Origin of the sequence: Nocardia sp. CA-135398 (genome assembly GCF_050955845.1) — a bacterium.
Lineage (GTDB): Bacteria > Actinomycetota > Actinomycetes > Mycobacteriales > Mycobacteriaceae > Nocardia.
In genome coordinates this window covers 5,621,717-5,677,942 of the sequence record NZ_CP192084.1, presented here as the reverse complement: position 1 = coordinate 5,677,942, position 56,226 = coordinate 5,621,717, and the positions used below count along the sequence as shown (strand labels likewise).

Below are 56,226 nucleotides of genomic sequence, written 5' to 3'. Positions count from 1 at the left end.
CCTGTGGTGGGACCGACAAGGGCAGCAGTTTCCGCGTGAATCCGTCGAGCCAGGAAAGGAGGGGAATGTGACAACTCGAGAGTATGAACTGGAATTGCAGTCCGAGCGCAGCTATGTGGCCGGGCTCTATACGCGGCTCGACGCCGAACGCGTGCGAGTGAAGGGTCAGTACACCGCGGCATTGCGGGGGACCGGCGGGACACCCATGGAACGCGATGTCGAGGTGCGTGCGCTGGCCAAGGAGGCGAAGCGGCTGGACGTGGCCGACAACGGGTTGTGTTTCGGCCGGTTGGACACCGTTTCGGGTGAACATTCCTACATCGGCCGGATCGGCATTTTCGATGAGGAGAACGAGTACGAGCCGCTACTGCTCGATTGGCGGGCTCCGGCGTCGCGCGCGTTCTATGTGGCCACTGCCGCGACACCCGAGAATATGCGTCGCCGCCGCCAGTTCCACACGCGCGGGCGTCGAATTGTCGATTTCACCGACGAGGTGCTCGGCCGCCCCAGCGATGGCGAGCGAGGGGATGCGGCTCTGCTGGCGGCGGTCAATGCGCCGCGCGGTGCGGGAATGCGCGACATCGTCGCGACGATCCAGGCCGAGCAGGACCAGATCATCCGGCTCGACCATCCGGGGGTGCTGGTGATCGAGGGTGGCCCGGGCACCGGCAAGACCGTGGTGGCGCTGCACCGCGTCGCGTACCTGCTCTATACCCAGCGGGAGCGGATGGAACGCCACGGTGTGCTGGTGGTCGGGCCGAATCCGGCGTTCCTCGACCACATCGGCCGCGTGCTGCCGTCGCTCGGCGAGACGAACGTCGTGTTCATGACCACAGGCGACCTGATGCCCGGTTTGCGCGTCACCGCCGAGGACACACCGGACGCCGCGCGACTCAAGGGCTCGCTGAAGATCCTGGACGTGCTCGCGGCGGCCATCGCCGATCGGCAGCGGGTGCCGGAGCATCCGGTGCCGATCGAACTGAAAGACGTCACGGTGCGGATCGATGCAGAGACCGCGGAGTGGGCCAGGGAGGAGGCACGCGCGAGCGGGCTGCCGCACAATGAGGCCCGCGCGGTGTTCAGCGAGATCGTCACGTATGTGCTCACCGAACGGGCAATAGCCAGAATCGGCCGCGGCTGGCTGACCAGGAAAGATCGCGAAGCATGGGAGAACCTGCGGGCGGACCTGGTCGCCGAGCTCGCCGACACCGAGCAGTTCACCGCCGCGCTCGACGAACTCTGGCCGATACTGACGCCGGAAATGCTACTGGCACAGCTGTATTCGTCCCCTGAGCGGTTGCGTGCGGCTGGTGCCGACCAGTCGCTGTGGCGGGCCGACGGCGCGGCCTGGACGGTGTCGGACGTGCCGCTGCTCGACGAACTGGTCGACCTGCTCGGCCGCGACACAGTGGCCGACGAGGCGGCGGCACGCGCCGCCGAGCGGGAACGCAAGGCCGAGGCCGAGTACGCCGCAGGCGTATTCGACACGCTCATCACGCGCGAGGACCTGAACGACGATATCGGCCTGCTCGCCCAGGACATGCTCTACGCCGAGGACCTCGCCGAGCGCTTCCTCGAGCGCGACACCCGTGAACTCGTCGAACGTGCTGCCGCGGACCGGGATTGGACCTACCGGCACGTCGTAGTCGACGAAGCCCAAGAGCTGTCCGAAATGGACTGGCGAGTGCTGATGCGGCGCTGCCCGGGCCGATCCTTCACCGTGGTGGGCGATCTCGCGCAACGCCGGTCGGCGGCTGGAGCGACATCGTGGGACGCGATGTTCGAGCCGTACGTGCCCGGCCGCTGGGTCTACCGTTCGCTGTCGGTGAACTACCGCACCCCGGCGGAGATCATGACCGTCGCCGCCGCGCTGCTCGCCGAGTTCGCACCCGGAGTCCAGCCACCGGAGTCGGTCCGCGCATGCGGCGTCCAGCCCTGGGCCAAGCAGGTGTCCGAAGGCGGATTGCCCAATGCCATAGCGGAATTCGTTCGCGACGAAGCCGGTCACGAAGGCACCAGCATCGTGATCGGGCCACCGGGTGTGCCGGGCACAGTGCCTGCCTCGGAGACGAAGGGCCTGGAATTCGACGCAGTTCTGGTCGTAGAGCCGGAACGAATTCTCGCCGAGGGGCCACGTGGCGCAGCCGAACTCTACGTCGCCCTGACCCGCGCCACCCAGCGCCTCGGTGTCCTGCATCAGGGCCCGCTACCGCAGGCCCTGACCGGACTCGCCGAAATCGGCGGTCTCGCCGAGACCGGAAATCGAGGGTTGGCTTAACCGATTCGTGTGCGGCCCCGGATGCGATACCGGGGCCGCCGACGACGGCCGTGATGCCTTCATCCGTCTCGGCCTGCGTCGTCACCGGGTTGTCGCGGCGACTTCGGCCAGGGATTCGTCGGCGGCGGAGCGGGGCCGCGCGGCGTCGTCGTGGGTCGGGTTGGCACCGATAACGACGGTGATCACGAGGATGAATGCGATCAGGGCGCAGCCGGTTCGGGTGAAATGGAACAGTTCCCAACGTCGCAGGATGTCGGCGTAGTCGCTGGGTGGCGCCGCTACGGCCCAGCGTTTGATCTGCTGGTTGATCGGCACGTTTCCGAAGCGCGTCACCAGGAATGAGATGAACGTCAGCGCTGAGGCGCCCGCCGCGATCCAGCGCGGCGATGACTTCGACCGCATCGCCAGGATCAGCGTGCTCAGCACGGCGAGACCCATCAGTGACTGCATCACCGGGCCGTTGACGCGCATCAGCGCGGTATGGAAGGTGAACCGAACATCAAGGGGCACTTCACGAAACGCGTACAGCACGTTGACCGCGCCGTAGCCGAACGCCCCGGCGAGCAGGCCGGGGAACAGCAGCGCCGCGGCCCGGACGGATTTCGACAACATCGGAACTCCCATCTCGATATCGCAACATCGAGTTGCGATATTGTCAGCATGCCTGCTGTACCCCGATATCGCAACGAGGAGTTGCAATGACCGCACCCCTTGGACGTGGACCGAAGGTTCGCGCCGCCGTGCTCGCCGCGACCGTCGACGAGCTGAGCGAACACGGGTACGCCGCGTTCACCGTCGAGAATGTTGCCCAGCGGGCCGGTGTGCACAAGACCACCGTCTACCGCCGCTGGGCCGACCGGGATGACCTGATCGCCGATGCGCTGTCCGAGAGCGTCGAAGCTGAAATCGCTATCCCTGATACGGGTTCGGTCGAGGACGACCTTCGGGCGTTGGCGCGTAGTCTGGTCGCGTGGATCAGCAGCCCGTCCGGCCGGGCGGTCCTCGCGGTCATGCTGTCCAACGCCGCGCCACCTGCCTCGACCCGCCACGCCTTCCGGGATCGCATTCGCAAGGCGCTGCCGCTCGTGACGCGTGCGGTCGAGCGCGGTGAACTGCCCGCCGGCACGAACCCCGTCGAGATGATCAAAACTCTTGTGGCGCCGATCTATTTCCGCGTGCTGATTACCCGTGAGCCGGTGGACGACAGCGCTGCTGACGCGGCCGCGGCAGTGGCTTTGACCGCGGCGCGCGCCGGTCTGTTCGGCTGAGCCCGGTCGGACAAATCAGTTGTCGGAATCGTGGTGGCCGAGCAGGATGCCCGCATGGTTACGTCGCGTTCCGCTGTGCTGCGTTGGCAGTTCGAACTGGTCTGGTCGTTATTCGAATTTCATCTCGAGCGAATGGAGCAGGACGACTTCCTTTGGGAGCCAGCAGGTTTGACGTGGACAATGCGACCAGACGAGACCGGCGACTGGGTGCCGGATTGGGCGGACGCCGAGCCCGATCCGATCCCCGTCCCCACCATCGGCTGGATCAGCTGGCATATCGGATGGTGGTGGAGCGTAACCATCGACCACCTGCGGGGCCACACTCCACGAGACCGCACCGAGATCACGTGGCCGGGACCCGGTCCTGCGACCATTGACTGGTTGCGCAGCCTGCACAAGAACTGGCTGGCGGTCTTGGACCACGCCGACCTGGACGCACCCACCACATTTCCATGGCAGAACGACCCCGACAAATCCGTTGCCCACACCATCGCATGGGTGAATGCCGAACTGATGAAGAACGCCACCGAGATAGGTCAGCTGCGGCTGCTGCGGGCGGCTCGGAACACCGAATGAGACATGGCAAGGACATTCCTGATCGCGGCGGCGATCGCGAAGCGCTTCCCGTGAGCACGACCGACGAACGCCCCCATTGATATTGGGGGCGTTCGCCGCATTTTCGATAATGCCGGAGATGGGCTGCCCGTTGACCGGGGTGGTGTCGGAAGGACGTCGGGAATCAGTAATACGGCGCGTAGCCTTCGACGCGGACGAGGACATAGCCCGCGCTGTAAGCGGAGTCGATGGTGGTCTGATCGACGGCGACGACGTTGTCCTGGCGGGCTTCGCTCCAGAACTGGTACAGCGGGCGTGTGCCGGGCTCCTGGCTGGTGTTGATGTAGCCCTGAATACCGATGTGGGTGTATCCGGCGCTGTAGGCGGAATCGATACCTACCTGTGTCGCGGTGCTGAAGTTGTCCTGGCGGCTGTTGCTCCAGAACAGGTGCAACGGTACGGTTCCCGGCTGCTGGGTCTCGTAGACGAATGCCTCCTTGCGGATGGGCAGGTAATCGGCGGCGGTGGCGCTGTTCTCGTCGTTGAGGTTGCCGGTGGTGAAGTTGTCGCCGCGTTCCGGATTCCACCAGGTGTAGAGCGGGTACAGCGACGGGACGTCCGCGTGTGCGGCAGGTGCGGCAGCGAGAGCGGTCCCCGCGATCCCTGCGGCAGCCAGGAGTGTGGCTGCCGATATCACGAGTCGCTGACCACGGGAACGTGGATTCTGCTGCGCCTCGGATATCGATCCTGTCGCCACGATGGTCCGTCGCATCATGATTCTCCCCTTTTCGAGCCTCCGACACGCTACAACCTCCGATTATCTCGAAAGCGCTTGTCGGCCAACTGGTTACGTGCAGTACAACGGTAGTTTTCGCGCCGTGCCGACTGCTATACGCAGACTTGCGTATAGCAGTCTCTCCTTTCGGCTGATATGCGAGATCTGTTGGTGCACAATGCAGGAGTGTCCGATCGGCCGGGTGGGGTTGCCAAGAAGATTCACGATCTAGCGCTGGAGATCATCACCGAGAAACAGCCGGTGCGGGTCTGGCCGCTATTGATGCGGAGGTTGACCGCTGACCTACCGTGTGACCTGGCTGTGCTCGTCGACCTGAACTGGGACGCTGGCACGGGTCACGCGCTCACCGGCTCCCCGGACTGGTTGCACGAGGCCCCGCTGGACGCACTCATCCACGCGCACATGCGATCCCATCCCTTGCTGCGGCATTACGCGCATAGTCGGGACATGACACCGCTGAGCATGGACGAGGTCGCCGACGACGGCTGGTGGAAAGGGGAGGGGTATCGCGCCGGTAAGGCCGCCATCGGCATCGACCGTCAGCTCGCTTTGCCGCTGTCCGCGAGGCCGGGTCGAATCCGAAGTGTCATCATGAGCCGCAGCGATGTCGGATTCAGCGATCGCGACCTCGAATACGCCGTGCTCGCCAGATCATTGCTCGACACCGTCGAAGCCCACGAGACAGCGGTCATCACTGGCGCGGGACCGGGGGACCCCGCAGAACACAAGATCACTCCACGCGAGCTGGCAGTCCTGACCCTGCTGTGCGAAGGCCTGACCGCTCGAGCCATCGGTACCCGACTCGCGATCACCCAAGCGACCGTGTCCAAGCACACCGAGAACATCTACCGCAAGCTCGGTGTGCGCGACCGCGTCTCGGCACTGCGCAAAGCGCACAGTCTCGGCCTCGTCCGCCCGGGTTAGCCCGCGGTCCCTGGGGTGGCCGGTCGGCGCCGCGCGGTGGTGGTCGTTGCGAGATAGGGTGTAGCCGCGCGGTTTCCGGCTGCGGGGAATGTTGTTCAGTAAAGGGAGTCCGAGCGGATGGATCGCCGGAACAAGGGGATCAGCCGGCGCGGTGTGCTTTCGGCGGCCGGAGTCTCGATGGCACTCACCACAATCGCGCAGCCGACGCAGACCGGGACGGTCACGCGGAAGGTGTCAGCCGGCCCCGAGGAGCCCGGGAAGCGGGCTGACCTGGCGGAGCAGGCGATCGTGCAGCGACACGTGCGCACGCTCTGGGGCCAGCCGCGGATGCGGCTGGGCATGCTCGCCTGGCCGGCGCCCTTGCTGAACCAGTCGTTCGTGCGATGGTGCTACTGGTGGCAAGCTCACCTTCTCGACTGTGCGGTGGACGCCGCCTACCGCGCCCGCACCCCCGAACGCATCGACCGGGTCGTCGCCCTCGCACGCGGTATCCGGACCCGCAATCTCACCGGCTGGACCAACCGGTACTACGACGACATGTCATGGCTGGTGCTGGCGCTCGAACGCATCGACCGGCTGTTCGGTGTCGGGTTCGGCGACGCCATCGGGGATCTGCGGGCCGACTTGATCGACGGCTGGAACCCGGTCGTCGGTGCGGTGCCCTGGCGGTCCGGCGACGATTTCTACAACACCCCCGCGATCGGTCCGACCGGTATCGCTATGGCGCGTCTGGGCGAATTGTCCCGCGCTCGACAACTTGCCGATTTCCTGCACACCCGATTACGCGACACCGACAGCGGCTTGATCCTCGACGGTGTCCATGAGCCCGGCGGACGAGTGGACCGGTCTGTCCGCACCTACAGCCAGGGCGTAACCATCGGGCTGGAAACCGAGCTGGCAGTGCGCACAGGCGAATCGAGCCATCGCAGCCGCGTGGCAGCACTCGTTGCCGCAACCGAGAACCGGCTCACGGACGCGGGTGTGATCGCCGCGGCCTCCGGGGGCGACTCCGGGCTGTTCATGGGTATCCTCGCCAGGTATCTCGCCGAAGCCGCACTGGCATTGGACGACACCACCGCCGCGAATATCGTGCACGCTTCCGCGCGGGCGGCCTGGGAACACCGCGCCGAGGTGGATGGGCTACCCCTGTTCGGTCCGGACTGGACGCGTCCGGTCGCGGTGCCGGAGCAGCCGGGAACCTTTCCCCCGCTCACGCACTCGTCCGCCGATTCCTCGGCGAACCTGAGCCGCGATCTCTCGGTACAGCTGAGCGGGTGGATGCTGCTCGAAGCGGATTATCAGCTCACCGCGGCGGGACGCTGAGCCCACGGCAGGCGGGTGTAGTGGGCCGAACAGCAGCCGCACTCACGCGCCCAGCTCAACCGCTTCGCCTGTGCCAGGGGACGTTTGGGATTGCGAGGGCGCGGTTTGTGCACGTCGAAGGCGTATGCCGGGTGCAGCTCATGGGAGCTGCAATGCCGGTAATCTGGTCGGGGTATCGAGTCGTAGCTCGGGCCAATATCGGGGGGATGATGGCAACGCCACCGCACAACAACGGTCAACCGCTCCCGGATCGGGGGCGCAGCCAGCGCGAAGCGCTCACGCTCGCGGAGCGGATCGCGCTGTTCGCGCAGGCGATCGAGGTCGATTTCGGGGCAAAGATTGCGGAACAAAGAGCGCCGGCGGCCGCACTGTACGAGCGCATCGTCGGCGTCGACACCAGCCTCGGCGCATCCGACGCCGCGCTGGACGATCTGGACTCCGTCGCCCGGCTGTCACTATCGCTGCGGTTGTGTTCGGCAGCCCTGTCCGAGTACTACCTAGTCCTGCATGCCCGCCACACTGCTATACAGCCCATGTACGCGAACCTGGTGTCCGTCATTGTGGCCTATCACACCCACTCCGATCTGGAGTCGGCGATCTCGCTGGTCGAGGCGGAACAGGCCCACGCCACAACGCAATTCGGGCAGACCGACGCTCGATCCCTCGCCGCGCTGTGCGATACCGCGTGGGTCTATGCAGCATCCGGGCGCGTCGACGAGGGGCTTGCACTGGCGCGCGCGGGCGCCGCGGATGCCGCACCGAGCCTGCCCCCGGACGACCCGGATGTGCTGCGTAGCAAAGTATGTCTGGCCGTATGCCTTTCGCAGGCAGGGCAACCCGACACGGCCACCGGAATCTGTGAGCAGGTGCTCGCCGAACTAAGGGCCCACGAATCCGCGCCGTTGGACATTCTGATCACCCGTCTCGCCCTGGGGCTCGCACAGCTCGCCGCCGGGCACCTGGACGCCGCCACGGCAGCCTGCGAGCCAGCTGCTGCCGAGCTGTATCGTCTTGTCCGGCGGGCTGGGATGCCGGAGGGAGCGCAGCAACTGGCCATACCGGCCGCGTGTCTGCGCCGGTATTGCGGTCTACACGCGGATGCCCTCAGTGGCCCGCCACGCAGGGAGCTGACGGGGTCGTTGCCGATCGAAGAACTCGCGGGCACCGAGATCGAAAAACTCGAGGACATCGAGCGGCGTGTCGCAGTGTTCGTCACTGAATTCGGTGTTGAAGCATTCGAAATCCGAGTCCGCAACAACCTCGCCTCCTGCTACCAGGAGCTGGGTCGCCCCGCGGACGCCGCTGCGATGTACGCGGCGGCCGCGACCCGCAGCGCTGCCGCATATGGTCCCGCGGACGATGAGACCCTGACCCTGAGGGCACAGCAGATCCTGGCCGGCTGGGACGCCGAAGCCTGACTCCGATACCACTGGTTCGAGACAGAACTCGTCACCCTGGAGCCCAGTCGGTTCGGGATTTCTTGGGGCTGTGCAGGCTTCAGTCTGCGCGCGAGAACACCGCCACCAGGAAGTCGGACTCGTCGATAAATGGACGTAGATCCCACGTCGACAGCCGCAAATCCACGGTGAGTCCGGCGTTCTCGGCGTCTGCCAGGAACTGCGGGAACTCGTAACCACGATCGGCGCCGAACCCCACCACCACCCGACCAGTTGGGGCGAGATGGCGGACGAACCCGGCCAGCACCGTCTCCCGGGTGGACGGCGCCAGAAATGTCATCACATTCCCCGCACACACGATGACATCGAAGTCGCCGGCGATCCCACGTCCCGGCAGATCCAGTTCGGCGAGATCACCGACTATCCAGGTCGGACCCGGATAGTCCTGCTCCGCCGCGGCGATCAACACCGGGTCGACGTCGACACCGACCACGACGTGGCCAGCTCGATGCAGGTAGGCACCCACACGCCCCGGACCGCATCCCGCATCCAGGACTCGGCTACCGCGGGCGAGCATCGCGTCGATCAGCCGCGCCTCCCCGACAATATCGGCGCCTTCGGCCGCCATTCCTCGGAACCGCTCCACGTACCACGTCGAATGCGCAGGGTCGGCAGCAGTGAGTTCTTCCCACTGGCTGGGGGTACGTCCGCTCATGGTCTGTTCCTCTTCCCTCGGGCTCACCCTGGCTCACTGTGCCACTGCCGTGCCGATAGTGAGCGCGCGGCCCCGCCGGTGCAGACCGCCCATCGACACCGGACTTCAGGCGGTTGACGACGCCCGAATTCGCACACGTAGACCGACCACCCGACCAGAGCACGGCACAGCTACCCGCTCTGCAAGATGTTCGAGCCGCGACCTCTGCACCACCATGCGTCCCAGCTGCTCGGTATGCGGTGGACATCCGATATCACCCCGCAGTCCGATTCCATGTCATACCAAGGGATTACATGGGATGAGAATCCGGCCGATAGCTTCGGTGTATCGAAAGCGTCACCCCGCCCGGACACACCGAGCAGTGCCCGCCGGATCAGATCTCCGGTCGATATCGACCGGTCGGCATCGATGGCGGGCGGAGGTGGCATCTGCGACTCAGCTCTCAGGAAAGATCTATGACGACACCGGCCGTGGTCCCACAGTCATTTCCACCGTCATCGCGGCGCGGCGGCGCCGGCGGTGACTACGCCCGTCTGTTGCGCCGGATCTCCGACGCGGGACTGATGAACCGACGTCCCGCCTACTACGCCGTCCGGCTCAGCCTGGTCGGGATCGCGTTCGCGGCCGGCTGGGCGGGATTCGTCCTCGTCGGCGACTCGTGGTGGACGCTCGGTGTCGCGGCGCTCATGGCCGTGACGTGCGCTCAGGTCGCACTCGTCATGCACGACGTCGCGCACCGCCAAGTCTTCCGGCTACGGCGGACGACGGAGGTCGTGGGCCGACTCGTCGGCAACGCCGGAATCGGCCTGGGCTACGGCTGGTGGCAGGACAAGCACACCCGCCATCACGCCAATCCGAACCATGAGGAACTCGACCCCGATGTCGCGCCCGACCTTCTGGTCTGGTCACAGCAGCAGGCGCGGGCCAGCCGTGGTCTGCCGCGTCTCATCGGGAGGGCGCAGGCGTTCCTGTTCTTCCCCCTCCTGATGCTGGAGGGCCTGAACCTCCATGTGGCCGGCGCACGTGCGCTCAGAAATCGGTCGGTCAAACACCGTGGATTGGAGGGCGCGCTGCTCTTCGGCCACTTCGCCGCCTATCTGGGCGCACTGTTCGCGGTTCTGCCTGCCGACAAAGCCTTCGCGTTCCTTGCTGTCCACCAGGCGCTGTTCGGCCTGTACATGGGCTGCATCTTCGCCCCGAACCACAAGGGCATGCCAACTCTGACCGGCGACGACCGCCCTGACTACTTACGCCGGCAGGTCCTGACTTCCCGCAACGTGCGCGGTGGCGTGCTGACCGACGTCACCCTCGGCGGCCTCAACTATCAGATCGAGCACCACTTGTTCCCGAGCATGCCGACGCCGAATCTCCGTCACGCCCAGGTGATCGTCCGCGACTACTGCGCCGAAATCGGCGTGCCCTACCACGAGACCGGGCTGCTCTCCTCCTACCGCGAGGCGCTGCGGCACATGCACCACGTCGGCGCGCCCCTGCGAACCACCGACCGACACCTGGACGCCAGATGAACGGTTCCGGGCCGGGCAACGGCGACAAAGTCCCTCGCGTTGTGGGATTACGCCGCTTGTCGTGCCGGTCCGGCGTCGACCACGGTTCTCCGGCCTCGCGGCGGGTGGGCTATGGCAGCTGTGCGGCGACCGATGAAATCCGACCGCGTATGGCGTCGGTATAGGTAATGAGACCTGGAGACCGAAGGAGCCAACGATGCCAACCGGTACACTGAATCCCGATTTCAGCTCACCCGGCACGACACCCGTCGAGTGGTCCGCCACGGAAGCGGTGCTCAACACGGCAGGAATCTTCTGGCTGTCGACCGTGCGCAAAGACGGCCGTCCACACGTCACTCCCATTCCCGCGATCTGGCACGAGAACCGCCTGTACATCGCGACCGGAGTTCACGAGCAAAAGGCGAAAAACCTTGCCGCGGAACCCCGTTGCATCCTCACCACCGGCACGAACCAGTTGAACAGCGGCCTCGACGTAGTGGTGGAGGGCACAGCGCGCCGAGTCGTCGATCCGGCCGTCCTGGAAAACCTTGCACGGCTGTGGAAGTCGAAACTGGACTGGGATTTCACGGTGCTCGACAGCGGATTCGGTGATGCCGAGGGCCGCATCGCCCACGTCTACGCCGTCGCCCCGGACAAGATTCTCGCGTTCGGCAAAGGCGACGGATTCACTCAAACCCGCTTCCGCTTTTGACCTGCCCAACCATTCACTGCGTAGACGAAGCTCGCGACGCCGAATTACGCGTTGCCGGTGCAGACCACTTCGCTGATCCCCGTCTGCGACAGGTCCGCGGAACCGACATTGGCCAGCATCGCTGGAGGGTAGTACCGGGCGAGGCTGGCATAGGCGCCGCGTAGCGCGCTCGCCCGGTCGCGGCCCGCACCGGTGCCCACCGCGGTGGGGCCTACCGCGTCGTTGCTGTAGACGAGCGCGCCGCAGCCGTCCGACCAGGTCACCAAGACGACGCAGTCGGAGGCACCGTCCCAACTGCAGTTGGCCAAGGCCTCCTCTATCGCCTCATCGCTGCTCAACGCATCGACGCCGGTGCCGTAGGTCCAGTTCTCGACACTTAACGCGATCGCACCGTGGAGACTGGCCGCATTCGCCGTACCGGCACCGATCGCCGCCCCGGCCGCAAGACCTACCGCCGCGACCGCGACGACGGCCTTACCCATGAACTTCATCAAACACTTTTCCTCTGTGAACACGTGTAGACACAAACCCGACGAATCATCGCGGATCACTGTCTGATTCGCTCGATCAACCTGGAGGATCACATTCCCGCCGCTAGCTATCACCATGATTGATATATCCCGTTGGATTTCGCACACCGAGGGGAACTCGATCGACGCCGGCGAAATCGCTTGCGCTGCAATAGTTGTAATGGTATTTCGGGCGTTCAGCCCGCCGATTGCGAGATCGCTCGCACTTGTCGACGGAAGTGTTCATAGGCGTTCCCGGTCAGCTAGTCGGCAGGTCGCGGATCAGCACGTCGAATGTGGGTGCGTCGGGCCAGCTCGGTTTGGTGATCCCGACGCGGGTCCAGCCCCAGTTTCGATATGTCCGGTAGGCGCGCTCGTTGTCCGGCTCGACCAAGAGTGTTGAGCGTCGCTCGGGTCGGCTGTTCAGCAGCTCGTCGTGCAGGGCTCGGGCCAAGCCTTGGCCGGTGTGGTTCGCGCACACCATGATTTCCGATAGCGCGAAGGTGCGGGTGCCGTCTTCGGCGGTGATGGTATCGCGGTCGACGGTCGTGCTGTCTGGTTGAAAGTTATTCCACCAGGCCGCATTTGGGCTGAGTGTCCATCCCCATGTTTGTCCGGCTGGTTTACCGTCGAGGAGACGCTGACACCATCCGGCTCTGGCCGTCTTCGATCCAGAACATGCCGCGGCCCGATTCCGCGGGGGCGCGTACCTCGCGTGGTGCGATCCGGTCGAGTCGGTATCCGAGTCGGCGGGGGACTGCGGCGCTGCGGATATTGGCTTCGTCGCAGTGGATTTCGACGTGGTCGATGCCGGGGAGGGCTAATGCGATTCGAGTCAGGGCGGCGGCGGAGCGGGTGATTACTCCTCGGCCGGTATGTGCGATATGGCACCAGTAGCCGATTTCCAGTGTGCGTGGGCCGACGCGGTCGTGGATTCCGATCGCGCCGAGTACAGTCCCGTCGACGTCGAAGATGCCGTAGTTGCAACTTCCGTCGGGGCTCGGCCAACTCGTCGCCATCACGTCGCCGAAGGTGCGTTGCTGCTCGAGTGTTGTGGGTTCGGCGAGCCAGTCCATCCATGGATGGAGGTGGTCGAAAGAGGCGGTGACCGCGTCGAATCGTGGCATCAGATCCTCGGGCTGCCAACGGCGCAGCAGCAGGTCACCGAGGTTGATCTGCTGAGGCGGCGCAATTCCGGGCGCAAGCGCGGCTGGTTGCTCGGTGGTCATCTCGAGATGTTGGCAGCTTGGTCCGATATACGGCAACGCAATAACGTCGGCAGGGCTCACGTGTTCCGAGGATCGGTAAGGCATGCGAGGAACCTGGTGCGTCGCGAATTACCTGGCAAACCGCAATTCGCCACGTTTCGCGCGGGCGCGCTAGTTCTCCGGCGAAAGATCGAACTGCTTGACGTAGCGGTGAGCAGGAACAGACACAGGCCCATCGGGTCCCGGCGCCTGGTGACTGAAAAGGCCCTCATCGATCCACCCGTTCCGGGCGTAGAAGGCACGGGCTCGGGTGTTGCCCGGAACTACAGCTAGCCAGGCGCGCGAATATCCGCCAGCACGTATGCGCTGCTCAGCAGCCTCGAGCAGGGTTGCGGCGATTCCGGTGCCGCGGTGGCGGCGGGATAAGTAGACCTGGTCGACTTCGTCGTCGAGGGTCATGACGAAACCGGCCACTTCGTCATCGATGATCGCGACGACAGTGTCGTCGATTCGCTGTGCGGCGCGTACACCGAACGATTCCGGTGGGCGGACGGCGATGAGTTCGTCGGGGACGTTGCCGAGGTGGGCGTCGCGCCAGCCGTCGTACCAGATGGCGGCGATGGATTCGGCGTCCTCGCGGCGGGCGGGGCGCAGGTTCGGGGAATCGGTCATCAACGCAATGTAGCCGGATCGGGTTGACATGAACCCTGGTTGAGGTTGAAGGCTGGGGGGTATGAATCGACCGCCGGAATTCTGGAATGCCGTCTATGACAACGGGTCAGCGCCGTGGGTGATCGGTGAGCCGCAGCCCGCGGTGCTCGAACTGATCGAGCAGGGGTGGATCAGGGGTGCGGTGCTCGACGTGGGGTGTGGTGCCGGTGAGCACACCATTCGGCTGACCGAGCTCGGCCATGACGTGCTCGGGGTGGATTTGGCGCCGAGCGCGATCGCATATGCCAGGGCCAATGCGCGCGAGCACGGCGTGGCCGCGCGGTTCGAGGTGGCCGACGCGTTGGATCTGGGGGAGGAGCCGCGCTACGACACCATTCTCGACAGCGCGCTGTTCCATGTCTTCGCCCACGACAATGGCGATCCGTCCGATTATGTGCGCAGCCTGCATCGCGTGCTGAAGCCCGGCGGGTATCTCCACATCCTCGCGCTCTCGGATGCCGAACCCGGCTTCGGCCCGCGCATCAGCCGCTCCGCGATCTCCGAGGCGTTCGGCGCGGGCTGGGAGTTGGAGGAACTGGAGGTCGCACGCTACCGCGGACGCGTCAGCGCGGCGGTCGTCGAGGCAGCCGAACTCGGTCTCACCCCGGGCAGCATTGTCGACGAGGCGGCCTGGCTTGCCCGGGTGCGCCGTTCCTAGCGCTGTGCAAACACCGGTCCTGGTGGACTGTGCATCGGGTCGCGGCACTGCCTGCCGTGACCCGATCGCCAATGGAAAGGGTCATTCGTCATGACACATACCCGTACCGGATTCGTGCGAACCGCTGTCGCGCTCGGCGGTCTGCTGGCGGCGGGGGCGCTACTGGTTCCCGGAACCGCTTCGGCGCAACCGGGCATCGGCGGCGGACTGATCGAGACGACATGCAGCTTCGCGCAGGTGGATGCGGCCATTCACGCCGAGGCGCCCAAGCTCGCCGAACGCCTGGACAGCCATCCCGAGCGCAAGGCGAAGCTGCAGGAATTCCTCGGGCTGCCGGTCGAGCAGCGCAAACAGCGCGCCCAGCAGTGGCTCGATAACCACCCGAATGCGCGGACCAAGATCGAGGAGAAGCGCAATTCGCCCGAGGGCCAGCAGAAGATCGACAGGTTGCGGCAGATCGCGAACACCTGCCACAACTACTGAATCGAACGCGGGCGGCGCTATCCGGCGTCGCCCGTTCGGTTTTCGATGGTGACCGTGACGGTGAGTCCGCCTTCGGGCCGCGCGGTCGCCCGGACTTCGCCACCGTGCGCGTGCGCGACGGACCGCACGATCGATAGTCCCAGCCCCGCGCCTCGACTGTTCGGTGCATGCGCCGATTCGGCGACCCGCTCGCCGGAGGACAGTCTGCGGAAGGGTTCGAAGAGTCCGTCGACTTCGAAGGCAGGAACGATCGGGCCGGTATTCTCCACGACGAGTTGGGCATGGCTCGCAGAACTAGCGGATCTGATCGAAACCCAACCGTTTTCGTCGACGTTATAGCGAATCGCGTTGTCCACCAGGTTCTGTGCCAGGCGTTCCAGCAACACCGGATCGCCGGAGACCGGAGCCGCCTCGATATCGGTGCGGATCTCGATACCGGCCCGGGCGGCGGTATCGCCCGCGACCGTGACCACCCGGCGGGCCACCTCGGCCAGATCGACCCGACTGCGCTCGATGAGCCGTTGCTCACTGCTGGCGAGCACGAGCAGTCCGTCGATCAGTCGCTCGTGCCGATTATTGACCTCCAAAAGCGTTGCCCCGAGCCGTCGCGTCGATTCGGGTGCGTCGGGATCGTCCAGCGCCACCTCGATCAAGGTGCGATTGATGGTCAACGGTGTGCGCAGTTCATGTGAGGCATTGCCGACGAAACGCCGCTGGCCGTCGAAGGCGCGATCCAGCCGCTCCAGCATGGCGTCGAAAGTGTCTGCCAGATCCTTGATTTCGTCATCGGGTCCGGTCAGCGCGATCCGCTCGTGCAGACTGCGATCGGCCACCCGCCGCGCGGTCGCGGTGATCTGCTGCAGCGGATGCAGGGCCCGCCCGGCCAATAGCCAACCCAGTCCCCCCGCGACGATCCCGATCGCGCCGAGGGACACCAGCGACCAAACGAGCATCGCCTCCAGGGTGTCGCGGCGCTCCTTGGCGGCCTGCGCGGTCAGCGCCTGGTACAACTCCTCGGTGACGATCGGCCGGTTTCGCTTGGCCAGGTACTCGCGCACGAGAATCTGGGCACCCATGCCGTGCCGCCGATCCAGCGACCGATCGAGATAGAAATACATCAGCGCAACCAGAATCGCCCCGGCGATGAAGAACGCGCCCGCATAGAGCAGGGTGAGCCGGAGCCGAATGGTACTGCCCCTCATCGGATGCGGTACCCCACGCCCGCCTCGGTCTCGATCACCGGCGGATCGCCCAATTTTCGGCGCACCATCATGATCGTGTATCGCACCACCCCCGTGAACGGATCGATGTTCTCGTCCCATGCCTTCTCCAATAACTGCTCGGCCGACACCACCCCGCCGTCGGCACGCAATAACTCGGTAAGTACCGCGAACTCCTTGCGCGACAACGAAACAGGCTCGTCGTCACGGGTGACGGTCAGTCGATGCGGGTCGAGCCGAATCCCGGCCCGCTCCAGCACCAGCGGCGTCGCGGGACGCGCGCGCCGTCCCAATGCCTGAATCCGGGCCACCAATTCGGCGAATGCGAACGGTTTGGTCAGATAGTCGTCGGCGCCGAGTTTGAGCCCAGCGACCCGCTCGGCCACCGCGGCGGCGGCCGTCAGCATCAGGATCCTGGCGTCGCTGCCCGTCTCGGTGAGTGCGGTGCAGACGGAATCCCCGGATACCGTCGGTAGATCGCGATCCAAAACGATCACGTCGTAGTCGTTCACGCCGACTCGCTCCAGCGCGTCCGCGCCGTCGTACACCACATCGACCGCCATCGCATGTCGCCGCAGCCCATCGGCTATCGCATCGGCCAGCAACCGCTCGTCCTCGACCACCAATACCCGCATCCGACCATCGTGCCTGTTGTCGCTGTCAGGGCGCTGTTAGGGCGACAGATGCCGCGTCGAGTTGGCGATTTCGGCGCATCCGGCGATGGGTAGTGATTCAATCTGCTCGGCGTGTGCTCTGTAGTAGCTGATAGCAGTGAAGGGAGTTCAGATGACAATGTCGGTCGCCGACCGCATATTCCTTCGCGTCAACCGATTCCATCGGGAACGGGTCGCGATCGCATGGGGCGGACGGCATATTCTGCACGGCCGTAAACCGAGGCCGGGTGATGTCGTGCTGTCCAGCAACGACTATCTCGCGCTCGCCCGCGAGCCGCATATCGTCGGCGCGATGTGCGCGGCATTGCAGTACGCGAGTGGGGGAGCGCCGCCATCGGGTGTCTTCCTACACGGCGTCGACCATCCGCAGATCGCGCTGGAAAAGACGCTTGCCGAACATATGCGGGCGGCGGGCGGAATTCTGTGTCAGTCGGGCTGGGATGCGAATGCCGGATTGATGCAGTCGGTCGCCGATGCGCAAACGCCGGTCTATGTCGATCACATTGCGCATATGTCGCTCTGGCACGGCGCGAAAACTGCTGGTGCGCCGGTATATTCGTTCCGGCACAATTTTCCGGGCCATCTGCGCGACGAGATCCGCAAACACGGACCGGGCATCATCGCGGTGGATTCGATCTACAGCAGCAATGGGAGTCGCTGTCCGCTGACTCAGATCTGCGACGTCGCCGACGAAACCGGCAGCGTGCTGGTGGTCGACGAATCGCATTCGCTCGGCACCGACGGGCCGCACGGCGCGGGGATGGTGGTCGCGCTCGGCCTCACCGATCGGGTGCCGTTCCGGATCGCGAGCCTCGCAACGGCTTTCGCGGGACGCGCCGGATTCGTCGCCGCGAACAATATCGATTTCGTCGACTACTTCAAGATGGAATCCGACCCCGCGGTCTTCTCCGCGACGCTGCTGCCGCACGATATCGCCGGCCTGGCCGCGACGCTCGACGTGATTCGCACCGACGATTGGCGGCGGGTTCGGCTGCGCGAGATCGCCGCGGTCGTGCGGCGTGCGTTGATGGCATTGGAATTCGATCTGGAGGGTTCGGCCAGCCATATCGTCTCGCTGCAGACCGGTTCGGATGAGCGCACCATCGCGATCCGCGACTTCCTGGAGGCCCGTGGCGTTTTCGGTTCCGTCCTGTGCTGGCCAGCCACCGCGCCCGAACGCGCGCGTATCCGCTTCTCGCTGCATGCCGGGCTCACCGATATGCAGGTGGATCGACTCATCCAGGTCTGCACCGAGGTTCGCAACAACTTCGGTGCGATGGCACCGCTGCGTCACGAAATGCCGAGGCCGACTCCGGCACAACTCGTGCCGACTCGGTGACTAGCAGGCCGCCGTCGCACGCGGCAGGATCACCGTGAAGGTCGCGCCGTTGCCCGGCTCGCTGTGCACGCTCACCCGACCACCATGCGCCGCCACCAGGGCCTGCACGATCGATAGCCCCAAACCTGTTCCGCCGCTGGCCCGGGTGCGCGAATCGTCGGTGCGATAGAACCGTTCGAAGACTCGGGCGGCGGCCTCCGGCGTGAGACCAGGGCCGGTGTCGATGACGTCGATGCGCACGTCATCGGCGGACGGGGTGAGCCGCACGGTGATCGCGGCGGTGGTCGGCGTATGGGCCAGCGCATTGCCGAGCAGATTCGCCAGCACCTGACGCAATCGCGCCTCGTCGCCGGTCACATCCATGGTGCCGGCGCCGGAACGGACCTCCAGCGTGATCGGGCGTTGCGGTTGCTGGCGTGCCGCCATGGCCTGCGCATTGTGCACCGCATCGCCCGCGACTGTCAGCAGATCCACTTGCCTGCGGTCGAGTGGGCGTTTGGCATCGAGCCGCGCGAGCATGAGCAGGTCCTCGACCAGCAGGCCCATCCGCTCGGCCTCGGCCTCGATGCGGCCGACCACCATGGGCGCATCCGTGCTCGCGCCTTGGCGGTAGAGCTCGGCGAAACCGCGAATCGTGGTGAGCGGGGTACGCAATTCGTGGCTGGCGTCGGCGATGAACTGGCGCATCCGGCGTTCGGAGCGTCGGGCGTCCTCCTCGGAGGCCTCGGTCGCGGCGACGCCGTGCTGGATCTGCGCGAGCATCGCATTCAACGATCGCGCCAACCGGTCGACCTCGGTATCGACACCGCGCACCGGAACGCGCCGGTGCAGATCGCCGCCCGCGATCGCCGCCGCGGTCTTCTCGACATTGCGCAGTGGCCGCAGACTGCGTCGCACCACGAAATACCCGACCACACCGAGCGCGATCAGCGCGGCCGCTCCAGTGCCGAGTTCGAAGTAGATCAACCGCGATACCGTCTCCTGGTTATCGGTGAGCGGCAGCGCGATGGTCGTCGAGCCGTATTGATTGCTGGTGGTCAGCGCGCGCCATTGCACGTCGGATCCGTCGGTCGAGCCGACGGTCGTTGGGGCCGATGCCGTTTGCCCGTCGATATCGGGCGTGGTGCCGATGCTGGCGACCGTGACCGAGGTGCCCGGATAGATCTGTCCCTCGGGGCCCTTGTGCAGTTCGTAGAAGCGGCGGGGTTGATCGGTGAACAGTCGCGGTGGCGGCGCCTGCGGCAGGCCGACCGGAACCCACACCGTCGCACCGTCATTCGTGACAACCTGCTTCATCTCGCGTGGTTCGGCCCACGAACGAGCGGCATCGTAGAGCTGCTCGTCGGTGCGCGCGGTCAGTGATCGACTCAACGCGGAGGTCACCGCGAAACCGGTGGAGACCAGCACCATGGCCGCCAGAAGGACCAGGGCGACAACAAGTCCCACCCGCAGCGGGATGGCCGAGACTCGCCGGGCGAGTGATTCGCGCAGTCTCATATCCGACTCGGCTGCGGTGCGCGCAGCACATAGCCGACGCTGCGCAGCGTGTGGATGAGCTTGGGTTCGGTGGTATCGACCTTGCGCCGCAGATACGACACATACGACTCGACCACGCCCGCATCGCCGCCGAAGTCATAGCGCCACACGTGATCCAGGATCTTCGCCTTGCTGAGCACCTTGCCCGAATTGACCAGGAAATACCGCAGCAGCGTGAACTCGGTGGGCGACAATGCCACCGGCACACCGGCTTTCCAGACTTCGTGACTGTCCTCGTCGAGTTCGATATCGCCCACCGTGATGCGCGATGACAGGTCGGCGACGGCGTCCTTGCCGGACCGGCGCAGAATGGCCCGCAGCCGCGCGATCACCTCCTCGAGGCTGAACGGTTTGGTGACGTAGTCGTCGGCGCCGAGGGTCAGTCCGGTGAGTTTGTCGTCGACCTCGTCGCGCGCGGACAGGAACAGCACCGGTGCCTCGACCCCGTCCGCGCGCAGCCGCCGCAACAGCCCGAACCCGTCCATGCCCGGCATCATCACGTCCACAATCAGCGCGTCCGGCCGGAACCGGCGCATCTTGTCCAGCCCGTCCGTCCCGCTGGTCGCGGTGACCACCTCGAACCCCTGGAATCGCAGACTCACCGCAAGGAGCTCGACGATCATCGGCTCATCGTCGATGACGAGAATGCGTGCTTCCGGCTCTGCTCTGCTCATGCCATAAGCGTGACCGGCGGAGCAAGGCCAGAGCTCAGGACAAGCTGGGGGTTGGCTGTGAGCCGTGGACCTATCCGAGATCCGGATGGAAAATGCGTTCGGCCGCGTTCCGAAGGGTGGTGCTGCTGTCCGGATCCTCGACATGGAGCGCGAAGGCCAACTCGCCGGTATTCGCGAGCAGCCAGCCCTGCCCGCCAGCGGTGCTGAAATATCCGCCGCCGCCGATCAGCCCGCGCAGTTGGTCGACCAGCGCGGCGGGCAGCGGACTCGATTCGGTTGAAGTCCTTGCCGGACGGCCGATTTCGATCATGGGCGGGGTGATACGGCCATTGGCGATGGCGGCGGTGAGGATGGCCATGCCGTACGGGCTGGCCTGGATTTCGCTCGTCCGGCCGCCGCGTCGGACCTCTTCGGTGCCAGGGGCCGGTATTCGCGAACTCACCTTGCCCAGACCGGTCAGCTCGAAATCGAGGCCGAGTCCGAGCGTGCGGGCGGCCTGGCTGATCTCGTCGAGCGATACGTTCTGCGCCGGTTTGTGCGCGATGGTGGCCGCGGCCGTGCGCAGTAGTTCGGTAATGCCGCCGATCGGGGCGAGCCCGGCGAAGGCCACCGGGTCGTTCGTGCTGGCCGCATTGTTCTCGGCGGCGGCGACAACGGCTCCGGTCGCGGGTCGGATCGCGACGACTGCCGCCGGATTCCCGAGATAATTGACCGCGTCCTGGGCGGCGCGTTGCCAGTACGGATCCAGAGTGGAGGCCACATCCGGCGCCGGTGTGCCCTGCTGTCCGGCGATATTGGCGACCGGAAGTCCGTCGGGTCCGGATAGCTGCACCGCCCAGCCCGCCGTCCTGTCCCGGTTGTCCTGCCACACCGTGCGCAGCGCGTCGAGCATGGGGGATTGGATTCGGCGGTCGGCGGAGATCAGCCGCGGCTTCGGCTGCACCACCACCCCGGGAATCGGCGTGATGTCCGGTTCGAGAACCAAGAAGTCGTCCTGCCGCAGATTCACCGCGACGACCGGTTGACCTTTGGCGGCGGCGAGTTGCGCGCGCAAGGCCTCCCCGGTGATCAGCGGGGCGATCGGTTCGATGGCTTTGGCCAGCGCATCGGTGCTGGCGACCGGATCGGTGATGCGGGCGGGCTCGAGCCGGACCACAGCGATGATCTGCTCGGTCATCATTGTTTGGCCGAGAGCGTCCTTCACCACGGGTGGCGGCGTCGGGTAGGCCTTAACCAGGTTGACCTTGCGGGTGTTGTCCAGTTGCGGCATGGCGATGGTCGGCTCCCAGGAGATGCGCCATCCGGTCGCCAACTTTCGCACCGTGCCCTGCGCGTCGTATGTCCAGTTGCGATCGGGTCCGAATCTCCACGCACCCTGCAGTGCGAAGATTCCCTCCGCGGTATCCAATGCGATGAATTGCGATAGCCGGAAGTCCGGAGCACCGGGGCCGAGCCCTTCGAATATCTGGTGCAGCGATGCGGCGGCATTGGCCGGTTGGGTGGTCAATTTCGCGGCTTTATCCGCGTCCCGCTTGTTCAGCAGTTCGGTGAATTCTTCGACCGCGGCCCGCGCGCCATCCGGATACTCCTCGAACGAACAGGCGCAGCCGCTCAGCGCCACCGCGAGAATCAGTGCGCCGAGCACAGCCGACCAACGTGTGCGACTCAGGTGCGGCCCGACGCCATGACCCGGGGGAATGCTCATCGGGATCCTCGATTCTCGAGTTCAACCGCGATTGATGGTCGTCAGCATCCGATAGCGCAGCGCAATGGTCTTCGAGGCTATCCCGCGAATTCGGCAGCTATCCATTCGATAAATCGGATAGCCGCCGAATTGCGATGGACTCGAGATATGTCCTTATGTTGGCTCCCCGCAACAAAGTTCGAGCCGACCAGGGGACCTCGGCCGATGGTCGAGGTCCCCGTCGGATCACGACTGCGGCGGTGGGCTGAAGACGCCGAAGTCGTTACCGGAGGTGTCGCGGATGTGCGCGAAGACGAGGCCGTCCTTGCCGGTGACCGGTGGGACCGACACCTTTCCGCCCAACTTTTCGGCGGCGGCGACTGTGGCCGCCACGTCCGGTACCAGTACGAAGAAGGTCGCGTGGTTGGCCGAGGCGTCGGGGGTGTGCGAGATGCCGCCGCTGGGTGCTTCGCTCGCGGGGTAGCTGATCAAGTCGTAGCCGTCGGCATTCGGATCCGCGCCGAAGCTCCAGCCGAACAGTTCGCCGTAGAACTTCTCGACCTCCTGCGGTTTATCGCTGCCGACCTGGAACCAGGCAACCGTGTTGAAAGGGGGAGTGCTCACCGTGTCGTCTCCTCGGGATCGGGTATCAGTGTCTTGCCCGATCACGATCACCCGGCGCGGCGACAACCCCCTGTCGGTGTTTCTTCGTCTCACAGCGCGACGGTGCGGAGTTCACAATCCTTCGGAATATCCGTCGGGTCGAGCGGGCGCGGCGACATCGGGGCATCGGTCATGGTCACCGCGCGGATGCGGTCCAGCCGAAAGCAGCGCGACTCCGCACGCAACCGGCACCACGCGATGAGATACCAGCCGTGCGAGCCATTGAGGAATGCCGTCGGCTCCACCTCCCGATCGCTGACCGCGCCGAAGCGGTCCGAATAGCTGAGGCGCAGCACCCGTCCCGCCTCGATCGCCTGCCCGATGACCGACGGAATCGCTGGGACGGGTTGCGCATCAACCGGCTCCAGTAATTGGACGCGCGCGGCGAGGTCGCGGGCGGCAGCCGCATTGCGCTCCGACATCACGCCGAGAATCTTGCGCAAGGCACTGCGCCCGGCCTGGTCGAAGGGTGTCGCCTCGTTGCGCGCCAAGGCGACGGCGAGTGCGACCGCCTCGGCCGCGGTGAAGTTGAGCGGCGGCAGCGACATGCTCTTCTCCAAGGCGTACCCACCGCGCCTGCCGACATCCGCGTAGATCGGAATACTCGCCTGCTGCAGAGCGGCGATATCGCGCTCGATCGTTCGAACGCTCACCTCATAACGCCGCGCCAACTCACGCGCGGTCCGCATCCGCGGCGCCACCGCGCGCAACTCCTCGACGATCGCATACAGCCGATCCGTACGGTTCACGCCGCCACGCTAGCGCCGACCACCGACATGAAACGGCCGCCCGAATTGTCTTGGCGGGATGCGGGTATCGGTTGTGGGTGTCGCATAACCAGTGAGCGCCGTGCCCGGGTGTCACTGGATATGCGACCGCTCGGTTCAGCGCTTGGGCGAGACCAGCATCGGTTCGTGTAGGTCGAAGTATTCGACTTCGCCCATGAGTTCGTTTTCCTCCTCGAACAGGGCGCGCAGATCGTCTGGAATCTCCAGCTTTTCGTGGGCGCGGGCCTCGGCTTCGGAGGTGAAGTACACGGCCTCGACATACCCGTCGCTGCCATAGGTCGCCAATGTGCCGCCGAGGATTTCGGGGCGCAATTCGTGGATGCGCTCGGTGCCTTCGGCGAGCAGTTCGCGCATGCGCCGAGGATTTCGGGTATGGCCCTCCATGACCTGGACGAACCCGGCCTGATCCGAGCCACCGCCCAGCCACTGTGTCACCTCGGGGCAATCCATGAACTGCACCGGTCCGTCGAAACACTGCTCGGTCTCGGCCCACCACCGGCCCTGCTCCGGACGCTGGCTATTGCGCCGCGCCGCTTCTTCGGATTCGAACCTCGCCAATGCGATGAACGTCCCGTCATTGCACAACCCGCTGGTCGTCCCGAGATAGCCGACCGCTCCCGGCTGCAATTCCTCGATCCACCGATCCATACACCGACGCAGCCGATCGGCGTCGGCAACCTTTCCCTGAATAACTTGGATGAACATCGAGTCCTCCTAGTCGCGGAGGGACCACTCCGCTGTGTAGCGAGGCTGACGCGTCGTGGTCCACCGAGGGGTTCGCACCGCCCGGCCCGCGAACGCGGCCACCGCACAGCTAATAGTTCGCTACGGCGCAGCCGTGCGCAAGACCGGAAGGAGTCAGCGTGCTTCGGCGCGGTTCGTCAGGAAGGTTTGGACCAGTTGATTGACGGTGTCGGGAACCTCGGCGGCGGCGAGGTGCGCGGCATCCTCGATAATCACCAGCTCAGCGCCGGGAATGGACCGAGCCATGGTCTCGAGTTCGGGTACCGGGAAGGTGCGATCCTCGCGGCCGCCGACGACCAGTGTGGGGCAGGTGATCGTGGCGAAGCGGTCGCGTTGATCCGGGCGTTCGCTCACTACCGAACGGACGGCATGAGCGACCGATTTCGGATCGTTGCGGCGCGAGGTTTCCAGGACCCGGCGCAGGACATCCGGGCGCGTGCTTTCGGTGGTCGGTCCGAGGAAGGCACTCACTACCGAGCGAGTGAGCGGCGGGCGGATGCCGCGCAGGATTCGGACGATGACCAGCAGCGCGGCGTACTCCAGTTTCTGACGGGTCGGAGCCGGTGAGGCCGTACCGTTCATCAAGACGGCGGATCGGACGCGGTCCGGAAATTCGGCGGCCAGGGTGCCGCCGATCATCGCGCCCCACGAGTTTCCGATGAAGTGGGTCCGCTCGAGTTCGAGGTGGTCGAGGATGTCGACCACACAGCCCGCGCACTCGTCGAAGGTGAAGCCGCGGGTGAGCGGGCTGGATTTCCCGTGGCCGGGCGGGTCCACCGCAATGGTCAGGTAATTCTCGGCGAAGTGGGCGACCTGAGCGTCCCAGAGACCGGCGTCCATGAGCAGACTGGGCCACAAAACGAGGGGGTCGCCGTGCCCGGTTGTGACGACGTGCAGGGTGCCGAGCCGAGTCGGGATGTATAGATCCGTGCTGTCCATGGGTTCCTTCAACGGAGGGCAAGCGCGAGGAAGAAATCGACGCGATCTTCGAGGCGGGACAGGTCGCGGCCGGTCAGTTCCTCGATGCGTTGGATACGGTAGCGCAAAGTATTCACGTGAACATGAAGTAACTCAGCGCATTTGGTCCACGAGCCGGAGACCTGGAGGAAGGTTTCCAAGGTGTGCACCAGGTCAGCGCGGTTTTCCTGGTCGTAGCTGCTCAGCGGGTCGAGCAGGCGCAGGCGGAACATGCGGCGGACTTCGTCGGGGACGCTGGCCAGCAGGAGCATATGGGTGGCCAGTTCGTCGTGGCCGACGACGCTGGTCGGGGTGGGGCGGTCGGCGGCCAGGCGGCGGGCGTAGCGGGCCTCTTCGACGGCGCCGCGCAGGCCTTCGCCGTCGACGATGCCGCTGACACCGATCGATAGGTGAGCGTCTTGTAGTCCCGGCTCCAAAGCGATTACGGCACGGTGGATTTCGCTGAGTATCGAACTGTCGGCGGGGATGAGTGCGATGACTTCTCCGTCGACCACTCCTGCGGCAGGCCTTTTGCCATAGAGAATTTCGCGGAGCAGGACGCGTAATTCACCGGGGCGCAACGCATCTGCGCCGGCTGCCACCGCGATATAGGTTTCGGCGGGGCCGAGACCGGTCAGTTCCAGGCGGGAAATAATTTCGGCCGGTTTAGCATCGGAGACGATCAGTTCGATGAGTTCCTGGGCGAGGCGGCCCTCGGCGCTCTGGCGATCGTCGAGCCGAGCGCGTTCGAGTGATACCACGGCGGCGAGTTCGCCGGTCAGCGCGCGGCGTTCTTCCGGCCAGTCCTTGAAGTCGCCTTCGAAGACCAGGAACCAGTCGGCAGCGCGTGAGGTGCTGTGCTCGTCGACGGCGAACAGCGAATAGCGCGCCTTGTCCCGGACCAGCACGTGGGGGAGGCGGCGAGCGTTCAGGAAAGCGGCCGTGACCTCGACCGGCGGTGGCGAAGCTGGTCCGGCTACCACCCGTCCGGTGGACGCTACGACCCAGCAGCGCATTCCCAGATCGCGTTCGATCAGCTCCAGCACCGAGCCCAGCCCGGTACCGGAGACGAGTTGCCGGTGGCGGTCGAGGATGGCGGTCAGGTCGGCGGCGCGCCCGGTGGACAGATTGCGGGTCAATGTCTCGGTGACGTGGGCGAACGCTACGTCCTCGCGGACACGGAACAGTGGTATCCGATGCCGCTGACAGGCCTCGACAACGTCGGGCGGTGCGCCGCCGTATCGGGCGTCACCAGCGGCGAGTCCGGCGACTCCGGCTTGGGCCAGGGCGCGCACGAAGGTCTCGCTGTCCTCCGGCGAAAGCCGCCATTGCAGCCCGGTCAGCACCAGTTCACCGCCGGAGAGGTAGCGACTCGGGTCGAGCATGTCGGTCGTCACTACCCAGCGCACGAACCGGTCGAGCTCTTCCTCGCCGGTGACGAGCTCGAGACCGAGATTCATGGTCAGAAGTGATCTAAGTCGCACAGTTGCCGAGGCTAACAGTCCAGGTCGCGCCCATCCGGCGCCGCTTTGGATATTCACACAAATGAGCCCGTGTGAACTGTCGCACACTTCGGATTTCTGGGTCCTAGCAGCGCAGATGACCGGCGGGTGTACTTACTCCCAGCACAGAACAAGCTCGATGGGAGATCGGATGTCCGGTGAGATCGGATGGCTCAACTCGCTGCCTCCGGACCAGGCCGAGGCGGAACTGCTGACCTGCTGCGCCTCACATGTCTGGGCGCAGAAGGTGGCGGCGCACCGGCCCTACGTGGACAGCACGAGTCTGATGGCCGCCGCGGTCGCCGGGGTACGTGAACTGAGTTGGCCCGATATCGAGGAGGCGCTGTCGGCGCATCCGCGCATCGGCGACCGCGCGAAGGCGGGCACACACGAGCGTGAGGCCGAGTGGTCCGCCGGTGAGCAGTCCGGAACGGCGAACGCCGACCAGCAGACACTCGATGACATCGCGGCCGGCAACCTGGCCTATGAGCAGCGGTTCGGACACGTCTTCCTGATCCGCGCCGCGGGCCGCTCCGCCGAGCAGATCCGCGCCGAACTGCGCAGGCGCCTGGCGAATACCGCCGAGGGTGAACGGATCGCGACGCAACGCGAACTCGCCGACATCACCCGGCTGCGTATCCGAAAGCTGTTGGAGGACAGGTGAGTCTGTCCACGCATGTGCTCGATGCGGCATCCGGTCGCCCGGCGGCGGGGCTGCCGGTGCGGTTGGAGAAGGCCGACGGCACCGTGCTCGCCGAGCGCCGCACCGACGACGACGGGCGCATCAAAGATCTGCCCGCCCCCGAAATCGGTGTCCACCGTTTGATTTTCGAAACCGGTGACCTCAGTCCGTTCTACCCGTCGGTGACCATCGACTTCCGCGTCACCGACCCAGCCGAGCACTACCACGTGCCGCTGTTGCTCAGTCCCTATTCCTACTCGACCTACCGAGGTAGCTGAACCATGTCGATCAAGCTCGGGCCGAATAGATACGGCAAAGCGGAGAACCGGGTCGTCCGGGTGACGAAAACCGGTGGCGTCCACGAGATCCGGGATCTGAACGTCGGTGTGGCGTTGTCCGGCGATATGGACGAGGTCCACCTGACCGGTGACAACGCGACGGTCCTGCCGACCGACACTCAGAAGAACACGGTATTCGCCTTCGCCAAGGAACATGGCATCACCTCGCCGGAAGCGTTCGGTCTTTTGTTGGCACGGCATTTCGTCGATTCCCAGCCGCCCATCCACCACGCGCGGGTCTCCTTGGAGGAGTACGCCTGGGAGCGCATCGTGGTCGGCCCCGGTGACAAGCAGTATTCGTTCGTGCGCTCCGGCCAGGAGACGCGCACCTCGCGGGTGCACTACGACGGCGAAAATGCCTGGGTGGTATCGGGTTTGACGGGTCTGGTGGTGCTGAACTCCACCGGCTCGGAATTCCACGGCTACATCAAGGACAAGTACACGACGCTGCAGGAGGCCTACGACCGGGTCCTGGCCACCGAGGTCAATGCGGAGTGGCGTTTCGCGAGCGAACCGGGGGACTGGGACAAGGCATACCGCGAGGTCCGCGGTGCGCTGCTCGAGGCATTCGCCGATACCTACAGCTACTCGCTGCAGCAGACGCTCTATGCCATGGGCGACCGGGTGATCAGCGCGGTCCCGGAGGTTTGCGAGGTCCGGCTGTCGCTGCCCAATAAGCACCACTTCGTGGTGGACCTGTCCGGCTTCGGACTGGCGAACGACAACGAAGTGTTCTTCGCCGCCGACCGCCCCTACGGCCTGATCGAGGGCACCGTACTCACCGAGGACGCCCCCGCGCCCGGACCGGCCTGGGAGTGACGATGGATTTCCTACGACCCGATACCTGGGCCGAGGCGCTCGAGCTCAAGGCCGCGAATCCGGAGGCCAAGCCCATCCAGGGCGGCACCGATGTCATGGTCGAGATGAACTTCGACCACGGCCGTCCGGTGGCATTGCTCGACCTGAACCGCTGTCGCGACCTGTTCGAATACTCGACCGAGCCCGACGGCCGGATCCGGATCGGCGCGGGTGTCCCGTACGTGCGCATCATCAACCGGCTCACCCACCAGCTGCCCGGTCTGGCCCAGGCCTCGCGCACGGTCGGCTCGCCGCAGATCCGCAATCGCGGCACCGTCGGCGGCAATCTCGGTGGTGCGTCCCCGGCCGGAGACGCCCACCCCGCACTGCTGGCGGGCAATGCGGTGATCGAGGTGGAGTCGGCCGCGCGCGGCACCCGCCTGATCCCGATCGACGACTTCTACGTGTGGGTGAAGAAGAACGCCCTCGAGCCCGACGAGCTGATCCGCGCCATCCTGATCGATCCCGCGACCGGGCCGCAGTACTTCTCCAAGGTCGGCACCCGCAATGCCATGGTCATCGCGGTCTGCGCATTCTCGATCGCACTGCATCCCGAAACCCGCACGGTCGGCACCGGCATCGGATCCGCCGGACCGACGCCACTGCGCGCGACACCGGCCGAGCAATTCCTCGCCGATGCGCTGGACTGGGATGACCCGGCTCCGTTGCCGTTCGATGTCGCCCGCGAATTCGGTGAGCTGGTGTCGGCTGCCGCCAAGCCGATCGATGACGTCCGCGGCACCGCCGAATACCGCAAACATGCCCTGACGGTGCTGGCCCGCCGCACCCTGTCCTGGGCCTGGACGGACTACCTAGCAGAAAGAAGGAGGGCAGCCTGATGCGTGTGACCTTCGACGTGAACGGGTCGCAAGAGACCGTCGACGATGTGTGGGAGGGCGAGAGCCTGCTGTACATGCTGCGCGAGCGCATGGGCCTGCCCGGCTCCAAGAACGCCTGCGAACAAGGCGAATGCGGTTCGTGCACAGTCTATTTGGACGGCACACCGGTGTGTTCCTGCCTGGTGGCCGCGGGTCAGGTGCAGGATCGCTCGGTGCGCACCGTCGAGGGCTTGGCCAACGGTCCGAAACTCGATCCGATGCAGCAGGCGTTCGTCGAGGCCGGTGCGGTCCAATGTGGTTTCTGCACACCGGGTCTCATCGTGCAGGCGCACGATCTCATCGAACGCAATCCCGATCCCTCCGATGTGGAGATCCGCGAGGCGCTCGCCGGAAACCTCTGCCGCTGTACGGGATACGAGAAGATCCTCGACGCGGTGCGACTGGCCGCGGCACGTAAGGCGGGCCGATGAAGACTCTCATCGAGAACGCCTACATCGCGCCGGTCGTCGGTGACGAGATCGCGTCCGGATATATCGTCATCTCCGAAGGCCGCATCGAAGCCCTCGGTGCGGGACCGGCCCCGATCGTGCCGGGTGCCGAAAAGATCGACGGCACCGGCTGTCTGGTGACCCCGGGCCTGGTCAACACCCATCACCACCTCTACCAGTGGGCGAGCCAGGGTCTGTTCCAGGATTCCACCCTGTTCGAATGGCTCACCGGTCTCTACCGCACCTGGGCGCGCATGGACGCCGATGTCGTCTACGGCGCGGCCGCCGCCGGTCTGGGCTGGCTCGCGCTGACCGGCTGCACCACCAGCAGCGACCACCACTACATCTTCCCCAAGGGCCGCGGCGATCTGTTCGAGGCCGAGGTGCGGGCGGCGAGTGAGATCGGCCTGCGCTTCCACCCGTGCCGCGGTTCCATGGATCGCGGACAGAAGGACGGCGGCCTGCCGCCGGACGAGGTGGTCGAAAGTCGCGACGAAATCCTCGCCCACACCGCCGAAGTCATCGACAAATACCACGATCCCTCGTTCGACTCGATGCTGCGGGTCGCCGTCGCGCCCTGCTCCCCGTTCTCGGTGAGCGAGGGGCTGATGATCGATTCCGCGACGCTGGCGCGCGCCAAAGGTGTTCGGCTGCATACCCATCTCGCCGAAACGCTCGACGAGGAAGAGCACTGCATCGAGCAGATGGGCTGTACCCCGGTCGAGTACATGGAAAAGCTCGGCTGGCTCGGTGAGGACGTCTGGTTCGCGCACGCGGTGCATCTGCACGACGCCGATATCCGCCGATTCGCCGAAACCGGTAGCGGCTCGGCGCATTGCCCGAGCTCCAACGCCCGCCTCGGTGCCGGTATCGCCCGCGTCAGCGATCTGGTGGCCGCCGGTGCGCCGGTCGGCCTCGGCGTGGACGGCGCGGCCTCGAGCGAGTTGACCTCGATGGCCGGGGAAATGCGTCAGGCCATGCTGTTTCAGCGCGCAGTCAACGGTCCGACCGCCTTCACGGCGCGTCAGGCGCTCGAGATCGGCACCCTCGGTGGCGCCCGTAATCTCGGCCGCCACAACGAGATCGGCAGTATCGAACCCGGCAAACTCGCCGACCTCGCCATTTGGCGGGTCGACGGCTTCCGCTCGGCGATCGAGGATCCGGTCTGCTCCTTGGTTTTCGGACCGACACCGCCACTGGCCCGGCTGCTCGTCGGCGGGCGCACCGTCGTGGAAAACGACGAATTGCGCACCGTGGCACAGGATGTCGTCGGCCGCGCCGGTGTCGCGGCCCGTAAACGGCTGATGCGACAGGAGGCATGATGACCGTCCCACGGACCACCCGCTTCCCCGAAGAGGTTGCCGCACCGGGTAAGGGCGGCGTCGGGGAGAGCCCGCTGCGCCCCGACGGCACGTTGAAGGTCAAGGGCGAGTTCGCCTACGCCTCCGATCTCTGGATGGACGGCATGCTCTGGGGTGCGACCCTGCGCAGCCCGCATCCGCGCGCGATCATCCGCGGTATCGATGTCGCGCCCGCACTGGCCATGACCGGTGTGCATGCGGTGCTCACCCATGAGGATGTGCCCGGCCGCAAGATGTACGGGCTCGACCACACCTGGGATCAGCCGGTGCTGGCCATCGGCGAGGTGCGCCACCACGGTGAGCCCATCGCCCTGGTCGCCGCCGACCATCCCGAGATCGCTCGGCGCGCCCTCGACGCCATCGACATCGATTGGGAGGTACTGGAACCCATTACCGACCCGATGGCGGTGCTCTCGGCCCCGAAACGGCTCGCGGTGCAGGAACGCGGCGGCATCGCCCGGCACCAGCCGGTGCGCGTCGGCGATATCACCGTGGGCCGTGCGCTGGCCACCGTGGTGGTCACCGAGGAATACGAGGTAGGCATTCAGGACCAGGCGTTCCTCGGCCCCGAATCCGGCCTGGTGATTCCGGCCGAGGACGGCGGGCTCGATTTCTACGTCGCCACCCAGTGGATGCACAACGATCTGTCCCAGATCGGCCCGTGCCTCGGCCTGGCCGACGACCAGATCCGCATGACCATGGCCGGTGTCGGCGGTGCCTTCGGTGGCCGCGAGGACCTGTCCATGCAGATCCACGCGGGCATGCTGGCCATGCACACCGGCAAGCCGATCAAGATGATGTACAACCGCGAGGAGTCGTTCTTCGGGCACGTGCACCGGCACCCGGCGAAGATGCTCTACGAATACGGTGCCAATGAGGTCGGAAAGCTCACCTACGCGAAGGTTCTCATCGTTCTCGACGGCGGCGCGTACACCTCGGCAACGCTGAATGTCACCGGTAATGCGTCCTCGCTCGCGGTGGGGCCGTACGAGATTCCGCATATCGAGATCGACGCCTACGGTGTCTACACCAATAATCCGCCGTGCGGTGCGATGCGCGGATTCGGCGCGGTGCAGGCCTGTTTCGCCCACGAGTCGATGATGGACAAGGTCGCCGAGGCGTTGGATCTGGATCCGGTGCACGTGCGCCAGATCAATGCGGTGTCCCAGGGGTCCAAGCTGGCGACCGGTCAGGTGTTGCACGCGCCGACGCCGATGGCCGAAATGCTCGGGCAGCTGCGGGATATGCCGATGCCTCCGGAGCTGGACGCCTCGGACATCCGGAATCTGCCCGGCGGCGCATCGCAGACCACACACGGCGAGGGAGTGGTGCGTGGTGTCGGCTACGGCGTCGGCATCAAGAACATCTGCTTCTCCGAAGCCTTCGACGACTACTCGACCGCCCGGGTGCGGTTGGAAGTTATAGCGGGAGAACCGGTTGCACTGGTGCACACGGCGGCCGCCGAGGTCGGCCAGGGACTGGTGACGGTCGAGGCGCAGATCGCGCGCACCGAGCTCGGTATCGAACGGGTCACCATTCATCCGGCCGACAACCAGGTCGGCGACTCCGGTTCGTCATCTGCCTCTCGGCAGACCTATATGACCGGTGGCGCGGTGAAGGCCGCCTGTGAAGCAGTGCGCCAGCGCGTACTCGCCTCGGCCCAGGCAAAGTTCGGTGCCTCGTCGGGCCTGCGACTGGTCGGCGGCAAGGTGGTTTCGCGCACGGGGGAGGTGCTCGCGGCGATCGTCGATGTCCTGGATGAGGGGGTTATCGAAGAGACCCGCGAGTACCATCACCGGCCGACCACCGGCATGGATCCCGTTACGGGACAAGGCAATAGCCACACCCAGCTGGCGCTGTGCGTACACCGCGCGGTGGTGGATGTGGACACAGACCTCGGCCTGGTCAAGGTCGTCTCCCTGGACGCGGTCCAGGACGTGGGCAAGATCATGAACCGGCTGTCCCTGGAGGGCCAGATCCACGGCGGCTCCGTACAGGGGCTCGGCCTGGCGGTCATGGAGGAAATCCAGGTAAAAGACGGTAAGGTGCGCAACCCGTCCTTCACCGACTACCTGATCCCGACGATTCTCGATACGCCGTCACAGCGGCTGGAGATTCTCGAGAATGCCGATCCGCACGCCCCCTACGGGCTGCGCGGCGCCGGAGAGCCGCCCACGCTCTCCTCTACCCCCGCGATCGCCGCGGCGATCCGTGACGCCTGCCGATCACGGGGTGGAAACGTGCACATCAACCGAGTGCCGGTGCGACCGGAAGACATCATCCGGAGCAGTTGATCAACAGGGGCAGCCGGTTCGAGTGGACCGGACAGACTCCACAACAGCAGTACCCGAACCGTGCGGTCCGGCCCGAGTCCGAAAGGACAGCCGCCGGACCGTAGGTCGGCTACGCCCCGAGGAGGGCACGCCAATGACCCAGATTCAGACCAAGCCGAGCACACCAGAGGCGGTAGCAGGAAGGTCTGCGCTCGACCGGTTCTTCCGGCTGAGCGAACGCCGAACCACCGTTTCCCGCGAAATCCGGGGCGGTATCACCACTTTCGTCGCCATGGCCTACGTCATCCTATTGGTGCCGCTGATACTGGGCGGTGTCGCGGATGTCAACGGTGACAAACTGAGCATCGCTCAACTCACCACGGCCACCGCGTTTTCCGCGGGACTCAGCACCATCCTGATGGGCGTCGCAGGCAACGTTCCGCTCGCGCTCGCCGCCGGACTCGGTGTGGTTCCGGTGGTCGCCTTCCAGGCGGCGCCGCATATGACCTGGCCGCAGACCATGGGTTTGGTCGTGCTGATGGGTGTGATCATCGTGGTGCTTGCCGCGACCGGACTGCGGACGATGATCATCAATGCCATTCCGCTCGGTCTCAAGAATGCGATCGGCGTCGGGATCGGCATGTTCATCGCGATGATCGGACTGGTCTCGGCCGGGGTGGTCGGGCACGGCGCGCAGACCGGCCCGCCGGTCACTCTCGGGGCGGGTGGTCACCTATCCGGTTGGCCCGTGGTGATTTTCGCGGTCGGCCTGCTGGTGATGCTGGCACTGTTCATCCGCAAAGTACCCGGTGCGATTCTGATCAGCATCGCCATCTCGACGGTGCTCGCCATTATCGTCAACGCACTGGCCGAGATCGACCCGCAGACCTGGGGGCCGGTCGTGCCGGAGAAACCGCAGGGATTCTTCGCCGCACCCGATTTCGGGCTTGCCTTGAATATCGACCTGTTCGGCGGATTCGCCGAGGCGGGCGGGCTGGTCGCGGGCGTCGTGCTGTTCACTCTGGTGTTGACCGGGTTCTTCGATGCCATGGGAACGGTTTTCGGCGTGTGCGACGAGGCCGGACTGCTCGATGAGAAGGGCACCATGCCGGGTATCGGCAAGGTCCTGACCATCGACGGTATCTCCCAAGTCATCGGCGGTGTCAGCGGCGGTGCCGGAAATACCGTGTACGTCGAATCCGCGACGGGTGTCGGTGAGGGCGCCCGCACCGGATTGACCAGCCTGGTGACCGGTGGATTGTTCTGCGTCGCAGTATTTTTCACCCCGCTCGCGGCCGTGGTGCCGATCCAGGCCGCCGCACCGGCGCTGGTGATCGTCGGTGCGCTGATGATGACCCAGGCCCGCAAGATCGATTGGAACGATCTCGAGGTGGCGGTACCCGCCTTCCTGACGATCGTGTTGATGCCGTTCACCTACTCCATCACCAACGGTGTCGGCGCGGGCCTGATCGCGTACGTGGTGATCAAGCTGGCGCGCGGCAAATTCCGTGAAATCCATTGGCTGATCGGGGTGGTGAGCCTCGTGTTCGCCGGTTACTTCGGCATCTCGGCCATCGAACTACTCCTGGGCGGATAGCACCATGCGCGACCTCACGGCAGAACTTCGGAAATGGCATGCGGCGGAGAAGGATTACGCCGTGGCCACCGTCATCGACGTCACCGGAAGCGCCCCTCGGCCGCCCGGTGCGGCGCTGGCGGTCGACGCCGACGGCATTGTCATCGGAAGCATTTCCGGTGGCTGTGTCGAGGGCGCGGTTTACGAACTCTGCCGTGCGGTCCTGCGCACCGGACAGCCGGTGCGCGAAATCTTCGGATACAGCGATGATGACGCCTTCAGGGTCGGTCTGACCTGCGGTGGCAAACTGGAGGTCTTCGTCCAGCGGATCACCGCGGTGCAGCAGGTCGCCATCGAGGCAATCCTGCGCACCGACGAGGCGGTGGCACTGGTTCGGGATCTGAGCAGCGGTGCGGCGATGGCGGTCGGGTCCTGGTGGACCGTCGGCGCCCCCTTCGACGAGGTCGTCGTGGCCGAGGCCAGGGCGATGCTCGATACCGGCGCGACCGGTGTGCGCGAGATCGGCTGCGGTGCCGGTGCAGTCACCGTTTTCGTGGAATCGTACGTACCCCCGCCGCGCATGATCGTCTTCGGCGCAATAGATTTCGCGGCCGCCGTGACCAGGATCGGCCGCTTCCTCGGATATCACGTCACCGTCTGCGATGCCCGCCCGGTGTTCGCCACGCGTGCGCGTTTTCCGGATGCCGACGAGATCGTCGTGCAGTGGCCGGACCGCTATCTCGCACGTACACAGGTCGATTCGCGCACCGTGCTGTGTGTGCTCACCCATGACGCCAAATTCGATATCCCGCTGCTCGAGGTGGCGCTGCGCCTGCCGGTGGCCTATGTGGGCGCGATGGGTTCCCGTCGCACCCACGAGGACCGCATGGCCGGATTGCGCGCTGCCGGTCTGACGGAATCCGAACTGGCCCAATTGCATTCGCCGATCGGACTGGACCTGGGCGCCCGGACGGCGGAGGAGACGGCAGTCTCCATCGCCGCTGAGATCGTCGCGGTCCGCCGCAGCGGCTCGGCCCAACCGCTCACCACCACCGGCGGACCGATCCACCGGGACCTGCTCCCGGTCTGGTGAGCCGCGCACCCCGCCGTGCATCCGTACACCCGGTACGCGGGGCGCGCGGTTTCGACGCCGATTCAGCGGCTGGAGCATCCTACGAAATCGACTTCGGGATATCCGAGCGGCTTCGGGTTAATCGCCGCTATTCCGACACCGCGGTCGGCCCACATAATTGACGAAATTGCGAACAAAGGATTCACCGAATGCCGTTGATATTTCTGAATGGTTCCGCCATGCGTGGCGAACCGCTGAATCATCTGCTCGACGGCGTGCCTTTCGCCGGTGCAGCGAAAACCGCGCCGCGCTACCGTTTCTATTCGGTCGGCGATCGGTTCCCGGGTCTGGATCCGGTCGCCGATGGCGGCGATTCGATCGCCGGTGAACTCTTCGACATCCCGATGGAAGTGCTGCGACGGCGGCTGCTGCCTGCCGAACCACCCGAACTCGAACTCGGCGCGATCGAACTCGACGACGGCCGCTCGGTCCTGTCGATGCTGCTGCGCCGCGCGCCCACCTCGTATCCGGAGCTGATCGATATCACCGCAATCGGCAGCTGGAAGAAATACCGTCAAGGAGCTGAATGAGTAATCAGGCCGGGGGCATCGCCTTCCCGAAATTCGATGTCAATTGCTCGATCCTGTTCACCGATCTCCCGCTGCTGGAACGCCCCGCCGCGGCGAAGCAGGCCGGATTCGACGCGGTCGAATTCTGGTGGCCGTTCGGCGATAATCCGACGCCGGGCGATAAAGAGATCGACGCGTTCGTGCGCGCGATCCGCGATGCCGGTGTGGCATTGGTCGGTCTGAACTTCATCGACCTGATCCCGGCGGGTGGCCGTGGTCTGGTCTCGGTGCCGAGTGAGGTCACCCGGTTCCGCGACAATATCGATGTCGCCGTCGGCATCGCCGAGGAGACCGGCTGCCGCGCGCTGAATGCCCTCTACGGCAACCGCGTCGAGGGCGAAAGTCCGGAGAAACAGGACGAACTCGCGCTGGAGAACCTGAGCCTCGCCGCACAGGCGGCCGGTGCCATCGGTGCCACGGTCTTGCTCGAGGCGCTCAATTCCTTCGAGTCGCCGGATTATCCGATCGTGAGCGCCGCACACGCCGTGCAGATCATCGAGCAGACCGATGCGCCCAACGTGCGGTTCCTCTGCGACCTCTACCACTTGGCCCGCATGGGCGAGGGTCTGCACTCGGTGATCCGCACGCACGCGGCGCATCTGGGCCACGTCCAGATCGCCGACAACCCGGGCCGCGGCCGACCGGGCACCGGCGAACTCGATTTCGCCGCGCTCTTCGAAACGCTGGCCGAGAGCGGCTACGACGGCTGGATCGGCCTCGAATACAAAGACCCCGAGCTGGATTGGAAGTGGATGAAATGAATGAAGCATCGCGTAGCGATTCCGTGAGGGGTGGCGGTCGGGCGACGGGTGGGCGCAGGATCGGGTTTATCGGCCTGGGGATCATGGGCAGCCCGATGGCGGGTCACCTTGTCGCCGCCGGGCACGAGGTGACCGGTTACGACATCGGCCCGACCGGACTCGAGAAGCTGAAGGCGGCGGGTGGTTCGGCAGCGTCCGGTGTCGCGGAAGCGGTGCGGGACAAGGACATCGTGGTCACGATGCTGCCGCAGGACCAGCACGTCGAGGCGGTCTTCGCCGATGTGCTGCTGCACGCCGCCCCCGGCACGCTGTACATCGACTTCTCCACCATCACGCCCAAGACCGCGCGCTGGACCGCCGAGCGAGGCGCCGAGAAGAACCTGCGGGTGCTCGACGCCCCGGTCTCCGGCGGTGAGCCGGGCGCGATCAATGCCGCGCTGTCGATCATGGTCGGTGGCAACGAGGCCGACTTCGCCGCGGCCACACCGATTTTCCAGGCGGTCGGCAAGACCTTCGCGCTGGTGGGGCCGAACGGCGCCGGTCAGGTGGTCAAGGCCGCCAACCAGCTCGTCGTCGGCGGCACCTACGCCCTGGTCGCCGAGGCCATCCTGCTGATGGAGAACCTGGGCGCGGATGCCGAGCAGGGCCTGGATGTGCTGGCGGGCGGGCTCGCGGGCAGCAAGATCCTCGAACTCAAGCGCGCGTCCATGCTGAAGCGAGACTTCAAGCCCGGCTTCCGAATCGACTTACACCACAAGGATATGGGCATCATCCTGCAGGCCGCCCGCGACGCCGAGGTGTCGATCCCGATGGGTGCGCTGACCGCGCAGCTGATCGCCGCCGCCCGCGCGATGGGGCACGGCGCACTGGACCACTCGGGTCTGCTGAAGGTGACCGAGGCGCTGTCGGGCCGGGAGAACTGACCATGGCACGCATGCGCACCGTGGACGCCGCGGTTCTGATTCTCGAAAAAGAAGGCGCGACACAGGCATTCGGCTTGCCGGGCGCCGCGATCAATCCCTTCTACAGCGCGATGCGCGCACACGGCGGAATCAAGCACGTGCTGGCCCGCCACGTCGAGGCCGCCTCGCATATGGCCGAGGGCTACACCAGGGCGGCAGCGGGCAATATCGGCATCTGCATCGGAACGTCGGGGCCCGCGGGCACCGATATGATCACCGGCCTGTATTCCGCCAGCGCGGATTCGATTCCGATCCTGTGCATCACCGGTCAGGCGCCGGTGGCCAAGCTGCACAAGGAGGACTTCCAGGCCGTCGATATCGCCGCCATCGCCGCACCGGTGAGCAAGTGGGCGGTGACGGTGCTCGAGCCCGCACAGGTACCGGGAACCTTCCAGAAGGCCTTCCGGTTGATGCGGGAGGGTCGGCCGGGTCCGGTCCTGATCGATCTGCCGATCGATGTCCAGCTCGCCGAAATCGAGTTCGATATCGAGACTTACGAGCCGCTGGAGGTGCACCGTCCGGCCGCGACTCGGGCGCAGGCGGTCAAGGCCATCGAGATGTTGAATGCGGCACAACGGCCGCTGATCGTCGCGGGCGGCGGCATCGTGAATGCCGACGCCGCGGCGCTGCTGGTCGAATTCGCCGAACTCACCGGTGTGCCGGTGGTGCCGACCCTGATGGGCTGGGGCACGATTCCCGATGATCACGCGCTGCACGCGGGCATGGTCGGATTGCAGACCTCGCACCGGTACGGCAATGCCACCCTGCTCGAATCCGATTTCGTGCTCGGCATCGGAAACCGTTGGGCCAACCGGCATACCGGCGGTGTGGACACCTACACCAAGGACCGCACCTTCGTACATGTCGATATCGAGCCGACCCAGATCGGTCGGGTATTCGCACCGGACTACGGCATCACCTCCGACGCGGGTGCCGCACTGCGCGTCTTCGTCGAGGTCGCGCGCGAACTCGACGCGGCCGGACAGCTGCCCGATCGCAGTGTGTGGGCCGAGCAGTGCCGCAACCGGAAACAGGTGGGGCTGCGCAAGACGCACTTCGACGATATGCCGATCAAGCCGCAGCGCGTCTACGAGGAGATGAACAAGGCATTCGGGCCCGAGGTGCGCTATGTCAGCACGATCGGTCTGTCCCAGATCCAGGCGGCGCAGCTGCTGCACGTCTACCGACCGCGGCACTGGATCAACGCGGGACAGGCCGGGCCGCTGGGCTGGACCGTGCCCGCGGCCATCGGTGTCGCGACGGCCGATCCCGAAGCCACCGTCGTTGCGCTCTCGGGTGACTACGATTTCCAGTTCCTCATCGAGGAATTGGCCGTCGGCGCGCAGTTCAATATCCCGTACATCCATGTGGTGGTGAACAATTCGTACCTGGGCCTGATCCGTCAGGCGCAGCGCGCATTCGATATGGACTACTACGTGCAGCTCGCCTTCGACAATATCAACAGTCCGGAGCTCGCGGGTTACGGCGTCGACCATGTCAAGGTCGCGGAAGGCTTGGGCTGCAAGGCGATTCGGGTATTCGATCCGGCATGGATCGGATCGGCCCTCGATGAGGCGAAGAAGCTGGTGACCGAATTCCGGGTGCCGGTGATCGTGGAGGTCATCCTCGAACGGGTGACGAATGTGTCGATGGGACTCGAGATCGACAATATCGTCGAATTCGAGGAACTCGCGCAGTCCGCGGCCGACGTCCCGACCGCGACCGCGCGACTGGACTGAGCATGACTCGAGTCCTGATCGCGTCCGACAAGTTCAAGGGGTCATTGACCGCCGCACAGGTCGGTGCCGCTGTCCGCGCCGGTATCCATCGCGTCCGGCCCGGTGCCGAGGTGTCGGTGGTGCCGATCGCGGACGGCGGGGACGGCACCGTCGCCGCCGTATCGGCCGCGGGTTTCGAGGCGGTCCCGGTGACCGCATCCGGACCCACCGGCGAACCGGTGTGCCCGGCGTATGCCCGCCGCGACGATATCGCCGTCGTGGAACTGGCGGACGCATCCGGGCTCGTGCGGCTACCCGGTGGGGAGTTCGCACCGATGACGGCCACCAGCCGCGGTACCGGCGAGGTGATCGCCGCGGCAATCGATGCGGGCTGCCGCCGGGTGGTGCTCGGCATCGGTGGCAGTGCGGGTACCGATGGCGGTGCCGGGCTGCTCGCGGCGCTCGGTGCGCGGCTGCTCGCCGCCGACGGGACCGAAATCGGTGATGGCGGTGCGGCATTGGCTCGACTCCACACCATCGACCTGGAGCCGGTGTGGGAACGCCTGGCCGGTGTCGAGATCACCGTCGCATGCGATGTCGACAATCCACTCACCGGTCCGCGCGGTGCGGCCGCCGTCTACGGCCCGCAAAAGGGAGCCGACGGTGACCAAGTGGCGGAACTGGATTCGGCGCTCACCCATTGGGCGGATTGTGTTGCGGCCGCGACCGGCAACGATCTGCGCGATCGTCCGGGTGCCGGTGCGGCGGGCGGCGTCGGGTTCGCGGCCGTCTCGGTGCTCGGTGCTCGGCTGCGTCCCGGGATCGAATTGGTTTTGGAGCTGGTCGGTTTCGCTGAACGGGTGGCCGATGCGGATCTGGTGGTGACCGGGGAGGGCATGCTCGACGAGCAGACCCTGTATGGCAAGGCACCGGCTGGTGTCGCCACAGCCGCGGGGTCCGCGGGCGTGCCGGTGGTGGCCGTTTGTGGCCGGAACACGCTGCCCGCCAAGCGATTGCATGACGCCGGGTTTTCCGCCGCATACGCCCTGGCCGAGATCGAACCCGATATCGCGCGCTGCTTCGCGGAGGGCGAACTGCTGCTCGAGCAATTGGGTATGCGGATCGCTGCGGAACATCTGCCGCCGCAGCCCCCGACGTACCCGCCCACTGCCAGGCACCGGGAGATTTCGATGATTTCCGACGGGGTTGTGTGATGCGGGAGAACTTCGAGATCGAGCCGATCTCACCGGTCCCCGCACACCTGGACCTGGTGATCCGTGCGGAGCGGATTATCGGGACGGCGGGGGAGACCGTCGGCTCGATCGGTGTGCGCGACGGCCGGATCGTGGCGATCGAGCCGCTGGACTCCGCCCTGACCGCGAAAACGGTCGTCGAACTGGCCGCCGATGAGGTGCTGCTGCCGGGTGTTGTGGATGCGCACGTGCACGTCAACGATCCCGGCCGCACCGAATGGGAGGGCTTCCCGAGCGCGACGAAGGCGGCCGCGGCGGGCGGTGTCACCACCATTATCGATATGCCGCTCAACAGCATTCCACCGACCTGCGATCTCGCGGCACTCGAGGTGAAGCGCAAGACCGCCCAGGATCGGGTGCACGTCGATGTCGGATTCTGGGGCGGCGCGATCCCCGGAAATGTGGCAGATCTGCGGCAGCTCCAAGACGCCGGTGTATTCGGATTCAAATGCTTTCTGCTGCACTCCGGCGTCGACGAATTCCCGGCACTGGACGCCGCCCAGCTGGAACAGGCCATGCGGGAGATCCGCTCGTTCGACGGCCTGCTCATCGTGCACGCCGAGGACGCGCACGCGATCGAACACGCGCCGATTCCCCAGGGCGACAAGTACTCCGGCTTCCTGCGCTCGCGCCCGCGCGGCGCGGAGAACTTGGCCGTCGCCCAGGTGATCGAACTGGCCAGATGGACCGGCTGCCGCGTGCACATTCTGCACGTGTCGAGTTCGGATGTACTGCCGATGATCGCTTCGGCCCGCCGCGACGGCGTCCGGATCACCGCCGAGACCTGCCCGCACTACCTGTCCTTCGCATCGGAGGAAATTCCGGACGGTGCAACGCAATTCAAATGCTGTCCGCCGATCCGCGAGAGCGGCAATCGCGAATTGCTCTGGGAAGGGTTGCGCGATGGCACCATCGATATGGTGGTCTCGGACCACTCGCCATCGACCGCCGACCTGAAGTGCTTCGACACCGGCGACTTCGCCCGGGCTTGGGGCGGCATTTCCTCACTGCAGCTCGGACTCTCGGCCGTCTGGACCGAGGCGCGACTGCGCGGATTCACCCTGGTGGATATCGCTCGATGGATGAGCCGGGCGCCCGCCGAACACGCGGGCCTGCGCCGCAAGGGCGCCATCGAGGTCGGCTACGACGCGGATTTCTGTGTCTTCGCACCCGATGACGCCTTCGTCGTCGACGTGCATCGCCTGCACCACAAGAACGCCGTCACGCCGTACGCGGCCCGCCCACTCGCGGGCGCGGTCCGCAGTACTTGGTTGCGCGGCAACCGAATCGATCTCGATAACGAGCCGCAGGGGCGGCTCCTGGCCCGAGGAGAAGTATGACCGATCAATCCGCCCCCGCCTTCACTCGACTGCCCGATCTCGCCTCCCGCGCGCTCGCGGGCAGCGTGATCTACGCCAATGACGAGTTGTTCGCCGAGCGGGAGAACCTGATCCGGCCCGGCCGTGCGGTGTTCAGCACCGAGGACTTCGGCCACAAGGGCAAGACCTACGACGGCTGGGAAACGCGGCGGCGTCGCGAAACCGGCAATGACTACGCGGTTGTCCGGCTCGGTGTGCCCGGCCGGGTGCACGGTGTCGTCATCGACACCTCCTGGTTCATCGGCAATTTCCCGCCCTTCGCCTCGGTCGAGGCCACGAGTGTGGAGGGGCAGCCGTCCCCGGCCGAACTCCAGCAGGCGGAATGGGTGACCTTGGTCGCGAAGTCGGATATCGCGGGCAATACCGACAACTTCTTCGAGGTCACCGACGCGCGCCGCTTCACCCACATCCGGCTCTCGATCTACCCGGACGGTGGCGTTGCCCGCTTCCGCGTCCACGGCGTCCCGCTGCCGGATCCGCGTTTCCTCAGTGGCACAGTCGATCTCGCCGCTCTCGAACACGGCGGCGATGTGGTCGACTGCTCGAATATGTTCTTCTCCGCGCCGACAAATATTCTGCTGCCCGGCCGGTCACGGCAGATGGATGAAGGCTGGGAGGGTGCGCGCCGCCGCGATGCGGGCAATGATCACGTCACGGTGCGGCTGGGTGCGCGCGGGACGATTCGGCGCGTGGAGATCGACACCTCGAATTATGTCGGCAATGCGCCGGGTTGGGCGGTGCTGCGCGGGGCGGATACCGATTCCGGTGCGGACCTGGATGATCCGTCGTCGTGGACCGAAATGCTGCCGCGCACTCGGCTGCAGCCGGATGCTCGTCACTTCTTCCGGATCGGAGCCGGTGCGCCGGTCACCCATGTCCGGCTCGATGTATACCCCGACGGCGGGGTGGCCCGGTTGCGGGTGCACGGCGAGATCGATCCGCAGACCTTGGTCGGCAACACCGTCGCCTGGCTCGCAGCCCTGCCCGACGCACATGCGCTCGAGGTACTCACCACAGATGGCGGGCTGTCCCATGACGAAGCGCGGAAGCTGATGGCGCAACGCCCCTTTGCGAGCGCCGACGCGGTGCCGCCGGCCGTGATCGACGCGCTGCTCGCGTTGTAATCGCTGGTCGGACGGACAATCGGCGCCCCGCCGGTTGCCCGCCCGACCGGCTTGGTCCGCGTCCGAAAACCGCTGGCACTTGTCGGCCGACTGATCTAGGTTCGGCCCATGGTGCGTGCGGAAGGGTCGGTCGAGCGGCAAGCCATTGTCGCCGCCGCGGTGACGGTGGTCCTGTGGGCTTCGGCCTTCGTGTTCATTCGCAGTGCGGGACACGATTTTTCGCCGGGCGCGCTGGCACTCGGGCGATTGCTCGCCGCATCGATCACGCTGGTGACGGTGCTGGTCATCCGTCGCGAGGGCCTGCCACCGCGGGCCGCGTGGCCGGGCATCGTGATTTCCGGAGTGTTGTGGTTCGGCGTCTACATGGTGGCGTTGAACTGGGGTGAGCGGAATGTCGACGCCGGGACCGCGGCGATGGTCGTCGGCATCGGTCCGGTGCTGATCGCGGTGCTCGGCGGATTGGTCCTGCGGGAAGGGTTTCCGGCCCGGCTGATGGCCGGGCTGGTCGTGTCGTTCGCCGGAACCATCGTCGTCGGACTTTCGACCTCCGATGGCGGCGGCGCGGCGGTGCTCGGTGTTGTGCTGTGCCTACTCGCGGCCATCGTCTGGGCCGCATCGACCATCGCGCAGAAACCGGCGCTCATCAGTGCGTCCGCATTGCAGGTGGTCACCTTCGGCTCGGTCATCGGAACGGTCGCGTGCCTGCCGTTCTCCTGGCAACTGATCACCGAGGCCGCCGACGCGCCGCTGTCGTCGACGCTGAGCCTGGTGTACCTGGGCGTCTTCCCCACGGCTTTGGCGTTCACCACCTGGGCCTACGCGCTTGCCCGCACGACGGCCGGAAAGATGGGCGTGACGACCTACGCGGTCCCGGCGCTGGTCGTGCTGATGTCGTGGATCGCGCTCGACGAGGTGCCCGGCGCGCTGACCATCATCGGCGGTGTGCTGTGCCTGGCGGGTGTGGCCATCACCCGGTCCCGGCCGCGCGTCACCGCATCCGTCGATCCGGAAACTGTCGAACCAGCTCCACGCTGAGAGAATGTGCCTGGCCGGTGTCGCCGTCATTCGGTCCCGGCCGCGCGTTGCCGCATCCATCGATCCGGAAGTCGCTGGACTCTCTCCACGCTGAGGGAAAGGGTGCGCGGCCGGTGTCGCCGTCACTCGGTCCCGACTGCGTGTCACCGCATCCGATGATCCGGAAGTCGCTGAACCCGCTCCACACCGAGGGAAATCGTGCGCGGCGTAGGCGGTCGAGTTGCGCGTTCCGCGATGTGTGCGGCAGTCGCGGGGCAGAATCGACAGGCGTGGATACCGTTGACCCCACTGTGGAACTGTTGGACCGCGCATTGACTCAGATGGGCGAGGTCATCGCGGCGATTCGGCCGGAACAGGCCACTCTGGCAACACCCTGTGTCGGCTGGGATGTGCAGGCGCTCGTGCGACATGTCATCGGGCAGAGCCTGCGGAATTTCCTGGCTTCGGCGCGCGGTGAGACGGCCGATTGGGCGGCGCCGCCCGCCGAGTTGAGTGCGAACTGGGCGGCGGAGTACCGCGCGGCCGCCGCACCCGTTCTCGATGTCTGGCACCACGCCGACCTGGAACGACCGGTTCCGGTACCCGGCGGCGCCGAAGCGCCGCTGCGCAGCCGAGCCGACCAGCAGATCACCGAATTGGCCATGCACACCTGGGATCTCGTCCGTGCGACCGACCAGACCATCGACCTCGATCCGGACGTCGCTGAGCACGGACTGGCCTGGTCGCACAAGATGCTGCGCCCGGAGTTCCGCGGCCCGGACAAGGCTTTCGACCTCGAGGTGCCCGTGCCGCCCGACGCTCCCGCATACGATCGGCTCGCAGGTTGGTTCGGCCGGGATCCTTCGTGGAAGTCCGGTTAGCTACCGCGGCAACACGATAGCTAACTCGAGCGGTCCGCGATGCCGAAAACCTGAGCGCCACTGGATATTTCGCGGATCGCAGGCGAGAGCCGGAGTCTGGTCCAGCAGCAGCGTCCGCAGCACGGCCCCGGCGATGGTCCGAACCAACGCGGTGCCGAGACACGCATGGCCGCCATACCCAAGACCCAACTGCGGATTATTGCTGCGCGCGAGATCGAGTCCGCCCGGATTGTCGAAGATGTCCGGATCGTGGTTGGCCGATGCCAGACAGAGCAGCACGGTGTCACCGGAACGGATGGTGTGCCCCGCGATATCGAGGTCGGTGATGGCGAATCTCGGCCCCGAAACCACCTGCGGCGACAGATAACGCAACAGCTCATCCACCGCCGGTCGGGCATCGGTCATGGTCCGCAGCACCCCGAGCTGATCCGGATTGGTGAGCAGCGCCAGTGCGGATCCGGCGATCAGGTCGACGAGCACTTCGTACCAGACGAACAGCAGATAGAAGATCATCGAGGCCAGCTCGTGCGCACTGGGCGAACCGGTCGCGTTACTCGACCGCACCAGCCGCCCGAGCACATTGTCGCCCCGCGCCCCCTCGATCGTCGCTATCACGATGGCGCGCATGGTGGTCAGCGTGTCGCGAGCCCGCGGGGGAGTCACATTCGGCAGCAATGTCGAACGCGCCCAACGCAATAACGCCTGGCGCTCCGGCCCTGCCAAGCCGAGCAACTCGCCGAGTACGGTCGCTGGCAGCGCGACGGCGAACCGCTCGATGAGATCGATCGCGACGCCCGTCTCCACCTCCGCCAAACAAGCCGACACCAATTCCGGTGCCGTGCACGCCCATTCGGTGAGCCGCCGCGGCGACAACTCGGCGGTGACAGCACGCCGCAACCGCGCGTGGTCCGCCGGTTCGCTCTCCAGGAAGCCGAGGTCCAACGGCGACGGCACCACGAACCCGCGGTAGTCCGTTTCCCCGGCATAGCGCGGCTGAGTGGACAGCCGATTGTCGAGTAGTCCGGCCCGAACATCGGCGAACCGGGTCACCAGCCAGGCGGGCGGGCCGTCCGGTGTGCTGACCCGGTGCACCCCGCCGTCCGCGCGCAATCGCCGCAGCGTAGGCCATGGATTCGCGGCGAACTCGGCATCGAAGATCTGCAAAGTCACGCCGCCATCATCCTGGCCGAGCTATCGGCGAACCCGAGGTGTGGCGAAGGTCGCAGAATTTGCTGGTCATTTGGTCGGTGAGGTGCGAGGCTTAAGCGGTGACACATCCTCCGGATACCACGTCGGTCGCAGCGGATCCCGCGACCGACAAGCTCGACATCGCGGTTTTCAAGGTGGCAGGGGTGGTCGTGCTCGGCGCGATCATGTCGATCCTGGACATCACCGTCGTAACCGTCGCGATCCCCAAATTCCAGAACGAGTTCCACACCACCACCGCGATCGCGGCCTGGTCGATGACCGGTTACACCCTCGCGCTGGCCAGCGTCATCCCGCTGACCGGATGGGCGGCGGACCGGTTCGGCACCAAACGGCTGTACATGCTCGCGCTGACGCTGTTCGTGCTCGGCTCGGTGCTGTGCAGCCAGGCCTGGAGCATGGAGACGCTGATCGCCTTCCGCGTCATTCAGGGTCTCGGCGGCGGCATGCTGATGCCGCTCGGCATGACGATCATGACCCACGCGGCCGGTCCGCAACGAGTCGGGCGAGTGATGGCGGTGCTCGGGGTGCCGATGCTGCTCGGCCCGATCTGCGGTCCGATCCTTGGCGGTTGGCTGATCGACAGCTACGGCTGGAAGTGGATCTTCCTGATCAATGCTCCGGTCGGGGTCGTCGCGCTCATTCTGGCCTTCATCGTGTTCCCCGCGGATAACCCGGAGCCGTCGGAATCCTTCGACTTCCTGGGCATGCTGCTGGCCTCGCCGGGTCTTGCGCTGTTCCTGTTCGGCGTCTCCTCGATTCCGGGTGAGGGCACGGTCGTCGCGGCCAAGGTACTCATACCCGCCGCCATCGGCCTGGTGCTCATCGTGCTGTTCGTCTTGCACGCGTTGCGCACCGAGCATCCGCTGATCGATCTGCATCTGTTCCGCAACCGATCGCTGACCTTCGCGGTGCTGACCATGGTGCTGTTCGCGACCGCCTTCTTCGGCGCGGGCCTGCTGCTGCCGACCTACCTGCAGCAGGTGCGCGGCGAAACGGCGATGGCGGCCGGTCTGCTGATGGTGCCGCAGGGCTTGGGCGCGATGTTGACGATGCCGATCGCGGGCCGACTCGTCGACAAGATCGGCCCGGGCAAGATCGTGATGGTCGGAATCTCGCTGATCTCACTCGGCACGGTGTTCTTCGTGCAGCTGAAGTCGGATACGTCGTATCCGTTCATGTTGGGCGCGCTGTTCGTAATGGGCCTCGGCATGGGCTGCACCATGATGCCGACCATGACCGCGGCGATCCAGACGCTGACCCACCAGCAGGTCGCGCGCGGTACGACGCTGATGAACATCATCAACCAGTCCGCCGGGTCCATCGGCACCGCGACGATGTCGGTGGTGCTCAGCAGCCTGCTGAACCAGCATCCGTTCGCCAAGCCCGCGATCGCGTCGAATTACGATCCCTCGATCGGGGCACAGCTGCCACCCGGCGCGGTCGAGACCGGATTGAGCCAGGCCGCGACGGCATTCAGCCACACCTACATCGTGGCGGTGGTGCTCATGGTGCTGACCCTGGTGCCCGCGGCGTTCCTGCCGCGCACCAAGCCGCAGCTGCCCGAGGTCGCGGACGCACCGGCGCTGGTGCATTAGCCGCAGCGTCCGAGTTCGCCTGTGCATCAGGCGAACTCGGACCAGGGGTGGTTCGATTCCAGGAATTCCAGGACGAGTGGGCTTGCGATGCTTCGGAATTCGTCGAAGTAGGCGTGCCGGGCACCCGGGATCCAGGCCAGCCGCGCCCCCGGAATCCGTTCCGCGAGCAACGGCGCGTTCGCCGCCGGATTGAACCAGTCCTCGCTTCCGTGCACGATCAGGGTCGGGACCGCGATATCTGCGAGCACATCCCATGCGTCATGCCTATTACTGGCGTAGAGATGTCTGCGCTTCGCGTAGGCGGGCATGGCCGGATCACCGAGGGTGTTGAACGGCCCGGACGCGTTCGCCAGATACTCCGGGGTGTACATCAGTTCCAACAGCGCCTGCCGCGCCGCCACCGGATCGGGCTGGGCCAGTGACCTGCGCACCCCGGCGTCCCGCTCGACAGCGTGGCGACCACCCGGTGACGTGCAGCCGAGCACCAGCGTGTGCACCCGATCCGGGAACCGCGCGGCCAGCCACTGCGCGACCCGCCCGCCCATGGACGTGCCGTACACCGCGGTCTTCTCGATGCCGAGAGCGTCGAGCACCGCGATCGCGTCCTCGGCGAATCCGAGGGTGCTGTACGGGATATCCGGCTTATCGCTGTCCCCGGTCCCGCGGTAGTCCAGTGTGACGGTGCGATACGCGGTCTCGAAGTCGGCGCGGATTCCATCCCACCAGTGGTGGTTGTTGGCCTGTCCGCTGAGCAGCAGCAGCGGCGGACCGGCACCGCCGGTCTGATACGCGATCCGGGCGCCATCCGCGGCCTCGGCATGCGGCACGTCGAATTCCCTTCAGCCGTAGAGGGTGACGAAACGCTCCAACGAGCGCTCGATATCACCCTTCAGCGCCCGCGCGACACCGGAACCGATCGGGCCGAACAGCGGTGCGCCGCCCAGATCGATATCGACGGTGACCTCCGAGCCCGCACCCTTCGCGGCGACGAGCAGTTCGAGCTTGAATTTGGTACCGCCCTTGCCGGTACCGCTCAAGGCGAGTCGGCGCGGCGGTTCAGCGGCCTTGACCGTCCAGGTGACCCGATTGCGCAGTCCCTTGACCGACGCGACACCGACCAGTTGGGTACCGACCGTGAGTTCGGCGGGCACCTCGTTGCGCCACGCCTCGTGCATGAGCAGCCATTTGTCGAGTTCGGACAGGTTGGAGGTATGTGACCAGGCCTCCTGCGGCGGAATCGGCACGTCGACGGACACCTTGAGCTTTGCCATTCGCGCATATTATCCGGTACCCGCGGTTCGCTATTTATAGCATTCGGCCATACCGATCGGGCGGTACGCGAAATCCTCGGGGCCGCTGGCAGTTCGAGGAATCAGAATGTGGTCCTCGGATCGAGAGAGACTTCCCCGCGATGCTGCTACTGTGGGCGGGTCGTCGGGTGCCGAGCTACTGATCGGCTCGATCCGGGCGGTCGGTGATTCTTCGAATCGCTTGCCGTGCGGGCACTCTGGGGTTGGTGCCGGTGTCGATGTGGCCGCATTCGACGAATGTTGATCCTGGTCGGCGTCGCGAGGAAGGCGAGACAACGCGCAGTGACTCCGGCTGTCGCAACGACGAGAGAGCTGATGAATCAAGATATCGCCGTGGTGCTTTCATGGATCCTCGCCCCCGCTCTCATTATTGCCGTGGCGGCGGCGTTGTATGTAGCGCAGTACGCGAAACAACAGAAGATCCGCGCCGACACCCTCAATAGAGCGAATCGGGCGCAGGAGGAAACCCTCGAGCACTTCGCCGGGCAGACACTGCCGGCGATGACCGAAGCGGTGCGCCGCTTCGAGGCACCGGTTTCGGCCATCGAGGTGCCGACGGGTCAGGAGAATTCCCGGTTCGTCCAGTGCCTGCAATGGATTTCCGAGCGGTACGCCGATGACCTGCGCATGGTGCAGTCGGAGGCGCACGAGCAGGCCGTGCGCGAGGCCGAGGAAAAGGCGCAGCAGGCGATCAAGGCGACCGAGGAGAGCACTCGCGCCGAGATCGAATCCGCCTCGCGGGCCGCGACCAGTGCGGCGGTGCGCTCCTTCGGCACCTCCGTGGTCAGCCTCGGCGCGGATGTCAGCCAGGTGGTGAGCGCCGCGCTGCGCGAGCACCGCGACGACGAGGTCTATGCCACCCTGACCCGCATCGACCACACCGTGCAGCAGATGCTGCGGCAGGCGCAGTCGTATGTGATCGTCTGTGGTGGTCTGCCGGGTCGACGCTGGCCAGCGCAGTCGCTCACCGATGTGGTCGGCGGCGCGATCGGGCGTGTGCGTGACTACCTGCGGGTGCGGGCCAACCAGCTCGACCGCATCGTCATCAGCCGCGCGGTGGAACCGCTCGTGCACACGCTGGCCACGCTGCTCGACAACGCGCTGCGCTACTCCCCGCCGACGTCGTATGTGGATGTGACCTTCCAGGAGGGCCACCACGGCGTCACCGTCATCATCGACGATGCCGGTGTGCGGATGAACGCGGAGCAGATGGAGGAGGCCAGGCAGGTACTCGCCAACGAACGCCCGATCGACATCCACCAGCTCGGTCCGTCCCCGCGCGTCGGTTTCCCGGGTATCGCGGCACTGGCCCGACGCTATGGATTCACCGTCTACATCGATGGCCCGAACGTTTACGGCGGTATGCGGGCGATGGTCTACATCCCCGAGGCGCTGCTCGTCACCGCCGTGGCCAACGCCGAACCGGCCGTTCCCGCCGTCACCCCGGCCCCGGAACCCGTGCCGCCCGCTGTCGCCGAGGATAAGCCCTTCGAATTATCCCCGGTTCCGGTCTTGGCCGGGGTGGGCGAACAACCCGCCGAGAACGAGGAGTTCGCTGTGCACGAGATCACCAGTGGCGGCCTACCCAAGCGACGCCGTCGGGCGGTGTCTTCGGTACCCGCGCAGACCGGCACCGAATCCGAAGCGGGACAGGCTCGTCCCGAAATCGCCTCCGCCTGGCAGATGGGTTCCAAGAGCGGCCGTGAGGCTGCTGCCTCCGATAACAGCGAAGGGATGTCATCCTGATGAGCACACCGGTGACCGACAGCAGCAATAGGCTGGGTTGGCTACTCGAGGATCTCAGCAACGTTCCCGGCGTCCGGTTCGCGGTGCTGCTGTCCGACGACGGACTGCGGATCGCGCACTCCGACGGTGTCAACAAGGATGATGCCGAGCGTTTCGCCGCGGCCGCCTCGGGTCTGCGGTCACTAGGTAAAGCGCTCGGTGAATTCTGTGGTGGCCTCGACAACGGTGTGCGCCAGAACATGACCGAATACGACCAGGGCATGATCCTCATCACCGCGGCGGGCGAGGGTGCACTGCTCGGTGTTTCGACGACAGCCGAAACCGATATCGGTCTGGTCGCGCACCGCATGAACGAACTCGCCGGGCGGGTCGGGCACGAGTTAGGCGCCCAGCCGCGCGGAAGGGTTGAGGGCGGCTTGACGTCATGACGAGGTCCCGGCGAGACCCCGACTTGGTCCGGGCCTATGTGCGCACCGGGGGGCGGATCCGTCCCAGTCGCGAGCTGGACCTGGTCACCCTGGTCGTCGCCGCCAAAGATCCGGCACCTGGTGCGACGCCCGATGCGCGCCAGGTGCTGAACCTGTGCAGCCGTCGCAGCGCCCTGTCCATTGCCGAGATCGCCGCCTATCTCGACCTGCCGCCGTCCGTGGTGAAGATCGTCGTCGCCGATCTGCTGGACAGCGAACACCTGGCCACTCCGACCCCGGCCGAAGTCATGCCGGAGATCACCCTGCTCGAGGAGGTACTCAATGGGCTCCGCGCTCTCCCGGCCTGAGCGCACTGTCGACTATGTGCCGGAGACCGTGACCCGGTCGGTAAAGCTCTTGGTGGCAGGCAATTTCGGTGTCGGCAAAACGACATTCGTGAACAGCGTTTCGGAGATCCGGCCGCTGCGTACGGAGGAGACGATCACCGAGGCCAGTGTCGGCGTCGACGATATGGCCGGGCTACCCGGCAAATCGCAGACGACCGTGGCGATGGATTTCGGCCGTATTACGCTGAATCCCACACTCGCGCTGTATCTTTTCGGGACGCCGGGGCAGCGGCGCTTCGTCCCGCTGTGGGAGGAGTTGGCGCGCGGTGCGCTCGGCGCCCTGGTCCTGGTGGACACCCGGCGCATCGAGAAGGCCGACGAGGTGCTGTCCGTGCTCGAGGAGCGCGGGGTCCAGTATTCGGTCGCGGTCAACCAGTTCGAAGGCGCGAAGCGCTATCCGCTCGAAGAGATCCGGGACGCACTGGATCTCGCGCCGGATACTCCACTGACTTCCCTCGACGCGCGTCAGCGCAGCACCTGTCTGCGGTCGCTGATCACGCTCGTCGAGTTCCTATTCCATCGCCAGGAGTCCCGGAAGTAACCGACGCATTGCACAGTGATTCAACAAAGCCCGGCCCTATCGCGTTGGGGTCGCCGATCGATACCGACGGCCCGCGCGTACCGCTCTACTCCGAGGAGTTCGCAGCAGATCCGCACCGCGCGTATCGGGAAATGCGCCGCCAGTACGGATCTCTGGTACCGGTCGACCTATCCCCGGGTGTACCGGCCACCTTGGTGATCGGCTATCACACCGCCGTACGAATCCTCAACGATCCCGACCACTTTCCGGCGGATCCACGCACCTGGCAGCAGGATATTCCCGGCGAATGCCCGGTCCTGCCGATGCTGGAATGGCGCCCGAATGCCTTGCGCAGCGCGGGAAACGAGCATTTGCGCTATCGGCAGGCGAATGCGGCAAGCCTCGGCGAAATCGATCTGCACGCATTGCATGCCGTCGTCGAAAAGGTCGCCGTCCCGCTGATCAATGCCTTCTGCGGTGACGGCGCGGCCGACCTGATCAGCCAGTACGCATTTCCGCTCAGCTTCCAGGTGCTGAATGTGATGCTCGGCTGCCCGGCGGAGATCGGCCAGCAGGTCGCCACCGGGATGGCGGCGATCTTCGAGGGTGTCAACGCCGATAAGGGCAATGCGATGCTCACCGACGCGCTGTTCGAACTCGTCACGCAGAAGCGCAGCATTCCCGGCGACGACATCACCTCGCGGCTGATCGCGCATCCGACCGTGCTCTCGGACGAGGAGATGATCCACCAGCTCGTCACCATCTACGGCGCGGGCATCGAACCGCAGCAGAATCTGATCACCAACACACTGCTGCTGATGATGACCGACGACCGGTTCGCGGGCAACGTGCACGGTGGAAGTCTTTCCACCCGGGACGCACTCGACGAAGTGCTGTTCACCGACCCGCCGATGGCGAACTACTGCGTCTCCTATCCGAGACAGCCGATTCTCATCGACGGCGTCTGGCTGCCCGCTCACCAACCGGTCGTCATCAGCATGTCCGGATGCAATAACGATCCCGCCGTCGGGGTGAGCGAATTCGGGCCCAACCGTTCGCATCTGGCGTGGAGTGTGGGCCCACATTCCTGCCCGGCGCGGTCGGTGGCCTATCTCATCGTCCAGGACGCCATCGACCAACTGCTCGACGCACTCCCCGAAATGCGTTTGGCGATAGAGCCCGAACAACTCGGCTGGCGCCCGGGACCGTTCCATAGGGCCCTGGTGTCCCTGCCCGTCACCTTTCCCAAATCCCCTCCGCTAGCCATGCTTTAAGGAGATCTGTGGCGCAACAACCTATTACCCTGGATCTGACGGGAACCGATATCCAGGGCGAGTCCGCACGCCTGCGCGAGCGTGGGCCGGTGGCGCTGGTGGAATTGCCCGGCGGTGTGCGGGCCTGGTCGGTGACCGATGCCGGGCTGCTGAAGAAGCTGCTCGTCGACGCGCGGGTGTCCAAGGATGCGAGCCAGCACTGGCCCGCCTTCATCAATGGTGAGATCCCGCAGGACTGGCCGCTTTTCCTGTGGGTCGCGGTCAACAATATGTTCACCGCCTACGGTGCGGACCACAAACGGCTGCGCAAGTTGGTCGCGCCCGCATTCACCCATCGGCGCACCGAGGCCATGCGTGGGCAGATCGAGCGGATCACCGAGGACCTGCTCGCCGAACTCGCCAAGGCGCCAGCGGGCGAACCGGTCGATCTGCGTGAGGGTTTCGCGTATCCGCTACCGATTCAGGTCATTTCCGAATTGATGGGTGTGCCCGAGGAGCTCAATCCGGGCTTGCGCAAATGCGTCGACGGTATTTTCGACACCTCGCTCGGTCCGGAAGAGTCGCAGGCGAACTACATGGAGATGTACCGGATTCTCGGTGAATTGGTGGCGTATCGGCGCGGCCATCCCGGCGACGATATGACGAGTCTGCTGATCTCACACCGCGACGAGGACGACGGATCCCAGCTCACCGAGCAGGAATTGATCGATACGCTACTGCTCGTCATCAGCGCCGGGCACGAGACCACGGTCAACTTGCTCGACCAGGCGATCTTCGCGTTGCTGACCAATCCGGCGCAGCGCGACGCGGTAATCGAGGAACGTGCCAGCTGGGCCGATCTGGTCGAGGAGGCGCTGCGGTTCGAAGCGCCGGTCGCACATCTGCCGCTGCGGTTCGCGGTGGACGATATCGAGATCGACGGGGTGCATATCGCCAAGGGTGAGCCGATTCTCGCCTCGTACGCGGCCGCCAACCGTGATCCGAAAGTGCACGGTGCCACCGCCGATCAATTCGATGTGGCCCGAGACAGTAAGGACCACTTGGCTTTCGGATACGGCGTGCACCATTGCCTTGGTGCGCCGTTGGCTCGGCTCGAGGCGCTGGTGTCGTTGCCCGCGATCTTCGCGCGCTTTCCGAATATGCGGCTGGCGGCGGACACCTCCGAGCTGGGCACGGTGGTCAGCTTCATCTCCAATGGGCATGCCAGGCTGCCGGTTACACTGAATTAGTCCACCTGAAATACCGGGCCCCCTTCCGATTTCGATCGGGAGGGGGTTCGTGCCTTTCCAGGGTCAGCGCAGGGCGTCGATACGGCCCTGTTTTCGGGCTCGGGCCAGTCCGCGCCGGGCCATCAATCCGTTGGCCAGCAAGAGCAGTGTCTTGTTCGGGGGTGCGAGGAAACCGGATTCGGTGTGCGGTGCGTAGGTCGCGTCGGTGCCGTCGATTTCGATCCAGCCGGTGTGCTGGCGGCATTCGAGGCCGACGAGTTGTGGGCGGTAGGTGTGGGCGAGCAGGCCGGCGCGCCGGCCGCCCTGGGCGACTTCCGCTGGGACCGTGAGGTTTACGCCCGCCTCGCTCGACCCGGTGACGTGCGCGGGGACCACGACCGGATAGCCGTCGGACTGGCGGTAGGCGAGCAGGCAGTGCGGCAGTTTCGTGGCGCGTGCGGCGGCCTTGGCGCTGTCGACCCGAGGGCCGGTGCCGTTGGCGGGCGGCTGCTGCGAGTC

Annotated in this window: 56 protein-coding genes and 1 pseudogene (1 of these 57 running past the window's edge); 36 read left to right on the top strand and 21 right to left on the bottom strand. The window is 65.7% G+C overall.

Annotated elements, in window-relative coordinates:
• Positions 1 to 67: 67 nt before the first annotated feature.
• Positions 68 to 2,278 (top strand): RNA polymerase recycling motor ATPase HelR, encoded by a 2,211-nt coding sequence (gene helR / locus ACQP1T_RS24780; RefSeq protein WP_433755450.1) that lies wholly within the window; start codon positions 68 to 70, stop codon positions 2,276 to 2,278.
• 81 nt (positions 2,279 to 2,359) lie between these two features.
• On the opposite strand, the gene ACQP1T_RS24775 is transcribed toward helR, so the two are convergent.
• Positions 2,360 to 2,890: an anthrone oxygenase family protein gene (locus tag ACQP1T_RS24775; RefSeq protein ID WP_433755449.1), complete on the bottom strand. Its 531-nt coding sequence runs from the start codon at positions 2,888 to 2,890 to the stop codon at positions 2,360 to 2,362.
• A gap of 128 nt (positions 2,891 to 3,018) precedes the next feature.
• Between ACQP1T_RS24775 and ACQP1T_RS24770 the strand changes: the two genes are divergently transcribed.
• Together ACQP1T_RS24770 and ACQP1T_RS24765 are read left to right on the top strand one after the other, a co-directional pair.
• On the top strand, positions 3,019 to 3,546 hold the full coding sequence (locus tag ACQP1T_RS24770; RefSeq protein ID WP_433755448.1) for a TetR/AcrR family transcriptional regulator: 528 nt from the start codon (positions 3,019 to 3,021) through the stop codon (positions 3,544 to 3,546).
• A gap of 54 nt (positions 3,547 to 3,600) precedes the next feature.
• Positions 3,601 to 4,122: a DinB family protein gene (locus ACQP1T_RS24765; protein ID WP_433755447.1), complete on the top strand. Its 522-nt coding sequence runs from the start codon at positions 3,601 to 3,603 to the stop codon at positions 4,120 to 4,122.
• A gap of 163 nt (positions 4,123 to 4,285) precedes the next feature.
• Here ACQP1T_RS24765 and ACQP1T_RS24760 read toward each other — a convergent pair whose 3' ends face one another.
• Entirely contained in the window at positions 4,286 to 4,876 is a 591-nt protein-coding gene (locus tag ACQP1T_RS24760; protein WP_433755446.1) for a hypothetical protein, read from the bottom strand.
• 186 nt (positions 4,877 to 5,062) lie between these two features.
• On the opposite strand from ACQP1T_RS24760, the gene ACQP1T_RS24755 reads away from it, so the two are divergent.
• The 3 genes from ACQP1T_RS24755 to ACQP1T_RS24745 all read left to right on the top strand — a co-directional run bounded on the left by ACQP1T_RS24755 (position 5,063) and on the right by ACQP1T_RS24745 (position 8,562).
• Positions 5,063 to 5,821 (top strand): LuxR C-terminal-related transcriptional regulator, encoded by a 759-nt coding sequence (locus ACQP1T_RS24755; RefSeq protein WP_433755445.1) that lies wholly within the window; start codon positions 5,063 to 5,065, stop codon positions 5,819 to 5,821.
• A gap of 177 nt (positions 5,822 to 5,998) precedes the next feature.
• A complete protein-coding gene (locus ACQP1T_RS24750) occupies positions 5,999 to 7,144 on the top strand; it encodes a glycoside hydrolase family 76 protein (protein WP_433755443.1) in 1,146 nt (381 codons plus the stop codon).
• A gap of 206 nt (positions 7,145 to 7,350) precedes the next feature.
• A complete protein-coding gene (locus tag ACQP1T_RS24745; RefSeq protein WP_433755442.1) occupies positions 7,351 to 8,562 on the top strand; it encodes a hypothetical protein in 1,212 nt (403 codons plus the stop codon).
• A gap of 79 nt (positions 8,563 to 8,641) precedes the next feature.
• Here ACQP1T_RS24745 and ACQP1T_RS24740 read toward each other — a convergent pair whose 3' ends face one another.
• Positions 8,642 to 9,256 carry a class I SAM-dependent methyltransferase gene (locus tag ACQP1T_RS24740; RefSeq protein ID WP_433755441.1) on the bottom strand — a complete coding sequence of 205 codons (615 nt, stop codon included), beginning with the start codon at positions 9,254 to 9,256 and terminating at the stop codon, positions 8,642 to 8,644.
• Positions 9,257 to 9,711: 455 nt separating this feature from the next.
• Between ACQP1T_RS24740 and ACQP1T_RS24735 the strand changes: the two genes are divergently transcribed.
• Both ACQP1T_RS24735 and ACQP1T_RS24730 read left to right on the top strand, forming a co-directional pair.
• Positions 9,712 to 10,782 carry a fatty acid desaturase family protein gene (locus ACQP1T_RS24735; protein ID WP_433755440.1) on the top strand — a complete coding sequence of 357 codons (1,071 nt, stop codon included), beginning with the start codon at positions 9,712 to 9,714 and terminating at the stop codon, positions 10,780 to 10,782.
• 196 nt (positions 10,783 to 10,978) lie between these two features.
• Positions 10,979 to 11,473: a pyridoxamine 5'-phosphate oxidase family protein gene (locus tag ACQP1T_RS24730; protein ID WP_433755439.1), complete on the top strand. Its 495-nt coding sequence runs from the start codon at positions 10,979 to 10,981 to the stop codon at positions 11,471 to 11,473.
• Between the two features lie 44 nt (positions 11,474 to 11,517).
• On the opposite strand, the gene ACQP1T_RS24725 is transcribed toward ACQP1T_RS24730, so the two are convergent.
• From ACQP1T_RS24725 to ACQP1T_RS24710, 4 genes and pseudogenes are all read right to left on the bottom strand, one after another.
• Positions 11,518 to 11,964 carry a DUF4189 domain-containing protein gene (locus ACQP1T_RS24725; RefSeq protein WP_433755438.1) on the bottom strand — a complete coding sequence of 149 codons (447 nt, stop codon included), beginning with the start codon at positions 11,962 to 11,964 and terminating at the stop codon, positions 11,518 to 11,520.
• 277 nt (positions 11,965 to 12,241) lie between these two features.
• Positions 12,242 to 12,571: pseudogene (locus tag ACQP1T_RS24720) on the bottom strand (GNAT family N-acetyltransferase); the annotation flags it as partial.
• Between the two features lie 34 nt (positions 12,572 to 12,605).
• Entirely contained in the window at positions 12,606 to 13,211 is a 606-nt protein-coding gene (locus ACQP1T_RS24715; protein ID WP_433755437.1) for a GNAT family N-acetyltransferase, read from the bottom strand.
• A 150-nt stretch (positions 13,212 to 13,361) separates the two neighbouring features.
• The gene (locus ACQP1T_RS24710) at positions 13,362 to 13,862 is read right to left on the bottom strand and encodes an N-acetyltransferase family protein (RefSeq protein ID WP_433755436.1); all 501 of its coding nucleotides are present in this window, start codon (positions 13,860 to 13,862) and stop codon (positions 13,362 to 13,364) included.
• 61 nt (positions 13,863 to 13,923) lie between these two features.
• Between ACQP1T_RS24710 and ACQP1T_RS24705 the strand changes: the two genes are divergently transcribed.
• Positions 13,924 to 14,559 (top strand): class I SAM-dependent methyltransferase, encoded by a 636-nt coding sequence (locus tag ACQP1T_RS24705; RefSeq protein WP_433755435.1) that lies wholly within the window; start codon positions 13,924 to 13,926, stop codon positions 14,557 to 14,559.
• A gap of 90 nt (positions 14,560 to 14,649) precedes the next feature.
• Positions 14,650 to 15,042, top strand: a complete 393-nt coding sequence (locus ACQP1T_RS24700) for a hemophore-related protein (RefSeq protein ID WP_433755434.1) — start codon at positions 14,650 to 14,652, stop codon at positions 15,040 to 15,042.
• 17 nt (positions 15,043 to 15,059) lie between these two features.
• Here the strand turns inward: ACQP1T_RS24700 and ACQP1T_RS24695 are convergent, their stop codons facing one another.
• On the bottom strand, positions 15,060 to 16,244 hold the full coding sequence (locus tag ACQP1T_RS24695; RefSeq protein WP_433755433.1) for a sensor histidine kinase: 1,185 nt from the start codon (positions 16,242 to 16,244) through the stop codon (positions 15,060 to 15,062).
• A complete protein-coding gene (locus ACQP1T_RS24690) occupies positions 16,241 to 16,897 on the bottom strand; it encodes a response regulator transcription factor (RefSeq protein ID WP_433755432.1) in 657 nt (218 codons plus the stop codon). The genes ACQP1T_RS24695 and ACQP1T_RS24690 overlap by 4 nt, the downstream gene beginning before the upstream one ends.
• 151 nt (positions 16,898 to 17,048) lie before the next feature.
• On the opposite strand from ACQP1T_RS24690, the gene cqsA reads away from it, so the two are divergent.
• A complete protein-coding gene (gene cqsA, locus ACQP1T_RS24685) occupies positions 17,049 to 18,275 on the top strand; it encodes an alpha-hydroxyketone-type quorum-sensing autoinducer synthase (RefSeq protein WP_433755431.1) in 1,227 nt (408 codons plus the stop codon).
• Here cqsA and ACQP1T_RS24680 read toward each other — a convergent pair whose 3' ends face one another.
• From ACQP1T_RS24680 to ACQP1T_RS24645, 8 genes are all read right to left on the bottom strand, one after another.
• Positions 18,276 to 19,772, bottom strand: coding sequence for a sensor histidine kinase (locus ACQP1T_RS24680; protein ID WP_433755430.1), 1,497 nt, complete (start codon positions 19,770 to 19,772; stop codon positions 18,276 to 18,278). It abuts the gene before it with no gap.
• The gene (locus tag ACQP1T_RS24675) at positions 19,769 to 20,485 is read right to left on the bottom strand and encodes a response regulator transcription factor (RefSeq protein WP_433755428.1); all 717 of its coding nucleotides are present in this window, start codon (positions 20,483 to 20,485) and stop codon (positions 19,769 to 19,771) included. The genes ACQP1T_RS24680 and ACQP1T_RS24675 overlap by 4 nt, the downstream gene beginning before the upstream one ends.
• Before the next feature lie 70 nt (positions 20,486 to 20,555).
• Entirely contained in the window at positions 20,556 to 22,190 is a 1,635-nt protein-coding gene (locus ACQP1T_RS24670) for an NTF2-like N-terminal transpeptidase domain-containing protein (protein ID WP_433755426.1), read from the bottom strand.
• Between the two features lie 225 nt (positions 22,191 to 22,415).
• Entirely contained in the window at positions 22,416 to 22,793 is a 378-nt protein-coding gene (locus ACQP1T_RS24665; RefSeq protein WP_433755425.1) for a VOC family protein, read from the bottom strand.
• Positions 22,794 to 22,882: 89 nt separating this feature from the next.
• Positions 22,883 to 23,581: a helix-turn-helix transcriptional regulator gene (locus ACQP1T_RS24660; RefSeq protein ID WP_433755424.1), complete on the bottom strand. Its 699-nt coding sequence runs from the start codon at positions 23,579 to 23,581 to the stop codon at positions 22,883 to 22,885.
• A gap of 135 nt (positions 23,582 to 23,716) precedes the next feature.
• Positions 23,717 to 24,325, bottom strand: a complete 609-nt coding sequence (locus tag ACQP1T_RS24655; RefSeq protein ID WP_062987314.1) for a hypothetical protein — start codon at positions 24,323 to 24,325, stop codon at positions 23,717 to 23,719.
• A 153-nt stretch (positions 24,326 to 24,478) separates the two neighbouring features.
• The gene (locus ACQP1T_RS24650; RefSeq protein ID WP_433755423.1) at positions 24,479 to 25,303 is read right to left on the bottom strand and encodes an alpha/beta fold hydrolase; all 825 of its coding nucleotides are present in this window, start codon (positions 25,301 to 25,303) and stop codon (positions 24,479 to 24,481) included.
• An 8-nt stretch (positions 25,304 to 25,311) separates the two neighbouring features.
• Entirely contained in the window at positions 25,312 to 26,862 is a 1,551-nt protein-coding gene (locus tag ACQP1T_RS24645) for a PucR family transcriptional regulator (protein WP_433755422.1), read from the bottom strand.
• A gap of 112 nt (positions 26,863 to 26,974) precedes the next feature.
• Between ACQP1T_RS24645 and uraD the strand changes: the two genes are divergently transcribed.
• From uraD to ACQP1T_RS24555, 18 genes are all read left to right on the top strand, one after another.
• A complete protein-coding gene (uraD, locus tag ACQP1T_RS24640) occupies positions 26,975 to 27,487 on the top strand; it encodes a 2-oxo-4-hydroxy-4-carboxy-5-ureidoimidazoline decarboxylase (RefSeq protein WP_433755421.1) in 513 nt (170 codons plus the stop codon).
• On the top strand, positions 27,484 to 27,783 hold the full coding sequence (uraH, locus tag ACQP1T_RS24635) for a hydroxyisourate hydrolase (RefSeq protein ID WP_433755420.1): 300 nt from the start codon (positions 27,484 to 27,486) through the stop codon (positions 27,781 to 27,783). The genes uraD and uraH overlap by 4 nt, the downstream gene beginning before the upstream one ends.
• 3 nt (positions 27,784 to 27,786) lie before the next feature.
• On the top strand, positions 27,787 to 28,662 hold the full coding sequence (gene pucL / locus ACQP1T_RS24630; protein ID WP_433755419.1) for a factor-independent urate hydroxylase: 876 nt from the start codon (positions 27,787 to 27,789) through the stop codon (positions 28,660 to 28,662).
• Positions 28,663 to 28,664: 2 nt separating this feature from the next.
• A complete protein-coding gene (locus tag ACQP1T_RS24625) occupies positions 28,665 to 29,540 on the top strand; it encodes an FAD binding domain-containing protein (RefSeq protein WP_433755418.1) in 876 nt (291 codons plus the stop codon).
• Positions 29,540 to 30,010, top strand: a complete 471-nt coding sequence (locus ACQP1T_RS24620) for a (2Fe-2S)-binding protein (RefSeq protein ID WP_433755417.1) — start codon at positions 29,540 to 29,542, stop codon at positions 30,008 to 30,010. The genes ACQP1T_RS24625 and ACQP1T_RS24620 overlap by 1 nt, the downstream gene beginning before the upstream one ends.
• Complete coding sequence (locus ACQP1T_RS24615; protein ID WP_433755416.1) at positions 30,007 to 31,350, top strand: 8-oxoguanine deaminase; 1,344 nt, start codon at positions 30,007 to 30,009, stop codon at positions 31,348 to 31,350. The genes ACQP1T_RS24620 and ACQP1T_RS24615 overlap by 4 nt, the downstream gene beginning before the upstream one ends.
• A complete protein-coding gene (locus ACQP1T_RS24610; protein ID WP_433755415.1) occupies positions 31,347 to 33,683 on the top strand; it encodes a xanthine dehydrogenase family protein molybdopterin-binding subunit in 2,337 nt (778 codons plus the stop codon). The genes ACQP1T_RS24615 and ACQP1T_RS24610 overlap by 4 nt, the downstream gene beginning before the upstream one ends.
• A gap of 133 nt (positions 33,684 to 33,816) precedes the next feature.
• Positions 33,817 to 35,259: an NCS2 family permease gene (locus ACQP1T_RS24605; RefSeq protein WP_433755413.1), complete on the top strand. Its 1,443-nt coding sequence runs from the start codon at positions 33,817 to 33,819 to the stop codon at positions 35,257 to 35,259.
• A gap of 4 nt (positions 35,260 to 35,263) precedes the next feature.
• Positions 35,264 to 36,331, top strand: coding sequence for an XdhC family protein (locus ACQP1T_RS24600; RefSeq protein ID WP_433755412.1), 1,068 nt, complete (start codon positions 35,264 to 35,266; stop codon positions 36,329 to 36,331).
• 188 nt (positions 36,332 to 36,519) lie between these two features.
• Positions 36,520 to 36,900, top strand: coding sequence for an allophanate hydrolase-related protein (locus ACQP1T_RS24595; protein WP_433755411.1), 381 nt, complete (start codon positions 36,520 to 36,522; stop codon positions 36,898 to 36,900).
• Positions 36,897 to 37,700: a hydroxypyruvate isomerase family protein gene (locus ACQP1T_RS24590; protein ID WP_433755410.1), complete on the top strand. Its 804-nt coding sequence runs from the start codon at positions 36,897 to 36,899 to the stop codon at positions 37,698 to 37,700. The genes ACQP1T_RS24595 and ACQP1T_RS24590 overlap by 4 nt, the downstream gene beginning before the upstream one ends.
• Entirely contained in the window at positions 37,697 to 38,623 is a 927-nt protein-coding gene (locus ACQP1T_RS24585; protein WP_433755409.1) for an NAD(P)-dependent oxidoreductase, read from the top strand. Before ACQP1T_RS24590 ends, ACQP1T_RS24585 begins: the two co-directional genes overlap by 4 nt.
• 2 nt (positions 38,624 to 38,625) lie before the next feature.
• Positions 38,626 to 40,401, top strand: coding sequence for a glyoxylate carboligase (gcl, locus tag ACQP1T_RS24580; RefSeq protein WP_433755408.1), 1,776 nt, complete (start codon positions 38,626 to 38,628; stop codon positions 40,399 to 40,401).
• Positions 40,402 to 40,403: 2 nt separating this feature from the next.
• Complete coding sequence (locus ACQP1T_RS24575; protein WP_433755407.1) at positions 40,404 to 41,594, top strand: glycerate kinase; 1,191 nt, start codon at positions 40,404 to 40,406, stop codon at positions 41,592 to 41,594.
• Positions 41,594 to 42,973, top strand: coding sequence for an allantoinase AllB (allB, locus tag ACQP1T_RS24570; RefSeq protein WP_433755406.1), 1,380 nt, complete (start codon positions 41,594 to 41,596; stop codon positions 42,971 to 42,973). Before ACQP1T_RS24575 ends, allB begins: the two co-directional genes overlap by 1 nt.
• Positions 42,970 to 44,136 (top strand): allantoicase, encoded by a 1,167-nt coding sequence (alc, locus tag ACQP1T_RS24565; protein ID WP_433755405.1) that lies wholly within the window; start codon positions 42,970 to 42,972, stop codon positions 44,134 to 44,136. Before allB ends, alc begins: the two co-directional genes overlap by 4 nt.
• Before the next feature lie 108 nt (positions 44,137 to 44,244).
• Positions 44,245 to 45,171 (top strand): DMT family transporter, encoded by a 927-nt coding sequence (locus ACQP1T_RS24560; RefSeq protein WP_433755404.1) that lies wholly within the window; start codon positions 44,245 to 44,247, stop codon positions 45,169 to 45,171.
• Between the two features lie 269 nt (positions 45,172 to 45,440).
• Positions 45,441 to 46,031 carry a TIGR03086 family metal-binding protein gene (locus ACQP1T_RS24555; RefSeq protein ID WP_433755403.1) on the top strand — a complete coding sequence of 197 codons (591 nt, stop codon included), beginning with the start codon at positions 45,441 to 45,443 and terminating at the stop codon, positions 46,029 to 46,031.
• Here ACQP1T_RS24555 and ACQP1T_RS24550 read toward each other — a convergent pair whose 3' ends face one another.
• Entirely contained in the window at positions 46,032 to 47,201 is a 1,170-nt protein-coding gene (locus ACQP1T_RS24550) for a cytochrome P450 (RefSeq protein ID WP_433755402.1), read from the bottom strand.
• A gap of 98 nt (positions 47,202 to 47,299) precedes the next feature.
• Here ACQP1T_RS24550 and ACQP1T_RS24545 point away from each other — a divergent pair, with 98 nt between their 5' ends.
• On the top strand, positions 47,300 to 48,835 hold the full coding sequence (locus tag ACQP1T_RS24545) for a DHA2 family efflux MFS transporter permease subunit (protein WP_433755400.1): 1,536 nt from the start codon (positions 47,300 to 47,302) through the stop codon (positions 48,833 to 48,835).
• Positions 48,836 to 48,861: 26 nt separating this feature from the next.
• Here the strand turns inward: ACQP1T_RS24545 and ACQP1T_RS24540 are convergent, their stop codons facing one another.
• Together ACQP1T_RS24540 and ACQP1T_RS24535 are read right to left on the bottom strand one after the other, a co-directional pair.
• A complete protein-coding gene (locus ACQP1T_RS24540) occupies positions 48,862 to 49,662 on the bottom strand; it encodes an alpha/beta fold hydrolase (RefSeq protein WP_433755398.1) in 801 nt (266 codons plus the stop codon).
• A gap of 12 nt (positions 49,663 to 49,674) precedes the next feature.
• Complete coding sequence (locus ACQP1T_RS24535; protein WP_433755397.1) at positions 49,675 to 50,106, bottom strand: type II toxin-antitoxin system Rv0910 family toxin; 432 nt, start codon at positions 50,104 to 50,106, stop codon at positions 49,675 to 49,677.
• A gap of 354 nt (positions 50,107 to 50,460) precedes the next feature.
• Between ACQP1T_RS24535 and ACQP1T_RS24530 the strand changes: the two genes are divergently transcribed.
• From ACQP1T_RS24530 to ACQP1T_RS24505, 6 genes are read left to right on the top strand one after another with little or no spacing between them, the layout of a single operon-like run.
• On the top strand, positions 50,461 to 51,891 hold the full coding sequence (locus ACQP1T_RS24530) for an ATP-binding protein (RefSeq protein ID WP_433755395.1): 1,431 nt from the start codon (positions 50,461 to 50,463) through the stop codon (positions 51,889 to 51,891).
• Positions 51,891 to 52,319, top strand: a complete 429-nt coding sequence (locus tag ACQP1T_RS24525) for a roadblock/LC7 domain-containing protein (protein WP_397034206.1) — start codon at positions 51,891 to 51,893, stop codon at positions 52,317 to 52,319. The genes ACQP1T_RS24530 and ACQP1T_RS24525 overlap by 1 nt, the downstream gene beginning before the upstream one ends.
• A complete protein-coding gene (locus ACQP1T_RS24520) occupies positions 52,316 to 52,666 on the top strand; it encodes a DUF742 domain-containing protein (protein WP_063037917.1) in 351 nt (116 codons plus the stop codon). Before ACQP1T_RS24525 ends, ACQP1T_RS24520 begins: the two co-directional genes overlap by 4 nt.
• Positions 52,641 to 53,246, top strand: coding sequence for a GTP-binding protein (locus tag ACQP1T_RS24515; RefSeq protein ID WP_040689533.1), 606 nt, complete (start codon positions 52,641 to 52,643; stop codon positions 53,244 to 53,246). The genes ACQP1T_RS24520 and ACQP1T_RS24515 overlap by 26 nt, the downstream gene beginning before the upstream one ends.
• 44 nt (positions 53,247 to 53,290) lie before the next feature.
• Positions 53,291 to 54,499 carry a cytochrome P450 gene (locus ACQP1T_RS24510; protein ID WP_433755393.1) on the top strand — a complete coding sequence of 403 codons (1,209 nt, stop codon included), beginning with the start codon at positions 53,291 to 53,293 and terminating at the stop codon, positions 54,497 to 54,499.
• Positions 54,500 to 54,507: 8 nt separating this feature from the next.
• Positions 54,508 to 55,728, top strand: coding sequence for a cytochrome P450 family protein (locus ACQP1T_RS24505; RefSeq protein WP_433755392.1), 1,221 nt, complete (start codon positions 54,508 to 54,510; stop codon positions 55,726 to 55,728).
• Between the two features lie 63 nt (positions 55,729 to 55,791).
• On the opposite strand, the gene ACQP1T_RS24500 is transcribed toward ACQP1T_RS24505, so the two are convergent.
• Positions 55,792 to 56,226 carry the end of a hypothetical protein gene (locus ACQP1T_RS24500; protein WP_433755391.1) on the bottom strand. It continues 510 nt past the right edge of the window, so 435 of the gene's 945 nt are visible here — the last part of the coding sequence; the start codon falls outside the window, past its right edge — the gene reads right to left on this strand; it ends in the stop codon at positions 55,792 to 55,794.

Excerpts from the sequence above, each read along its gene's own strand:
- ACQP1T_RS24775 (WP_433755449.1), bottom strand. The coding sequence starts at position 2,890 with ATGTTGTCGAAATCCGTCCGGGCCGCGGCGCTGCTGTTCCCCGGCCTG.
- ACQP1T_RS24765 (WP_433755447.1), top strand. The coding sequence starts at position 3,601 with ATGGTTACGTCGCGTTCCGCTGTGCTGCGTTGGCAGTTCGAACTGGTC.
- ACQP1T_RS24760 (WP_433755446.1), bottom strand. The coding sequence starts at position 4,876 with ATGATGCGACGGACCATCGTGGCGACAGGATCGATATCCGAGGCGCAG.
- ACQP1T_RS24750 (WP_433755443.1), top strand. The coding sequence starts at position 5,999 with ATGGCACTCACCACAATCGCGCAGCCGACGCAGACCGGGACGGTCACG.
- ACQP1T_RS24745 (WP_433755442.1), top strand. The coding sequence starts at position 7,351 with ATGATGGCAACGCCACCGCACAACAACGGTCAACCGCTCCCGGATCGG.
- ACQP1T_RS24740 (WP_433755441.1), bottom strand. The coding sequence starts at position 9,256 with ATGAGCGGACGTACCCCCAGCCAGTGGGAAGAACTCACTGCTGCCGAC.
- ACQP1T_RS24735 (WP_433755440.1), top strand. The coding sequence starts at position 9,712 with ATGACGACACCGGCCGTGGTCCCACAGTCATTTCCACCGTCATCGCGG.
- ACQP1T_RS24730 (WP_433755439.1), top strand. The coding sequence starts at position 10,979 with ATGCCAACCGGTACACTGAATCCCGATTTCAGCTCACCCGGCACGACA.
- ACQP1T_RS24725 (WP_433755438.1), bottom strand. The coding sequence starts at position 11,964 with ATGAAGTTCATGGGTAAGGCCGTCGTCGCGGTCGCGGCGGTAGGTCTT.
- ACQP1T_RS24715 (WP_433755437.1), bottom strand. The coding sequence starts at position 13,211 with ATGACCACCGAGCAACCAGCCGCGCTTGCGCCCGGAATTGCGCCGCCT.
- ACQP1T_RS24710 (WP_433755436.1), bottom strand. The coding sequence starts at position 13,862 with ATGACCGATTCCCCGAACCTGCGCCCCGCCCGCCGCGAGGACGCCGAA.
- ACQP1T_RS24705 (WP_433755435.1), top strand. The coding sequence starts at position 13,924 with ATGAATCGACCGCCGGAATTCTGGAATGCCGTCTATGACAACGGGTCA.
- ACQP1T_RS24700 (WP_433755434.1), top strand. The coding sequence starts at position 14,650 with ATGACACATACCCGTACCGGATTCGTGCGAACCGCTGTCGCGCTCGGC.
- ACQP1T_RS24695 (WP_433755433.1), bottom strand. The coding sequence starts at position 16,244 with ATGAGGGGCAGTACCATTCGGCTCCGGCTCACCCTGCTCTATGCGGGC.
- ACQP1T_RS24690 (WP_433755432.1), bottom strand. The coding sequence starts at position 16,897 with ATGCGGGTATTGGTGGTCGAGGACGAGCGGTTGCTGGCCGATGCGATA.
- cqsA (WP_433755431.1), top strand. The coding sequence starts at position 17,049 with ATGACAATGTCGGTCGCCGACCGCATATTCCTTCGCGTCAACCGATTC.
- ACQP1T_RS24680 (WP_433755430.1), bottom strand. The coding sequence starts at position 19,772 with ATGAGACTGCGCGAATCACTCGCCCGGCGAGTCTCGGCCATCCCGCTG.
- ACQP1T_RS24675 (WP_433755428.1), bottom strand. The coding sequence starts at position 20,485 with ATGAGCAGAGCAGAGCCGGAAGCACGCATTCTCGTCATCGACGATGAG.
- ACQP1T_RS24670 (WP_433755426.1), bottom strand. The coding sequence starts at position 22,190 with ATGAGCATTCCCCCGGGTCATGGCGTCGGGCCGCACCTGAGTCGCACA.
- ACQP1T_RS24655 (WP_062987314.1), bottom strand. The coding sequence starts at position 24,325 with ATGTTCATCCAAGTTATTCAGGGAAAGGTTGCCGACGCCGATCGGCTG.
- ACQP1T_RS24650 (WP_433755423.1), bottom strand. The coding sequence starts at position 25,303 with ATGGACAGCACGGATCTATACATCCCGACTCGGCTCGGCACCCTGCAC.
- uraD (WP_433755421.1), top strand. The coding sequence starts at position 26,975 with ATGTCCGGTGAGATCGGATGGCTCAACTCGCTGCCTCCGGACCAGGCC.
- pucL (WP_433755419.1), top strand. The coding sequence starts at position 27,787 with ATGTCGATCAAGCTCGGGCCGAATAGATACGGCAAAGCGGAGAACCGG.
- ACQP1T_RS24625 (WP_433755418.1), top strand. The coding sequence starts at position 28,665 with ATGGATTTCCTACGACCCGATACCTGGGCCGAGGCGCTCGAGCTCAAG.
- ACQP1T_RS24620 (WP_433755417.1), top strand. The coding sequence starts at position 29,540 with ATGCGTGTGACCTTCGACGTGAACGGGTCGCAAGAGACCGTCGACGAT.
- ACQP1T_RS24615 (WP_433755416.1), top strand. The coding sequence starts at position 30,007 with ATGAAGACTCTCATCGAGAACGCCTACATCGCGCCGGTCGTCGGTGAC.
- ACQP1T_RS24610 (WP_433755415.1), top strand. The coding sequence starts at position 31,347 with ATGATGACCGTCCCACGGACCACCCGCTTCCCCGAAGAGGTTGCCGCA.
- ACQP1T_RS24605 (WP_433755413.1), top strand. The coding sequence starts at position 33,817 with ATGACCCAGATTCAGACCAAGCCGAGCACACCAGAGGCGGTAGCAGGA.
- ACQP1T_RS24600 (WP_433755412.1), top strand. The coding sequence starts at position 35,264 with ATGCGCGACCTCACGGCAGAACTTCGGAAATGGCATGCGGCGGAGAAG.
- ACQP1T_RS24595 (WP_433755411.1), top strand. The coding sequence starts at position 36,520 with ATGCCGTTGATATTTCTGAATGGTTCCGCCATGCGTGGCGAACCGCTG.
- ACQP1T_RS24590 (WP_433755410.1), top strand. The coding sequence starts at position 36,897 with ATGAGTAATCAGGCCGGGGGCATCGCCTTCCCGAAATTCGATGTCAAT.
- ACQP1T_RS24585 (WP_433755409.1), top strand. The coding sequence starts at position 37,697 with ATGAATGAAGCATCGCGTAGCGATTCCGTGAGGGGTGGCGGTCGGGCG.
- gcl (WP_433755408.1), top strand. The coding sequence starts at position 38,626 with ATGGCACGCATGCGCACCGTGGACGCCGCGGTTCTGATTCTCGAAAAA.
- ACQP1T_RS24575 (WP_433755407.1), top strand. The coding sequence starts at position 40,404 with ATGACTCGAGTCCTGATCGCGTCCGACAAGTTCAAGGGGTCATTGACC.
- allB (WP_433755406.1), top strand. The coding sequence starts at position 41,594 with ATGCGGGAGAACTTCGAGATCGAGCCGATCTCACCGGTCCCCGCACAC.
- alc (WP_433755405.1), top strand. The coding sequence starts at position 42,970 with ATGACCGATCAATCCGCCCCCGCCTTCACTCGACTGCCCGATCTCGCC.
- ACQP1T_RS24560 (WP_433755404.1), top strand. The coding sequence starts at position 44,245 with ATGGTGCGTGCGGAAGGGTCGGTCGAGCGGCAAGCCATTGTCGCCGCC.
- ACQP1T_RS24535 (WP_433755397.1), bottom strand. The coding sequence starts at position 50,106 with ATGGCAAAGCTCAAGGTGTCCGTCGACGTGCCGATTCCGCCGCAGGAG.
- ACQP1T_RS24530 (WP_433755395.1), top strand. The coding sequence starts at position 50,461 with ATGAATCAAGATATCGCCGTGGTGCTTTCATGGATCCTCGCCCCCGCT.
- ACQP1T_RS24525 (WP_397034206.1), top strand. The coding sequence starts at position 51,891 with ATGAGCACACCGGTGACCGACAGCAGCAATAGGCTGGGTTGGCTACTC.
- ACQP1T_RS24520 (WP_063037917.1), top strand. The coding sequence starts at position 52,316 with ATGACGAGGTCCCGGCGAGACCCCGACTTGGTCCGGGCCTATGTGCGC.
- ACQP1T_RS24515 (WP_040689533.1), top strand. The coding sequence starts at position 52,641 with ATGGGCTCCGCGCTCTCCCGGCCTGAGCGCACTGTCGACTATGTGCCG.